Genomic DNA, 57,671 nt, shown 5'->3' on the forward strand with positions numbered 1-57,671 from the left:
ATACGATGCGTCCGTTGGAAGGTACTTATGAATTACTGTATGGAGGAACTTCTGATAGAAATAAGTTGAAAACGATTGTAATGAACGTACAGTAATACCGCTTTGGAATTTTGTTTATTTTTACAGATAGACAATCCGGATTTATTTATTGAATGAATAAAGAAAGAACGACCTTGTTCCTTTAAAAGGAACGGGTCGTTTCTTTTAAACCAAGCCTCCGTTTCTTTTAAACCAACGGGGGCTTTCCTTTAAAGGAAAATGAATATTTGCTAATATTTGATATTCAGTCTTTTACATGATGGGGAATAAAAGTGCTGAAATAATAGGTAATGTAGTTATTTATCTTACCATTTTTCTGTTTTGAGGCTTTTTGTTACATCAGAAAAGAATCATGTTACATGTCTGTGATAAATGTAACCTGTATATAGATGCCTGTATCATGATTGTACATATATGATAAAACCGAATCGATACATTTGCAAACACTACTATAGAACAGAAAATTATAGAAAATAAAAAGTGATAATATGAGAACATTAAAATTGATTTTGTCGGGCTGGCAATCCGTGGGGCTTGTCGTATTTATTATGCTGTTTTTTAATATGGAGGTGAGTGGCAAGGGTAAAATAACAAAAAATGCTCCTGTCTTTACGCAATTTATTTATCAGGGGGAGGATGCTATTTATCAAAACAATTCTTTAAAGCCAGGTGAGTTCTATAATCCTATTTTGCAGGGTTGCTATCCCGATCCGAGTATAACGCGGAAAGGGAATGATTATTATTTAGTGTGCTCATCTTTTGCTATGTTTCCCGGGGTACCTATTTTCCATTCTAATGATCTGGTCAACTGGAAACAAATCGGTCATGTGCTGGACAGAACGTCACAATTAAAGGTTGAAGATTGTGGTATTAGTGCTGGTGTATATGCTCCTGCTATAAGATATAATCCCCATAATGATACGTTTTATATGATAACCACTCAATTTTCCGGCGGCTTTGGAAATATGGTGGTAAAGACGAAGAATCCGGAGAATGGCTGGAGTGATCCGATCAAACTTCAATTTGAAGGCATTGATCCTTCTCTTTTCTTTGATGATAATGGCAAGGCATACGTGGTACATAATGATGCTCCTGCTCAGGGAGAAGAACGTTATTCGGGACACCGTGTCATAAAAATATGGGATTATGATGTGGAGAATGATAAAGTGGTTCCGGGAACGGACCGGATCATCGTAAACGGTGGCGTCAATATAGAAGAAAAGCCGATATGGATTGAAGCTCCTCATATCTATAAGAAAGATGGACGTTATTATTTAATGTGTGCGGAAGGAGGAACCGGAGGCTGGCATAGCGAAGTCATTTTTGTAAGTGATCATCCGAAAGGACCTTATCTCCCGGCAAATAATAATCCTATTTTGACTCAACGTTATTTTCCTGCAAATCGGTCGGATAAAGTGGACTGGGCTGGTCATGCAGACTTAGTGGAGGGACCCGACGGAAAATATTATGGTGTATTTTTAGGAATACGCCCCAATGAGAAGAACAGAGTGAATACCGGACGCGAAACTTTTATTCTTCCGGTGGACTGGAGCGGAACATTTCCTGTTTTCGAGAATGGGCTTATCCCTATGAAACCTACATTGGAGATGCCTTCGGGAGTTGAGAACCAAACAGGGAAAAACGGTTATTTGCCTAGTGGCAACTTTGTCTTTAAGGATGATTTCTCCGATAAGACATTAGACCTTAGATGGATCGGTCTTAGAGGTCCTCGTGAAGATTTCGTTGAGATGACCGATAAAGGGTTGCGGATCATCCCTTTTACCTCAAATATCAATGAAGTGAAACCTACTTCTACCTTGTTCTACCGTCAGCAGCATAATCAATTTACAGCGGCAGCAACCATGGAGTATAAACCGAAAAATGAGAAAGATTTTGCCGGTATAACATGTTATCAAAATGAAAGATATCACTATGTTTTCGGTATCACTAAAAAGGGGAAAGACTATTACCTGATACTGCAAAGAACCGAGAAAGGACAAGCGAGTGTCCTAGGTGAGGTGAAGATAGAAACAGAGAAACCTGTGACACTGCAAGTAACAGCTAATGGAGATGATTATCGTTTTAATTATTCGATTGATGGCAAGAGTTTCCTAAATTTAGGAGGAACCGTTTCCGGCGATATTCTTTCTACTAATGAGGCTGGTGGCTTTACAGGAGCAATGATTGGACTGTATGCAACATCTGTTGGTTATTAATTAGAAACCTTATCATTCTATAATTATGAAAATACATCATCTATTTTGGGGTATATGTTTATGCTTCAGCACAAATATCTTATTCGCACAGAACTATCAGAAAACATCGTCCGGTATCAAAACCACTGTAAATGCAGTGGATATAGAAGTACAATTCTTTGCGCCTGCTGTGGCGAGAGTAATAAAGTCACCGGAAGGTGTTGCCTATGAAAAACAGAGTCTTTCTGTAATTGCCAAACCTGAAAAGGTGAGTTTTAAAGCTGATATACAAGATAATAAGATTGTATTGAACACCAGTGAACTAAGTGTCAGTGTGGACACCGGGACGGGAATTGTTTCTTATTTCTCAAAGGATGGCAAATCATTATTGGCAGAGAAATCCGGTATGCAGTTTATCGATTTCGATGATGCCGGGACAAAAACTTATCAGGTTTATCAACCTTTTATATTAGATAAGGAGGAAGCCATTTATGGTTTGGGACAATTGCAAAATGGAAAGATGATTCAGCGGAACATGACTAAAAATCTGATACAGGGAAATGTTGAAGATGTGTCACCTTTCTTCCAGTCTACTAAAGGATATGGTGTGTTTTGGGATAACTATTCGCCGACTCTTTTTACGGACAGCGAAGTTGAAACATCTTTCCGTTCTGAAGTAGGTGACTGTGTAGACTATTATTTCATGTATGGGAAGGATGCCGATGGTGTAATAGCACAAGTACGCAGCTTGACCGGGCAAGCACCGATGTTTCCTTTGTGGACTTATGGTTACTGGCAAAGTAAAGAAAGATATAAGAGCCAGGAGGAAGTGGTAGACGTTGTTCGTAAATATCGTGAATTGGGTGTTCCCTTGGATGGTATTATTCAGGACTGGCAATATTGGGGGCATAACTATTTGTGGAATGCGATGGATTTTCAGAATCCGACTTTCAATCATCCTCAAAAGATGATTGAGGATGTCCATGCGATGAACGCACACATGGCTATATCTATCTGGTCGTCATTCGGACCGATGACCAAACCTTATAGAGAATTGGATGAAAAAGGGATGTTGTTTAACTTCACTACCTGGCCGCAATCGGGATTGGAGTCATGGCCCCCCAACATGGAATATCCTTCCGGTGTAAGAGTGTATGATGCTTACAATCCCGAAGCGCGTGATATTTATTGGAAATATCTGAATGATGGAATTTTCAAACTGGGAATGGATGCCTGGTGGATGGACTCTACCGAACCCGACCATTTGGACTGGAAGCCGGAGGATATGGATACCAAAACCTATCTGGGCTCGTTCCGTAAGGTGCGCAATGCTTATCCGTTGATGACTGTCGGAGGGGTTTACGACCATCAGCGTGCAGTGACTTTGGACAAACGCGTGTTTATTTTAACCCGTTCGGGATTCTTGGGGCAGCAACGTTATGGTACAAATGTATGGAGTGGTGATGTCGCTTCCACATGGGAGAGTTTTAGAAATCAGATTCCTGCCGGATTAAACTTCTCTTTGTGTGGTATGCCTCACTGGAATAGTGATATTGGTGGCTTTTTTGCAGGACATTATAATAAAAGCTGGAATGATGATAGTGCTTCAAAAAATCCATTGTATCAGGAGCTTTATGTGCGTTGGTTGCAGTTTGGAACGTTCAATCCGATGATGCGTTCGCACGGGACGGATGTTTATAGGGAAATCTATAAGTTCGGAAAGAAAGGCGAGTCTGTATATGATGCTATCGAGAAGATGATAGGTTTACGTTACTCTCTGTTGCCTTATATTTATTCTACTTCTTGGGAGGTAAGCAATCGTCAATCGAGTTTTATGCGCGCTTTGATGATGGATTTTGTAGATGACAGAAAGGTGTGGGATATCAATGACGAATATATGTTTGGAAAATCGATCCTTGTGGCTCCGATTACTCATGCACAATATACACCGGAAGCTGTGGTAAAAGTTTCCGAAGAAGAAGGATGGAACAGAGATGGAGCGAAAAAAACAAAAACTGACGCTGCTGTGGATTTCATGGAAACGAAATCTACTAACATATACTTACCGGCAGGAACGCTATGGTATGATTTCTGGACAAACGAGAAACATGAAGGCGGAAAGGAAATTACCAAAGAGACTACACTTGATGTTATTCCATTGTATGTAAAAGCGGGTAGTATTATTCCTGTCGGTCCACAAGTTCAGTATGCAACTGAAAAACCGTGGGATCATCTTGAATTGAAGGTGTATGCGGGTGCGAATGGAAACTTCATTTTATATGAAGATGAATTTGATAATTACAATTACGAAAAAGGAGCTTATGCGGAAATTCCAATCTCTTGGAATAATATATCTCGTAAATTGACGATAGGGGCAAGAAAAGGTGCGTATGAGGGAATGTTGAAGAACCGTAAGTTTACTGTAACCCTTCAGGACGGGACTCAAAAAAACGTCGATTATAATGGGAAAGCGATTTCTGTAGAGTTTTGATTGTAATAAAATGTGTGATTATGTCAGTAGAAAAGAATCTAAAAAGTAGAAATATGATGAAGTTTTTTATAGTAATGGCTATGCTATTGGGTAGTAGTGTTGCAAGTGCAGAAAATAAACAGATAACAAGTCCTGATGGAAAGTTGGTAGTAACAGTCGCAGATATGGATGGAAGACCTTCTTATTCTGTTAGTTATGACAATGTTCTTTTTTTGAAGCCATCTCCATTGGGGATTATTGCAAATATAGGAGATTTCTCATCGGGGATGTCGCTGGAGAAGAATGTTTCAACCAATAAAATAGATGAAACATACGAGTTGGCTTCTATTAAGCAGAGCAAGGTTCGTTATGTGGCCAATGAAGCTGTATTTTCGTTTACGCAACAAGGGAAAACAATTTATGATGTTATATTCCGCATAAGTAATAACGATGTTGCTTTTAAATATAAGATGTATCCGCAAGGTGAGACACTAAGTTGCGTGGTTAAGCAAGAAGTCACAGGATTTGCGTTTCCTGACGGAACCACCACTTTCCTTTGTCCGCAAAGCAAACCGATGGGAGGATTTGCCCGTACTTCTCCAAGTTATGAGACGTCTTATACGGCAGATGATGTCGCAGGCAAAAATGGCTGGGGAGAAGGATATACATTTCCCTGTCTGTTCCGTAATGGAGATAACGGTTGGGTGCTTGTTTCCGAAACGGGAGTAAATGGTGGATATTGTGCGAGCCGTCTGTTGGGACACAAAGGAGGAACGTATACAATCGGATTTCCGCAAGAAGGTGAAGCAAATGGGAATGGTACGGTTTCTCCGGGGATAGCATTGCCGGGCGAGACGCCTTGGCGTACTATTACTGTGGGCAAGACTTTGGCTCCAATAGTGGAGACAACGGTTCCTTTTGATGTTGTAAAACCGCTTTATCCGGCAAAAGGAGAGTATACGTATGGCAGGGGTTCATGGAGTTGGATCATCGGTATGGATGGAAGTACTAATTATAAAGAGCAACTCCGGTATATTGATTTTTCGGCAGCAATGGGGTATCAATCTGTGTTGGTGGATGCCTTGTGGGATAAACAAATAGGACGTGATAAAATTGAAGAATTGGCTAAATATGGGAAGAACAAAGGGGTAGCTCTTTATTTGTGGTATAATTCGAATGGGTATTGGAATGATGCTCCGCAAACTCCGAGAGGTATTATGGATAATGCGATAGCCAGACGTAAGGAGATGAAATGGATGCAAAGCATTGGTATCCGTGGAATAAAAGTTGACTTTTTCGGAGGTGACAAGCAAATGACTATGCAGTTGTATGAGGATATCTTGTCGGATGCAAACGAGTACGGTCTTTTAGTTATTTTCCATGGATGTACTTTGCCTCGTGGCTGGGAACGTATGTATCCTAACTTCGCATCGAGTGAGGCTGTATTGGCTAGTGAAAATCTTCATTTCTCTCAAGGCAGCTGTGATAATGAGGCCTTTAATGCTACTTTGCACCCGTTTATTCGTAATACTGTGGGTAGCATGGATTTTGGAGGTAGTGCATTGAACAAATATTATAATGCGGATAATGCTCCACGGGGAAGCCGGCGGGTGACATCAGATGTCTACGCACTGGCTACGGCGGTTCTATTTCAGAGTCCGGTACAGCATTTTGCTCTGGCACCGAATAATCTGACCGATGCTCCTGCATGGGCTATTGATTTTATGAAAGAGGTTCCAACGACTTGGGATGAGGTACGTTTCATTGACGGTTATCCTGGTAAATACGTTATTCTTGCCCGTCGTCATGGAGACAAATGGTATATTGCCGGAGTAAATGCGCAGAAGGAAACACTGAAACTTAAAGTTAATTTGCCGATGTTCTCCAATGGGGAAAAGGTGAGACTGTTTAGTGATGATAAGGCATTGCAGGGTAGCGTAAAACAAATAGAAATAGGAAAGAAACAAGAATTGCAATTGGCTATTCCTTGCAATGGTGGAGTATTAATAACCAAATAACCATTTAAAATAAAAGAATATGAGAAACTTAAAATTTTTAGGCGTGTCGTTTTTGTTGGCAATGACTGCCGCCACTTCAGGAACTGCACAAAATCCTATTATCCAAACAAAATATACCGCTGATCCGGCTCCGATGGTATATAATGATACCGTTTTCCTTTATACAACTCATGATGAGGATGATGCCGAAGGATTCAAAATGTTGGACTGGTTACTTTATACTTCCACCGATATGGTCAATTGGACCGATCATGGAGCTGTCGCTTCTCTGAAGAGTTTTGATTGGGTGAAACGTGATAACGGTGCCTGGGCAGAACAAGTCATCGAACGTAATGGCAAATTTTATATGTATTGCCCGATTCATGGTAATGGTATTGGCGTATTGGTCTCCGACTCTCCTTACGGTCCTTTTAAAGACCCATTGAACAAACCGTTGGTTTGGCAGAAGGAGCATTGGTATGACATTGACCCGACCGTATTTATTGATGATGACGGACAAGCGTATATGTATTGGGGCAATCCGAATGTTTATTATGTGAAACTGAATGAGGATATGATTTCATATTCGGGGGAAATTGTACAAGTGGAAAATAAACCGGAACATTACCAGGAAGGTCCGTGGGTGTATAAACGGAACGGGCATTATTACATGGCTTTCGCTTCAACTTGTTGCCCGGAAGGGATTGGCTATGCCATGAGCGACAAAGCTACCGGACCATGGAGTACAAAAGGATATATTATGCGTCCAACAGAGCGGAGTAGAGGAAATCATCCTGGAATTATCGATTATAAAGGTAGCTCTTATGTATTTGGCCTAAATTATGATTTGCTTCATTTGGAGACTTTGGATCATAAGGAACGCCGTTCGGTCTCTGTTGCAAAAATGCATTATAATCCGGATGGAACTATTAAGGAAGTTCCTTATTGGCAGGAGACGAAACTGGAACAGATTGAAAACTTTAATCCTTACCGTAGAGTGGAAGCTGAAACGATGGCTTGGGGATATGGTCTTAAAGCTGAAAATCATAAGAATGGTGGTTTGTATATAACCGATATTGATGATAATGAATATCTGTGTGTGCGTGGTGTCGACTTTGGCAAGAAGGGAGCAAAGAAATTCAGTGTAAGCGCAGCTTGTGTTGAAAAAGGCGGAATGATAGAAATTCGTCTGGACAGCACTGAAGGTCCGGTAATAGGCAGTGTCAGTATATCACCGACAGGAGGACTGGATATATATAAACAGATGTCATGCCGGATAAAGAATGCAAAGGGTGTACATGATCTTTATTTCTGCTTTAAAGGAGAGAAAGGAAACAAACTTTTCAATCTGGATTATTGGGAATTTGAATAGCTTTTATTCAAAAAAAATAAGATTGTAATGTGCTTATAATCAGTGTAATTATTAGGGCGTGCTACAAGGGGAAAGATAGATGTAACATTGAAAATGAAGATGTTATTTAGGAAAAGAAGCCCGTAACATAATTATGTTTGTAGTTTTATAAGCTGGCATATCTTTGCAGAAAAAGATCAGTAATTCATATTTGATTATAAAGAAAATAAGAGGTATTATGAAGAATACACAGGTAATACAATTAATGTCAATCGTCCGGCTCTCCATATTTATGTTGGGGATAACAATGATGTCATGTAACTCAAAGAAAGAACAACAATTACCGGCTATTGGAAAATCTGTGGCTCTCTTTGATTATTTTTCTTATAAAGGAAATGATGATTTCTATATTTCCAATCCTCTGTCAGGTGAAGACTATTTCTATAATCCTATTTTGCCGGGATGGTATTCTGATCCTAGTGTTTGTACAAATGGAAAAGGTGATTATTTTCTAGTAACATCTACATTCACTTATTTCCCCGGTGTTCCTATTTTTCACAGCAAGGACTTGGTGAATTGGAAACAGATAGGGCATGTGTTGAACCGTGCTTCGCAATTAGTGAATATGGAAGGACAGAAAGTGAGTGGCGGTATTTTTGCTCCGGCTATTTCTTATAATCCGTATAACAAGACATATTATATGGTAACAACCAATGTAGGAGCCGGAAATTTCTTTGTTAAGACGCAAGACCCGTTTGGTGAATGGTCGGAACCCGTCATGTTGCCGGAGGTCGGAGGTATTGATCCTTCTTTCTTTTTTGATGAAGATGGTAAGGCATATATTGTTAATAATGATGAGGCTCCGGATAATAAGCCTGAATATAGCGGACACCGTACTATACGTATACAAGAGTTTGATGTGAAAACAGATAAGACGGTCGGTCCCCGTAAAATTCTTGTAAACAAAGGAGCTCAACCGGCAGACAAACCAATTTGGATAGAAGGCCCTCATTTATATAAAATAAATGGAAAGTACTTCTTGATGTCCGCCGAAGGTGGAACGGGAAACTGGCACTCGGAAGTGATTTTCCGTGGTGATTCTCCGATGGGTAAGTTTCTTCCATGGAAAAACAATCCGATTCTGACGCAAAGACATTTGAATTCTGACCGTCCTAATTCGGTAACCTGTGCTGGTCATGCAGACTTGATTCAAACAAAAGAGGGAGATTGGTGGGCTGTTTTTCTGGCTTGTCGCCCTATTAATAATCAGTTTGAGAATTTGGGACGTGAAACATTTATGATGCCGGTGAAATGGAGTGAAGACGGATTCCCGTACATGACACAAGGCGATGATTTAGTACCTATGATTGTAAAACGTGAAGGTGCGAAACGCGATACGACAGTTACTTATGGTAATTTCGAGTTAATAGAGAACTTTGATTCTCCTATACTTGACATGACCTGGATGACTTTAAGAGCTTCTGCTTCCGATTTATATTCATTGACGGAAACGCCCGGATATCTGACCTTGAAGTGTGCAGATATTAGCGCTACGGAAAAGAAAACTCCGGCATTTGTCTGCCGTCGGTTACAACATCATAAATTTGAATGTGCTACCCGTATGTTGTTCAATCCTTCTAACGATAAGGAAACAGCCGGAATGTTATTGTTTAAAGATGAGACGCATCAATATTTCTTCTGCTTGAATAAAGTGGGTGAGAATAAAAATATTTCTCTGAAACAAATCGGTGAAAAGGAACAGACATTGGCTTCAGATGAAATAGACGCAGATACAAATGAAGTATATTTGAAATTAGTATCTCAAGGAATTGGTTACGATTTCTATTATTCTATTGATGGTGAAAAAAGCTGGAAACTGCTTTGTAAAGATGTAGATCCCAGTTATCTCTCTACTACAACGGCTGGTGGATTTACCGGTACTACAATTGGATTATACGCTACTTGCAAATAATTATTTTTTTTATATAAATCTAATACTAGCAACTATGGGTGGTATTTATAATGATAGCTAATGCAATTAAAAAAAGAATGATGATTAGAAAACAATGTAGTTAATTAACATCTTAAACTAATGGTAATGAAAAATGTAACGAAGAAAATTCAAAAAATTCCTTACCTGTTTCTCCTTATGTTGTTTAGTTTTGTAACAGCATCAGCACAGAAAGGGATAACGGTGAGGGGAACGGTTCTTGACAGTAATGGTGAGACAATCATTGGAGCCTCGGTAACTTTAAAAGGTAATAATTCAGTAGGTACGATCTCAGATATAGATGGCAATTTTGTATTGACTGTGCCCAGTGAGAAGTCTATCCTTATTGTTTCGTATGTAGGAATGAAACCACAGGAAGTAAAAGTGGCTTCCAAAGGTTTGATAAAAGTGACGTTGGAAGATGATACCAAACAACTGGAAGAAGTAGTAGTTGTAGGTTACGGACAACAGAAGAAAGCGTCAGTGGTAGGTGCTATCACGCAGACAAGTGGCAAAACGCTGGAGCGTGCCGGTGGTGTAACTAGTCTTGGTTCAGCATTGACAGGGTCTTTGCCGGGAGTTATTACTTCTGCTTCTTCTGGTATGCCTGGTGCAGAAGATCCTCAGATTATCATTCGTACACAGAGCTCGTGGAATAATAGTGAACCTTTAATATTGGTGGATGGTATTGAACGTGAGATGAGTTCGGTAGATATCTCGTCTGTAGAGAATATTTCAGTGTTAAAAGACGCCTCTGCTACGGCTGTTTATGGTGTGAAAGGTGCCAATGGTGTAATTCTTATAACTACCAAACGTGGTAAGGAAGGAAAAGCTAGTGTGCAAATCAAAGCTAATGTAACAGCAAAGGTGGCATCCAAACTACCGGAGAAGTATGATGCATACGATACTTTTTATCTGTTGAATAACTCTATTGAACGCGAGGCTTGTCTTAATCCTAATGGCTGGAATGACTATACTCCGACTTCCATTATTGATAAGTATCGTCATCCTGCCAATGCGGAAGAATGGGATCGTTATCCTAATACTGATTGGGAGAAAGCACTGTTTAATAGTACAGCCATGTCTTACAATACTAGTGTCAATGTTTCTGGAGGTACAAAAATTGTCAGTTATTTTGCAGCGGCTGATTTTGTAAGTGAAGGTGACTTGTTTAAAGTATATGATAACCGTCGTGGCTATGATTATGGTTTTGGCTATAATCGTATTAATGTGCGTAGTAATTTGGATTTCCAATTGACTAAAACTACAAAGTTTTCTACCAATCTATTTGGATCGAATGCTCAGCGTACCGTACCATGGGACTATAATGACCAAGATGCAACTTTTTGGGCAGCAGCCTATAAAAGTGCTCCTGATGCCATGCGTCCGATTTATTCTAACGGTATGTGGGGATGGTATCAACCTCGTGATGCCGATGTGCCTAACTCCGTATACAAACTGGCTGTAGCAGGGTCAGAGAAACGTACGACTACAAAGATGACTTCAGATTTTATCCTTGAGCAAGATTTGCATATGCTTACCAAAGGGCTGAAATTCAAAGCTAATTTCTCAATGGACTATACATTTGTTGAAAATAAACGTGGTGTCAATGATATGTATCATAATTCTCAGCGTATGTGGGTTAGACCTGATACTGGAGAAATTATTTTGGAACAACCGGAGCTTGGTACCGGTTTGGATGCTATTATCAATCCTATCTATTGGGAACATCAGGCTGGTAGCGTGAATACTGGTGCTACTTATCGTAAGCTTTATTATTCCATGCAAATGGATTATGCACGAAATTTCGGTAAACATGAAGTGACTGCTCTTGCTCTTTTCAGTCGTTTGAAAGAAGCGTCGGGCAGTGTGTTCCCTATTTATCGTGAAGATTGGGTGTTTCGTTTAACTTATAATTATGCTATGCGCTACTTCTTCGAAACTAATGGTGCCTATAATGGTTCAGAGAAGTTCGGTCCTGATTACCGTTTTGCTTTTTTTCCTTCTTTTTCATTAGGATGGATGATTAGCGAGGAAAAAATTGTTAAGAACAATCTGAAATTTCTCGATATGTTGAAGTTACGAGCTTCTTGGGGTAGAGTGGGAGATGATGCGGTGGTTCAGCCTTGGCAAAGATTTACAGATGGTCGTTTCTTATATAAAAATCAGTTGGATTATGGAGGTAACACACTAATGGGTAATATTAAGCCTGCTAATACTCCTTATACTTACTACACAATCAGTCGACTGGGGAATCCTAATATCTCATGGGAAACTGTAGAAAAGAGAAATTTAGGTATTGATTATGCTTTTTTAGGAGGGGCGGTTGCCGGTTCGGTGGATATATTCAATGACACTCGTACTGATATTTTGGTGAAGGGAAGCGATAGAGCGATAGCTTCTTATTTTGGAACTGATGCTCCTTATGCTAATCTCGGTAAAGTGAGCAGTCATGGTTATGAGTTGGAGTTGAGATTGAACCATACTTTTAATAATGGTATTCGTGCTTGGCTCAATACTAGCATGACTCATGCCGTCAACAAAGTGAAATTCCGTGATGATGCACCTTTGAAACCTGATTACCAGAAAGGGGCGGGACATGCCATTAATCAGGTATATTCTTATATTGATCATGGTAATCTTGCTACATGGGATGACGTGATTGGAAGTCCGGTTTGGACAACGGGTAATGATGCAAAACTTCCTGGGGATTATAACATTGTCGATTTTAATGGCGACGGTGTAATTGATGCTGATGACCGTGCTCCCTATCAGTATTCTACGATGCCTCAGAATACTTACAACGCTTCAATTGGAGCTGAATGGAAGGGATTTAGCATTTTTGCACAGTTCTATGGAGTAAACAATGTGACTCGTGAAGTCAATTTCCCGACGTTCCGTAGCACTGCCCATGTAGCTTATGCTGAAGGTGATTATTGGACTCCCGATGGGAGTGCTACTCTGCCCGCACCGCGTTGGGGGACCACTATTGATCAAGCAGCATCAGGCACTAGATATTGGTACGATGGTTCTTATTTGCGTTTGAAAAACGTTGAATTGTCCTATACTTTCCAAAAATCAAACTGGTTGAAGAAGATGGGGATCAAAAACTGCCGTATATATCTGAACGGTGATAATCTTTATATGTGGACTAAAATGCCGGATGATCGCGAATCTAATACCGGATATAGTTCTTCTGATGGTGCTTATCCGACAATGCGCCGTTTCAATCTTGGTATCGACATTACTTTATAAATACTAAGTAAAGACTATGAATAAGTATATTAATAAAATATTCCTTACGTCGGTCATCACTTTGGCCGGTATGTTGGGAGCTACTTCTTGTACTGACTATTTGGACAAATCTCCATATAGTGACATTGAAGAGAATGATCCATATAAGAATTTCAAGAATTTCCAGGGATTTACCGAGGAACTCTATAACTGTATACCTGTTGTATCAAACAGTGAGTATCATACTAGTTTTAATTTTGGTGAGGAAGATTATTGGGAGCCACAGGAGCTTCGCCTCTTTGCCCGTAATATTGACTATGGTGATTTCTGGGGATGGACTACCTGTTATTATTCTTATCCTTCTTCTATACGTGGTGGAAAGGCTAATTCACAGGAACGCAGTGATAAGGGTAATCTGTGGAAACTTTGCTGGTATGGTATCCGTAAGGCTAACATTGGTATAGCTAATCTTGGTAATTTGGTAAGTGCTACAGAAGAAGAACGTAATCTTATTGAAGGACAACTTTATTTTTTCCGTGGATGGTTTCATTTTATGTTGATGGAATGGTGGGGTGGAATGCCTTATGTTGACCAAGTATTACCGCCGGATGTTGCTCCTGCATTATCCAGACTTACCTGGCAAGAGTGTGCTGAAAAATGTGTGGCTGATTTTGACCATGCTATTCCTTTGCTTCCCGTTGACTGGGATCAAACCACAGCTGGTAGAGCTACTCTTGGTTTGAATGATACTCGTATTAATAAAATTATGGCTTTGGCCTATAAAGGGAAGACGTTGCTTTGGGCGGGTAGTCCGCTAATGAACTGGGCTTCTGGAGGTGACAAAGAGTATGATGCGGGACGTTGTAAGCGTGCAGCTGAAGCTTTTGGCGAAGCTTTGAAGATTGTTGAGGATACTAAACGCTATGAATTAGCAGATATGGAAAATTATAACGACCTGTTTGTCGTATACAATTCCGGCGGTAAGCTTAATGGGGTGAAAGAAGCTATCTTCCGCGAAAATTTAGTGCAGTATGATGGTCGTTGGAACTATAACATGAATACGGATTTTCGTCCGCGTTCTCATATCAATGCTGGTATTAAATGTTATCCGACTGCTAATTATGTAAATTATTTTGGTATGGCTAATGGCTATCCGATCAAAGATATGACAAAAGCCGATGCAGAATCAGGATATGATCCTAAGTATCCTTGGAAAAATCGTGATCCGCGTTTTTATAAAGACATCATATTTGACGGTGAATGGTGTGGAGAAACTGGAAACGGACAATATTGCCAGTTGTATACGAATGGAGCGGACAGTGAAGAGAAAGATCCACAGAAAGGGTGTTTTACAGGTTATATGAATAGTAAGCTCTGTCTAAAAATAGTGAATAATGCTAACGTCAGAGGTGCTCACTACGCTGTTTTAAGTTTGATGCGTTTAGCAGATGTTTATCTGATGTACTCGGAGGCAACGGCTGTAGGTTATGGCTCTCCGCAAAGTAAAGCTTCTAGCTTCTATATGACGGCTGAAGATGCTATCAATGAGATTCGTGATCGTGCCGGTGTGGCTCACGTACTTGATCGATTTACTGGAAATACGACAGACTTTCTTGGTGAGATTCGCCGCGAGCGTGCCGTAGAACTTGCTTTTGAGGGCTTTCGCTTTATGGATCTTCGTCGTTGGATGCTTCTTGATAAGAGTCCTTATACCTTGAAGACAAAGATTGAGTTTGACCGTGTACCTACCGCAAGCTATAACAAAGAGCATCCGGAGGAGAATGAAATCATGAACTTGAAAGAAGTGGTACTGGTGGAGAGAAAGTATACCGACAGACACTATTGGCTGCCATTACCCAAAGCAGATGTTTACTTGTATGAAGGCTTTGGCCAGAATCCGGGATGGTAATCATGACGTATTAACTAATAATGACGCGAAATATGAATAGAAAGTTTATATATATCGGCTGTACTGTTTTTGCCATGTCATTGCTTAGCATGACAGGTGTGCAGGCACAGGAGGAAAGCAAGGACAGCTTAGTGAATGTGGCTTTCGGCAAAGTTGCTCAGGAAGATTTGACTCATGCCATTTCTACTGTCAACACGTCAGAGCTGACAAAGAAGACTGCTAACAATAATAGCCTTGTGGGCCTTGAAAGTTTTGTCGGTGGTTACAATGGATCATCCCTTTGGGGACAAGGACCGTTGGTACTGGTAGACGGTGTGCCTCGTAGTGCATCAAGTGTAAAGGCTTCGGAAGTGGAAAGTATATCTATGCTGAAAGATGCGGCAGCTGTGGTACTCTATGGTAGCCGTGCCGCGAAAGGAGTAATTCTTATCACTACCAAGCGAGGCAAAGATTCACCCATGCATATCGATGTTCGTGCCAATGTAGGGGTGAATGTCCCGAAGGCTTATCCTAAGTACTTGGATGCAGATTGTTATATGACCATGTACAATGAAGCTTGTCGTAATGACGGTATAGCAGAAAGGTATGATGCCGGTACTATTTATAACACAGCAATGGGTACTAATCCTTATCGTTATCCGGACATAGACTTTTATAGTTCAGATTATTTGAAAAAGTTCTATACTAATTCAGATGTTACGGGTGAAGTATATGGAGGTAATGAAAAGACTCATTATTACTTGAACTTCGGTATGAATTATGCTAATAGCCTGTTGAAATACGGTGAGTCAAAGAAAGCTTATGATATGAGTTTTAATGTACGTGGTAATGTGGATATGACACTGGCTCCATGGCTTAAGGCAACTACTAATGCTGCTATTATCTTTGACAATAGTTATCAAGGCCGTGGTGACTTTTGGGGAGCGGCTTCTACATTGCGCCCCAACTGGTTTGCACCATTATTACCCATTGATATGATGGATCCTAATGTTGCATATATACAGGAATATATAACCAACAGCAATCATCTTATAGACGGTAAGTATCTGTTAGGAGGTACTTCGGCAGACACGACAAACCCGTTTTCCGAATTGCTTGCTGCTGGATATACGAAGGAAAAAGCACGTAGATTTATGTTTGATGTGGCTGTGATGGCGGATCTTGGAGGCTTGTTAAAGGGCTTATCTTTCAAAACTGCTTATAGCGTAGATTACACTTCTTATTATTCAGAAGCTTATGCTGAAAAGTATGCTATTTATGAGCCTAAATGGTCTAATGTGAATGGTAAGGATATGATTATCGGACTTACCAAATTCAATGATGATACAAAATCAACTAACGAATATGTAGGTAAATCGACTTACGACCAGACCATGACTTTCAGTGCACAGTTTGATTATAACCGTACATTTAAGACATTCCATAATGTATCTGCGACCTTGTTGGGATGGGGATATCAGACACAAAGTTCGGCTGATGAAGGTCATGAGAGTAGTGATTATCATCGTACCAGCAACGTAAATCTGGGATTGCGTGCTTCTTATAATTACGATCATAAATATTATGCAGACTTTAGTGGTGCTTTGGTACATTCAGCCAAGCTGCCGGAAGGAAATCGCAACGCTTTTTCTCCATCGGTCACTTTGGGATGGAGACTTAGTAAAGAGAAGTTTATGGAAAGTGTAGGCTTTGTGGACGATCTGAAGATTACGGCTTCTTATGCCAAGTTGCATCAGGATCTTGATATTTCTGATTACTATATGTATAAGGGCTATTTTTCTGACAAAGGCGGTTGGTTTCAATGGTATGACGGAACGGTGGGTGGTAATACGACCGGTTCAAAACGAGGTGACAATCCGAATCTTGACTTTATCACTCGTGAGGAAGTTCGTGCAGGTATAGACGCCACTTTATTCAATAGACTGTTGAGAATTAATGCGAACTATTTTACTCAGAAGACTAGTGGACTTCTAACTCAAGGTGCTTCTACTATTTATCCTTCGTTTTTCGATTTAGGTACAGATCTTTCATTTTTACCTTGGATCAATTATAATGAAGACAAACGTACTGGTTTTGATTTTTCACTAAGTGCAAATAAAAAGATAGGTGATTTCGACGTGACTCTCGGGTTTAATGGAATGGTATTTTCTTCAAAAGCTTCTATTCGTGATGAAGTGGCGAATGAGTCTTATTTGTTGCGCCAGGGTCGTGCACTTGATGCAACTTATGGATATGTTTGCGAAGGTTTCTTTCAAGATCAGGCTGATATCGAGAAACATGCCAAGCAGACATTCGGCACAGTTCGTCCCGGTGACCTGAAGTATAAGGATATCAATGGTGATGGTGTAATCAATAGTGATGACCAGATTGATCTGGGTGCAGGCGGGTGGTCTACATCACCATTTACTTTTGGTTTGAATTTGACATTGAAATACAAGAACTTTACTCTTTTTGCAATGGGATCGGGACAAACCGGTGCGGTGGCTTTTAAAAATAATTCTTATTACTGGAACAGAGGTACGAGCAAGTTCTCAGAAATCGTTATGGGACGTTGGACTGAAGAAACGAAAGAAACAGCTACTTATCCTCGTCTTTCTACCAGCAATGGTGATAATAACTTCCGTAATTCTACTTTCTGGATGTACAAGAATAATGTTTTCCGTTTGAGTAATGTGCAGCTTACTTATGATTTTCCTACAGATACTTTCAACGGAACTTTCATACGTGGACTTAGCTTGTATTGTGGTGGAAGCAACTTACTTACAATAGCAAAAGAACGTGAGTATATGGAGATGAGTTTGGGGGCTCCCCAATACCGGAATTTCTATCTAGGCTTTAAGGCCGCATTCTAAATCTAACTAAAAAAGATAGTACATAATATGAAAAAGAAAATAATATTTTTGGTAGCTGCTGCCTTGATGCTGAATAGTTGCGATGACCTTTTCGAGCCGGCCATCGAGAACTTCAAGGATGTGGAACAGATGTACGACGATGCTCAATATGCACAAGGCTTCCTGGTGAATGTGTACCGTTGCGTTCCGGGATACTATGATAATAGTGAATATGCAACAGATGATGCTGTCATTAATCAGAAGAACAATGCATTTCTCACGATGGCTACCGGTGGTTGGACTTCCCGGTTATGGACGCCTATCAATCAATGGACCAATTCGTTCAGTTCTATCCAGTATATCAATCTTTTCCTGGAAAATGTGGATAAGGTAAGGTGGTCGGATGATGCAGAGAAAGCACAATTGTTTGCTCGTCGTACCAAGGGGGAAGCTTATGGACTTCGCGGTATGTTTTTATACTATTTGCTTCGTGCACATGCTGGATTTGGAGAAAACGGAGAATTGCTCGGTGTACCTCGTTTGACAGAGTATCTTACTATAAACTCGGACCTTAATTTACCTCGTGCTTCGTTTGCTGATTGTGTACAGCAGATATATAGTGACTTGGAAAAAGCCGAAGAATTACTTCCTTGGGAGTATAATGATGTGAATGAGGTACCTGCCGATTTTCAGAGTATTACTCAGGATAAAGGTAAATATAATACTGTAATGGGAGAGAAGTCCCGTCAGTTATTCAATGGTCTGATTGCACGTGCTTATCGTGTTCGTACAGCTCTTTTGGCTGCTAGTCCGGCTTTTCAGGATGCCTCTAATCCTGCTTCATGGGCCGATGCTGCTAATGCGGCTGCCGTTGTACTCAACTACAATGGAGGATTGGGCGGATTGGATGATAAAGGAGTGGAATATTATTCAAAAGAGGTAGTAGAGAACTTGCAAAAAGGCATTAATCCTAAAGAGATTATTTGGCGTGAAAATGTTAGTAATAGTGAGGCTGCCAATTCACAGGAGGCAAATAACTTTCCGCCTTCTTTGAATGGTAGTGGCAATATGAATCCGTCACAAAACCTTGTTGATGCGTTCCCTATGGCTAATGGGTATCCTATCTCGGACATTGTTAACAGTAACTATGATAAGAATAATCCTTATAATGGACGTGATCCTCGTTTGGCAAAATATATTATCTATAACGGAAGTATAGCTGGAGTAGGCGATGTACCTATATATACAGGGCGCAAATCGGGCACTGATGACGGTATAGATGTGAAAGAGCAGAGATCTACACGTACCGGTTATTATATGAAGAAAAGACTGCGTATGGATGTAAATCGTGCGCTCGGATCGGTTACGAATCAGCAGCATTATATTCCACGTATTCGTTATACAGAGATGTATTTGGCTTATGCTGAAGCGGCTAATGAAGCGTGGGGACCTAAAGGAGATAATGGAAATGGTTATTCGGCTTATGATGTAATCAAGGCTATTCGTAAGCGTGCTGGTATAGGCGGTACTTCTGATCCTTATCTGGAACAATGTGCGGGCGATAGAGACAAAATGGCTAATCTTATCCGTAATGAACGTCGTCTGGAACTCTGTTTTGAAGGTTTCCGTTTCTGGGATATACGTCGTTGGAAAGAAAACTTGAACGAGCCGGTACGTGGTATCGACTGGGACAGAGATGGGCATTCTTTTAATGAATTCGTTGTCGAAGAACGTAATTATGAAGATTACATGTATTATTGCCCGATTCCAAATTCTGAAATACTTAAGTTCAGCAACCTTGTACAAAATAGAGGGTGGAAATAATTATAGAATTATATTTAATTAAAAGTACGTTATGAAAAAGAACTTAGCATATATCGGACTGGTTTTATTGATCCTTACTTGGACGTCATGCGAAAGTAGTGACAATGAATTTCCTGATTTCGATTACCAGACAGTATATTTTGCCAACCAATACGGACTTCGTACCATAGAGCTTGGTGAGAGTGAATTTGTGGATAATACTCTTGACAATCAGCATAAGATGGTAATAAAAGCTGCTTGGGGTGGAGGATATACTAATAGAAACAATGTGGTGATAAACTTTAAAGTGGATGAGTCCTTGTGTGACAATCTTTATTTTAAAGATACAGATCAGCCTCTTGTCCCTATGCCGGCTTCTTACTACACGTTGGCTTCCGATCGAATTGCGATTCCTAAAGGGCAAATAATGGCGGGAGTAGAAGTGCAGTTGACGGATGATTTTTTTGCTGATGAAAAATCGATCAGTGAGAATTATGTCATTCCTTTGTTGATGACTAATGTTCAGGGGGCGGACTCTATTTTGCAAGGGAAGCCGGTTGTTGAAAATCCGGTGTTAACTAATGCCGGTGATTGGAGCATATTGCCGCAGAACTTTGTCTTGTATGCAGTGAAGTATGTGAATCCCTGGCACGGAGAGTACTTGCGTCGTGGCATTGATCATGCTACTGTAGCAGGCACATCAAAAGATATTATTCGCCATGAACAGTTTGTGGAAAATGATGAAGTTGTGAATATTTCTACTAAAAGTATGAAAGACAATCTTTTGACACTGAAAACCAAAGATGAAAGTGGTAAGGATATTAGCTATACTGTTCGTTTGTCATTTGCAGAAGATGGTTCGTGCACTGTACACTCTGGTTCGCAGAATGTAGTGGTAAGCGGTAGTGGCAAGTTTGTCAGCAAAGGTGAGAAAAATAGTCTTGGTGGAAAAGACAGGAATGCCATTTATCTTGACTATACAGTCAATTTGACAGACAATAACATTCAGCTTGCAACAAAAGACACTTTGGTGTTACGTACACGTAATGTGTATGGTGGCAAGTCACTCGAAGTAGTGAGAAAATGATGTTTTGATATGAACGTTAAAATCAAGAGTATATGAAATACATCAATAACAAGATAATTGCTTTTACACTGATCGCTGCGTCGATAATGTCGTGTACAGACGAATATGATTGCCAACTTCAAGTAGAAAAACCACAGAATGCAGCTATCAACGAATATTTAGCTCAATTTGACCTGCTGAAGTCGTATATTGACCGTAGTGGTACACCTTTTCAGTTGGCTGTAAATGTACCGGGAAGCGAATTTGTAAAGAAAGAAATTGCATTCAGTACAGTGTTTACCAATTTTGATGCAGTGGATATGAACGGTTCTTACGATCCGCTAAATACACTAAAGGAGGACGGTACTTACAATTTTGGTGGCATGCAAACGGCTGCCGATGTAGCAGCGGAGGCTGGCGTGACTCTTTATGGAGGGGTACTTTGTTCAAACCAAGGACAGCGTGCCGCATATTATAATAAGCTTATCGAGCCGATAGATATTCCGGTAGAAGTACAAAAAGGAACGACTAAGTTGTTTAATTTCGAAAATGATGCTATCGGTACGACTTATCCGATGACAGGTAATAGCTCGGCTACAGTTGAGGAAGACCCTGCCGGTGAAAGCGGTCATGTTTTACATGTGGGAACAAATGATGTGAAAGCTGCTTATTCCTATCCTAAATTTCACGTAGTTTTGCCTGCAGGAAGAAAACTCGGAGACTACGTTAGATTGAATATAGATTTGCGTTTTGTAGGAACTGATGGGATTTGGGGACAAGGTTTACGAGTCTTGATCAATGGAACGGAGTTTAATGTAGGAAAAAATGGAGATGGTTTCTGTGACGGAGGTGACAAATGGAAACGTGAAGGAACAATTAATCTGAAAGATGATACCGCTCCCGGATTGGTAGTACCCGAAAGTTTAGGAAGTCTGACAGAATTTGATTTAGCGATAGGTTCTGCATCCACTAGTGCACAATTTTATCTGGATAATATTTCTATGGACTATGAAGTATCCGGAAAAGGTACTACGGTTATCAATTTTGAAGGGGATAATCTGAATACAGTGTATCCTATGGTTGCTGGAGCTGGTGCTCCCAATAGCGGTACAGCTACTGTAGTAGAAGATCCAGCTGGAGAGACTGGTCATGTACTTTACATAGATCAGGCTTCACATTACTTCCCGGAATTTACAGTTAAGTTAGCTGAAGGCAAGACTCTTGGAGATTATACTGGCATGTCAATGGATATGCGCCTTTTAAAAGGGATGTATGGTTATGGAATGTACGTGAAAATTAATGGTCAGTTATTAAATCTCAATCAAAATGCAGCTGCTTACGGTTACGCAGAGAATGATACTTGGAAACGTGATGGTGTATTTGTGACCTTTGTGAAGGAAGGTACTTACACTGCTTTGGGTGAAGCGGTTCCAGCTACTACAATTGAGATACCCAATGCAATGAAAGACCTCAATGAAATAACATTTGCGATCGGTTCCAGTTCTGGCAACTGGACAGCATACATCGATAATTTGATTTTTACATGGGAAGCCAAGCCGCAACATATCGAAAAGACTCCAGAAGAGAAAAAGGAAATCTTCACTAAAGAAATGGAAAAATGGATTGGTGGTATGGTGTATGCAGGTGTGAATGAAACGAAGAGTGTAAAAGCTTGGAATATAATTGGTAATCCTTTGGATAAGACTGTTAATGATAATACATTTAACTGGGGGGAATATTTGGGTGAAGTAGACTATGCACGTACCGCCGTGAAGATTGCCCGTGATACAGTGAAGAATGCCAATGTAGATCTTGAGCTTTTTGTCAGCAACACATTTGGTCAATATGATGAAATGGGGAATATGGCTGATGAGCTCATATCTTTAGTTAATGCTTGGGAAGAAGACAACGTTACCAAAATTGACGGGTACAATATTCTTCTCAATGCAATTTATTCCAAAGATGTTGTTTTCCAGGAAGGCAATAAAACGATGATCACCAATCTGTTTGATAAACTAGGTAAGACTGGTAAACTTATACGGGTATCCGATCTTAGCATGATGGTTGAAGAACTGGATGGCAACTTTATTGCGATTAATAAATTAACAGAAGAAGATAGAGCTGCCGCTGCTTCTTATATGGCTTTTATCATGCAGGAGTATCGAAGACTTATTCCTGCGGACAAGCAATACGGAATCTCTATATCGGGTATTACAGAGACCAATACAGGTTATAAACTGTGTCCTTGGACATCGGACTATAACCGTAATGAAATGTATGAAGGTATAGTGGACGGATTGAAATAATCCTCTTCTCTGGATTAAAAGGACTATTTATATATGAAGAATATTACATTTTTATTTTGGCTCTTTCTTGCGAATATCCTCTTGGGGGCTTGTTCGGGAGGGGAAGATGAAAAAAAAGAAATGGATGAAGGAAAGGGCGCGTATGCGCTCTTTCTTAAAAAATCCATTACTGTGAGTACTGGGGAAAGTCAGACGGATGTTGTGGTGGAATGGGCGAAGACTTCTTGGGAGATAACTATCGGTGAAGGAGAGATCGTAAAAAGCGTTACTCCTACATCAGGTGGGAATAGTAGTGGGGAAAAACAGTACACGAAGGTTCGTGTATCTTGTGGGGCAAACAGTACGATGAAAAAGCGTACGCAAACCATTCACTTATTCGATAAAACTAATGAAACAACTGTTGATTTGCTGGTAGAACAAGCTCCAGCGTACAAGTCTGTTACGCTCAATATTGATCCTTCGGTGAAATATCAGCCGGTTGTAGGATTTGGCGGTATGTACAATCCGAAGATCTGGTGTGGTGACAATCTTATTTCTGCACCACAATTAGATAAAATGTATGGTGTCGGCGGATTGGGATATTCTATCCTTCGCTTGATGATTTATCCCAACGAATCAGATTGGAGTGCAGATGTAGAAGCAGCAAAGGCAGCACAAGCTAACGGAGCAATTATCTTTGCATGTCCATGGGATTGTACAGATGCGCTTGCAGATAAAATCACGGTGAATGGAAAGGAAATGAAACACCTTAAAAAAGAAAACTATGAAGCGTATGCAAACCATCTTATCCGTTATGTTACATTTATGAAGGAAAAAGGGGTGAACCTCTATGCGATTTCCGTCCAGAACGAACCGGATATGGAATTTACGTACTGGACTCCTTCTGAAGTAGTGGATTTTGTAAAACAATACGGAGCAAGGATACGGGAAACAGGAGTGAAGCTGATGTCACCGGAAGCTTGTGGTATGCAGCCTGAATATACTGATCCTATTATCAACAACGCCGAAGCATTTGCTCAAACGGATATTCTAGCCGGACATCTCTATCAAGGGTTTACAGATTTGAGTAGCGGATATGTTAAGAACCGCCACGATTACATCTGTGGTGTGTATTCACGTATTCAAGGAAAGACATGGTGGATGACAGAACATCTTTTTAATGACGGTGAGAATTCTGATGATTCTTCGAAATGGGAATTCCTGAAATGGCAATACAGTCTCAACCATCTTGGTAAAGAGATTCACATGTGTATGGAGGGGTATTGCAGTGCTTATATATATTGGTATTTGAAGCGCTTTTATGGTTTGATGGGCGATACGGACAAACGGAGTCCGACGGGTGAAGGAGAAATCACAAAGAATGGTTATATTATGGCTCATTATGCTCAATATGCAACAGAAACAACTCGTATTAAGGCAGTTACAAATAATGAAGAAGTATGTGCTACTGCTTATTTGGATGAAAAGACCGGTGAAGTGACCATCGTATTATTGAATCTGAATGGTGCTTCTCAATGGCTGGAAATACCATTAGCAGGAATAAAAAAAGCAAGTGCCGTTGAAACGAACGAAACAAAAAATATGGAAGTGATCGATACTGGTTTGATGGAATCTGCTGAAGGCATAACGGTGTTGTTATCTGCTAACAGTATAACTTCAGTCAGATTGACATTTTAATGATAATAATAACTAGTTGGAATATGATGAATTTGTTAAATACGAAAAGTAAGCTATCATCCCTACTTTTTCTCGGAATAGTATGCTGTGCATGTATTCTTGGTTCCTGTAAAGATGACGATGTCATTGATCCTGACGCTCCTTCCGTACCGAAACCCGGTACGGCTGTCGAGAATATTAATACTAATGTCAAGGCATTACGTAAGCTTATTGAGGCCAAACAACAGGACCTGGCTGTAAAGACATACAATCCGGTGAATAATGGTGCGAGTTATACGATTGAGTTGTCGGATGGTACAAGCTTCAGTATGTATGCTCAGATAGCAGCATTGGAAGGCGGAGGAGAGGATGTAGTTTATTCTCCAAAAGTAGGTGCCAAAGTAGAACATGATGAATATTATTGGACTCTTGATGATGCTTGGCTAACGTTTGAGAATGATGAAAAGGTCAAGGTGTTGGATGAAAACAATACAGTTGCACCGATAGTGGATATTAACACTGACGGCTATTGGACTGTAAAATACGGAGCTAAGTCTCGTACCCTTGACAAGGCGGTGAGCGGCAAACTTACCAGTCAGTTTAAACAAGTGAGTAGTATTGGTGACGAATCTGTCAGTTTCACTTTTACCGACCGGACACCTGTCATCGAACTGAATCTTTTTAAAGGAGACAATCCCGAAATTCCTCCGGTAACGGGGGCGTTACGCCGTCCTATTTCTCCTGAACAACCGGCATGGTTTGTTCATATCGATTCATGGAATTATGCCGATCCTCAGAAAATCATAGACCTTATCCCTGCAGATATTCGTCCGTTTACCATTTTTAATATCTCGTTGTCTGTAAGCCATGATGAGGCTACTGGGATCTATAATGTAAGCGAGTATGGTTATGAGATAGCAAAGTCGTGGTTGAGGACGTGTGCTGAAAATAATGTGTGGGCGATGGTGCAGCCTTCAAGCGGCGGTTTTAGTCATTTTAAGGATGTCAGCTTATATAGTCAATTTGAAAGTGACGATAAGGTTCGGGTATATGATGAGTTTTTCAGAGAATATCCCAACTTTCTTGGTTTCAATTATTGTGAGCAGTTTTGGGGGTATGATGACCAGTTCTCTGTATCGTGGTTACAACGAGTGGCTCACTGGAATCAACTTTTGAAACTTACTCATAAATATGGAGGATATTTGGTAGTTAGTTTCTGTGGTAATACTTGGTCGGCTAATATTAATCCTATTGCTCTTGTGAAGCGTAATTCTGATTTTGCCCAAACTGCCAAGTTGTACTCTGAAAATTTCATTATGTGTGAGAAATACACCACGCAAAGTGGCTTCTTCAATGTCGAAGGAATTTGCTTAGGCACGTGGCTCTCCGGTTTTGCAGGTCAGTACGGTATCCGTTTCGACCAATGCGGCTGGACAGAGGAGAAAGGACAGAATGGCGATAAGGATTTCCCGCCGGCTGCCGGTGCGCTGCCTATTATAGAGCATGTAATGCTGACAGGTCAGACTGTTATCGACGGACCTGAACTTATATGGCAGCAATGTTTTAAGGAGACGAATGCAGTCAGTGTAGGTGATGGTTATCAGAGCCGTAATTGGGAATGTTTTCCGCAATTTGTCAATATCAATATAGATATGTTCCGTAAGATTATTGATAAAACAATTCGTATTCCTTCCCGGAAAGAAGTTATTGACCGAACGAAAGTGGTGATTCTTCAAGATGTCTATTCCGGTGATGATAATGCTAAATACAGCAGCCCGAAGAATTTGCATGAAGGGCTTTACCTTCGCGATGATGATGGCAATCTTTGGGATAATCATTGTTACTTTAAGAAAACGGGCCGTTATCCTACGATTCCTGTTGCGTTCGAATTGTGTGACGATGTAGCTAATTCATTCCAGTATAAGATCAACCAATCAACTTTTGAAGGAGCTTGGAGCGATGTAAATACTAAAGTTGGAAAATTCAACCGTTGGTTCCCGCAAGAGTATACGGGAGAACTTTATGCAGGACGTATAGAAAATGGTTGGGTGGTTTATAACGGACTTGCCGGAATACGGAATGCTGCAATTCCGTTTAAATACAATACATGTGACAAGATGGAATTGGCTTACTCCAAATATACTGTAAGTGTTATAAAAGAATATGCCAATAAGCTCACCTTCTACATGAATAACTATGACCCTAGTGGTTCGAGCAAAACGGAGGTAATCAAGATATATGGATGTACATCCAAACCAACTCATTCTGTATCTTCCAGAGCCAATGGTACTGCACAAGTTTCCGAGAATTGGAAAGAAGATGTATATACGCTGACTGTCACTCATAACGGACCATTGGATTTGACGGTCAATTGCTCAGGAAAAGCCACCGATCGTTTAACTGTATCTACTGCAGCATCTATCCAGATTCCCGCTTCTCCACAAATTTATCAGGGCGCTTATCAGTATGAGGCTGAATGCTTTGATTTTAAGAATGTGACTAAGAGAGTGACAAAAGGAGATTCGGAGCCGATACGTAACTACACAGCACAGGGATATATAAACTTCGGTACTAGTTCTGCAGCTGCCGTACGTGATGCTGTTACTGCACTGGAAGATGGTGTATATACAATCCGTATTCGCTATCGTGCTCCGTCGGCTACAGTCAATACCGTAGATATGTATATAAACAATACCAAAGTAGGTACCCCGGAGTTTGCACAAACTGATAATGACAATACTGTATGGAATACAGCCTTAATGTCGGTTTCCTTACGAAAAGGGGCAAATACGTTTGAATTGAAAGCCAATTCATCAGGTGCCGGTGACTTGTATCTCGACAACATTGTTATCGAAAGAAAATAAGAATTCTCTTAAATTCGATTATCCGCATTTTACAAGTAGTATCTTGCGGATAATTGTTTTTAGGACAGTATGTAACTAGAAAATAATGAAGAACATGTTTTTGAGTCGGATAATAATTATATTTCTATTCTTATGTGTATCTGTTTTGAATGCTGCGGAACCATTTGTCACTTTTATATCAGCGGATGCCAAGTTACCTTTGGTTACACCACAAAACAGATCGTTCTCTATTTGGTGTGATGATGCAGAACATCGTGGGGTGCTGTTAGCGGTGCGTAATTTACAAACGGATTTTGAAAAAGTGACTACTGTAAAACCCGAATTATCGAATATTGCGGGAAAAGAAGTGCGTATTATCATAGGTTCGTTTGACAAAAGCCCACTTATACGTCAATTAGTAAAAACAGGAAAACTGGATGGTAAAGAATTGAGAGGTAAGAATGAAAAATATATAATCACCACTCTTCATGCTCCTTTGGAAGGTTTACAGGGAGATGTGTTGCTGATTGCTGGAAGTGATAAGCGTGGAACGATTTATGGTATTTATGAATTATCAAAACAAATAGGTATTTCCCCTTGGTACTGGTGGCTTGATGTTCCGCCGGTAAAGCATCAGGCTATTTATATTAAAGAAGGTGTTTATACTGATGGTGAACCGGCTGTAAAATACCGTGGCATTTTCATTAATGATGAATGGCCTTGTATGGGAGGTTGGACAACTGAAAAGTTCGGAGGATTTAACAGTAAGATGTATGTGCATGTCTACGAACTTCTCCTCCGTTTGAAAGCTAATTTTCTATGGCCGGCCATGTGGAGTGCAGCATTTTATGCAGATGATCCGATGAATAGTCCTTTAGCTGATGAAATGGGGATTATAATCGGGACTTCCCATCACGAACCGATGGCACGTAATCACCAGGAATATGCCCGTAATCGTAAGTTGTATGGTGAGTGGAACTATCAGAGGAATAAAGAGGGAGTAGAACGTTTTTTCCGTGAGGGTATCAAGCGAATGAATGGAAAGGAAGAAGTAATTACTATCGCTATGCGTGGTGACGGTGATGCTCCGATGGGACCCGATACAGATACGCATCTATTGGAGGAAATCGTAAAAGGACAGCGTAAAATAATAGCAGATGTAACAGGTAAACCTGCTTGTAAGACTCCACAATTGTGGGCACTTTATAGTGAAGTACTGGAATATTATGATAAGGGAATGAAAATACCTGATGATGTCATGATTTTGCTTTGTGATGATAATTGGGGGAATGTACGTCGTTTACCAGATTTAAAGGATAAACGGCATCCTGGTGGATATGGTATGTATTATCATGTAGATTTACATGGAGCACCACGTGCCTATCAATGGCTGAATATGACACAGATCCAGCATATGTGGGAACAATTATATTTGACTTATTCTTATGGTGTGGATAAAATGTGGATTCTAAATGTGGGGGACTTGAAACCGAATGAATTTCCTGTTGATTTTTTCTTGAATATGGCATGGAATCCTGGACACCTTACGGCTGATAATTTACAGGAATATACTTGTAGTTTCTGTAAACAACAGTTTGGGGATAACTATGCAGTAGAAGCCGCTCGCATCTTAAATCTGTATTGTAAATATGCTGCTCGCGTAACTGCAGAAATGTTGGATAGCCAAACTTATAATCTTTCCAGTGGAGAATTTAAGGCTGTAACAGATGAATTTCTTGCTTTGGAGGCGCATGCCTATCGTCAGTTTATGACTTTACCGGAAGAATTGAAGGATACATATAAAGAACTCATTCTTTTTCCTGTTCAGGCCATGGCAAACCTTTATGAGATGTATTATGCGGTTGCTATGAATCATAAGTTAGCATCTGAGGGTGATCCACGTGCCAATGAATGGGCAGATAGAGTGGAGTATTGTTTCAGGTATGATGCGGAACTTTGCTATGACTATAATAACAATATAGCTGATGGAAAATGGAATCATTTAATGGATCAGACGCACATCGGTTATACAAGCTGGGATGAGCCTAAAGGAGGAAATATAATGCCCGAAATCATAAGAGTGGATGTCTCTGCATATAAGCCGGGAGGATATGAGTATAAGGAGAAAGGTGGGGTGGTAGTAATGGAAGCGGAACGTTTTGCAGAATGTACACAAGGGAATAAGACGGAGTGGACAGTTATTCCTGACTTGGGACGTACTCTTTCTGGTTTGTCGTTGATGCCCTATACACAACCTGTAACAGGAGCTTCATTGACATATCGCATGAAGCTTAATTCTGAGATGAAAAATATACGTGTAAGATTAATCTTGGATAGTACTTTGCCTTTTATAAAAGGAGGACATAGTTATGCTATCAGTTTGGATGGTGGTAAAGAACAAATAGTAAATTACAATTCAGAGATGACTTGGGCTAATTGTTATACGAAGATGTATCCCGCCGGTGCTGCGCGGTTGATAGAGTCGGTGGTGGATTTTTCCAATGTTAATCTGAAAGAAGGAATACATGCATTAATTATTCGTCCGTTAAGCCCTGCTATTGTATTGCATAAAATTATAATTGATTGTGGTAGTGATGAAGTCAGTCGATTGAATCTTCAGGAAAGTCCTTATCGCAAGGTTACGCATTAATTAATATTTATGATATAGATACGCAAATGAAGAAGATTATTGTCTTATGTTGTTTATTATGTGCAGGCATATTTGCCTTTGCACAAGACCCGAATTTCCATATTTATCTTTGTCTAGGACAATCCAATATGGAAGGGAATGCAAAGATCGAGGCCCAGGATACGTGCAATGTCAATGAACGCTTTCTGATGATGGCGGCTGTTGATTGTCCGTCTTTGGGACGTGTCAAAGGACAGTGGTATAAGGCTGTTCCTCCGTTGGTACGTTGCCATACAGGGTTAACACCGGCCGATTATTTCGGACGTACGTTAGTGGAAAGGCTGCCTGATAATATTAAGGTAGGTGTCATCAATGTAGCTGTAGGTGGTTGCAGGATTGAGCTGTTTGATGAGGAGAATTGCGAAGAGCATATTGCCTCTCAACCGGAATGGCTGAAAAATACCGCGAAAGCGTATGGTAATAATCCTTACCGTAGACTAAAAGAATTGGCTGTAGAAGCACAGAAAGCCGGTGTGATTAAAGGTATCCTCTTGCATCAAGGCGAGTCTAATACCGGTGATAAAGAGTGGCCTCAAAAAGTGAAGAGAGTCTATGAGAATTTGTTGAGGGATTTGAATCTTCAGGCAAAGGATGTTCCATTACTGGCGGGAGAAGTAGTGCATGCCGACCAGAATGGCAGATGTGCAAGCATGAATGAGATAATCAATACGCTGCCGCAAGTGATTCCGACCGCATACGTGATTCCTTCTTCGGGCTGTCCTGCCGCAGAAGATAATTTGCATTTCACGGCAGAAGGATACAGAAAATTGGGAGTGCGGTATGCCGAGAAACGACTCCTTTTGTTGGAGAAAGAACCAAACTCCGGAATTACTACCGAACCGGCATCCACTAATATTCCGGGATATGACTATCCCCGGGTGGATAAAGAGGGGCGTGCTCATTTTCGTTTCTATGCTCCGCAGGCTAACAGGCTACAAGTGGATTGTTGCGGAAAGAAGTATGATATGTGGAAAGATGCCGGAGGACTCTGGACGGCAACGACCAACCCTCTGCCTGTAGGATTCCATTATTATTTCCTGATTGCAGACGGGGTGTCGGTAACAGATCCTTCCAGTTATACGTTCTTCGGTTGTTGCCGTATGGCAAGTGGCATCGAAATCCCTGAAGGTGAGGAGGGGGATTATTATCGTCCTCAACAGGTATCTCACGGGCAGGTTCGTTCCTGTACGTATTACTCCGAAACGCAGAAAGAGTTCCGTCGGTGTATGGTATATACGCCGGCAGAGTATGAAACTCATCCGAAGAAGCGCTATCCGGTATTGTATCTGCAACATGGCATGGGTGAAGATGAAACCGGCTGGAGTACGCAGGGAAAGATGAATCATATTATGGACAACTTGATTGCATCCGGTCAGTGTGTGCCGATGCTCGTGGTGATGGATAGCGGTGATGTGGAAGCTCCGTTCCGGCCGCGTCCGGGAAAAGATGTGAACGAGGAGCGGGCTTTGTATGGCGCCACCTTTTATGACGTTATTCTGAAAGACCTGATTCCTATGATAGACCGGACATTCCGTACGAAAACCGACCGCGAACACCGTGCTATGGCAGGACTCTCGTGGGGAGGACATCAGACTTTCAATACGGTTCTGCCTCATCTCGATAAGTTTTCTTATATCGGAAGTTTCAGCGGGGCGATTTTCGGTCTGGATATGAAGACTTGTTTTAACGGAGTGTTTGCGGATGCGGACAAGTTCAATAAGAAAGTGAATTATTTCTTTCTCGGCTGTGGCACGGAGGAACAAATGGGAACAAAGAAGATGGTGGATTCACTCCGGAAACTGGGTATCGAGGTTGATTATTACGAATCGCAAGGCACAGCGCATGAATGGCTCACGTGGAGACGTTGCCTGAAAGAATTTGTACCACATTTATTTAAACACTGAAAATAGCATGAAAATGAAATCTACATTTATCGCAGCTACATTGTTGCTCGTTTCGGTTATGACCGAAGGAGGACTGTCGGCACAAAACCCGATTGTGCAAACTTGCTTTACTACAGACCCAGCTCCTATGGTGCACGACGGCACCTTGTATGTGTATACGGGACACGATGAAGACAAAGCGGATTTTTTCTGGATGCAGGAATGGCGTGTGTATTCTACCAAAGATATGGTGAACTGGACCGATCACGGCTCTCCTCTTGCCATCGAATCATTCGACTGGGCGGACGACCGTGCCTGGGCAGCACAATGTGTAGAGCGTAATGGTAAGTTTTATTGGTATGTCTGCCTGCATTCCAAACTTTCCAATACGATGGCAATCGGTGTGGCGGTAGGCGATTCGCCTGTCGGTCCTTTTAAAGATGCCATCGGCAAACCGCTTCATGACGGAAGCTGGGACTATATTGATCCTACGGTCTTCATTGATGATGACGGTCGTGCTTATCTGTATTGGGGAAATCCGAATATCTATTATGCAGAATTGAATGACGACATGATTTCCTTGAAAGGTGAAGTGGGCAAACTGGAACAGACTGTTGAGAGCTTTGGTGCACCCAATCCGGAAAAACGTGTCAAAGATGTTAAGTATAAAGATACTTATACAGAAGGTCCATGGCTTCATAAACGGGAAGGAAAATATTATCTTCTTTATGCTGCCGGAGGTGTACCCGAACATATTGCCTATTCCATGAGTGACGGACCTCTTGGGCCGTGGAAGTATATGGGAGAAATCATGCCTTTACAAGATACGGGCTCGTTTACTAACCATTGTGGAGTGATAGACTATAAAGGCAATTCTTATTTCTTCTATCATACGGGTAAGTTGCCGGGTGGTGGAGGCTTCGGGCGAAGTACGGCGGTGGAGCAATTTAAGTATAACGCTGACGGCACTTTCCCGATTATTAATGCTACCCGGGAAGGGGTGTCACCGGTAGGTACGCTCAATCCTTACGAAAGGGTGGAAGCTGAAACAATCGCTTTTTCTGAAGGTGTGAAGTCCGAACCAAATGTGAAAACCGGTATATATATATCTGAAATTCATAATGGAGATTATATAAAGGTACGTGAAGTGGATTTCGGCAATAAATCCCCCAAACGGTTCACTGCTACCGTTGCCAGTGCCCTTCGTGGCGGAACACTTGAAGTACGTACAGACAGTATAAGCGGACCATTAATTGCGGAACTGACTATTCCTTCAACGGGAGGTTGGGAATGCTGGAAAACATTGCAGACTGATATTGTAAAACCGGTCACAGGAATACAAGATATTTATTTTGTATTCAAAGGACGTAAAGGCTGCAAACTGTTTAACTTTGATTGGTACAAGTTTAACAGATAAACATGCTAGAGAGCAGTTGGGTTACTCTTCCTTTTTACTCAACTGCTCTTTCATATACATTGAAGGCGGCATTCCATACAATTCTTTGAATGTTGTCGAGAAATTATTAGGATCAGTGAATCCTGTTAACATGGCTATCTCGGATATGGTATGCTGTTTTTCGGACAATAAACGAGCGGCTTCTTTTAAACGTATATTACGTATAAAGTCACGGGTTGTCTGGTTGGTGAGCTCTTTGAGTTTCCTGTGAAGATGTACGCGGCTAATACCTACCTCGGTGGTGATTGTCTCTATTGTCAAGTTAGGGTTACTGATGTTTTCATTGATCACTTTCATAATACGTTCCATCAATTTCTCATCGGGTGATTTCACTTCCAGTTTCTGAACCTTGTTTTCCAGATTTTGCTGTCCTGTAAATACTTTGCGTAACTGCTGCCGTGTATTAATCAGATTTTCTACCGTCTTTTGCAGAATTTCGATATTGAATGGCTTCATGATATAGGCGTCGGCTCCTGTATTCAGACCTTCAAGGTTGTCTTCTTCCCTCGTTTTCGCAGTAAGCAAAATGACTGGGATATGATTGAGATTTACATTCTGCTTGATCTTCCGGCATAAGGTAAGTCCGTCCATTTCGGGCATCATGATGTCACTAATGACTAAATCCGGAGCCTTTTTAAATATTTGCTCTAATGCTTCTTTACCATTACGGCTTTCCATGATATGAAATTTGTCCCCGAATTCCTTCGCTATATAATTTCGGATTTCTTCGTCGTCTTCTACAACTAATACGCGATATTTAGTTTTTACCCTGACTTTCTTTTCTTCCTCATTTTCTATAATGGGAGAGATGACAGGAACAGTTGGTATGGTTACTGTTACCTTTTGCTCATTGTTGTCAACTTCTTCAGGTCGTAGATGCTTGTTACCCAACGGCAGCCGGATAATAAAACGGCAACCCGGTTGTTCTTTATTATTTTCTACATAGATAATTCCATGATGTAATTCCACTAATGAACGAGTAAGATGTAATCCTATTCCTGTTCCGCCTTTCGGATTCTGTTGGCTGTTACGGATCTGATAGAAACGTTCGAAGATATGTTCTTTTTCCTGTTTATCGATGCCTGTTCCGGTATCCGCGATAATTATTTCGGCATATTGTTTCAAGGGATCGGGCAGTGTATTATCTTCTCCCGTACGGATGGTAATATCTATGTTTCCTTTTTCAGGAGTAAACTTGAAGGCATTAGACAGAATATTCAGGATAATCTTATCAAAATTACCTGTGTCTACCCATACATTCAGTTCCCGGAGCGTACTGTGAAGTTGTAGTTGGATATTTTTTGTATTTGCCTGTTGACCGAAAGTTGTACATAAATCTTCTATAAAAGGAATAATATTGGTCTCCCGGAACATCAGGAACATTTGTCCTTTATCAATTTTCCGAATATCCATTAGTTGATTGACAAGATTCAGAATACGTTCCGCATTTCTGTAGATAATATGATATATTTTCAGGCGTTCATTGTCCTCCTCATTCTTAATCAGTTTCTGTAGAGGGCTGATGATTAGAGACATCGGAGTGCGTATCTCATGAGAGATGTTGATAAAGAACTGCAATTTTGCTTCATTGATTTGTTCGGCATGGATATGTTGCAGCATTTCCTGATGCATTCTGTACCGATGTCTGATCTGAAGAATAATGATAAATATAATGGTCAGTAATAATAAGGAGTAGATAACTTTGGCCCACCATGAAGCATACCATGCAGGAGATATAAAGATGGTAATTTCTTTTATATTTGAATACACAGTGTTGTCTTTTGCTCTGATTTTAAAGTTATAGGTACCGGGTTTCAGATTGCTGAATGAGATACGGTTTACACCTTTGGGCAAACTAATCCATTTTTCATCGTTGATAGAATAAAGGTAGTTGATGTGTTCGGGGGCATTTAATTCCAGAGTGGCAAACTCGATACTGAACACATTGTCTTTATGGGATAGATAAAACTCCTTTGCGTTGAATACAGGGCAGTTGATAATATTGTGAATACCGGATTTCATTCCTTTTCTAACCGGATTGTTATGCAGGAAAAAGTCGGTAATCCGGATATTCCATGTTTTTGCCGGATTGATAATGTCTTGCGGATTGAAATAGGTGATACCATTCATTCCGCCAAACCAGATAATACCTTGTTTATCTTTGAAGGAGGCATTCTTGTAGAACTCATTTCCCTGTAATCCGTCGCTGACATAATAATTGATAAATTTGTTGTTTTTCTTTTGGAATTGGGAAATTCCGGCATTGGTGCTTATCCAAAGAAAATCTTTTCCGTCTCCTTGTATGGCATATATTGTATTACTGGGCAATCCGTCTGCAGTCGTATAAGTGGTTAGTTCTTTCGTTTTTTTATTCCAACCGGATAATCCTTCGGAACTGCCCAACCAGACAACTCCGTCGGCATCTTCAAAGATTGAATAAATAACATTTTGTGAGAGTATCTTATGACTTTGAAAATCAGGACTGTCAAGGTCTATACAGTTGACGCCGTCATAAGTTCCGACATACAGCTTATTATCATCGGAATAGTGGAGGCAACCTATCCATTCGTTGATTAGAGATGTCTGAGATTGTACGGATGTAAATTCTTTCGTTTTCAGGTCATAGTAGAACAAACCGAATCCCATTGTCGCAATCCAAAGACGCTTGTTTTTATCTTCTGCGAAATCATATACACGTTGTATATAGTTGTTGTTCTTATCTACCAGTTTGTACTGGTAATCACATAATCCTGTCTGTTTGTTCAGCTTTCCCATACCGTTGATAAAGGAGCCAATCCACATATTGTGTTCGGAGTCTTCATACAATTTAATAACAGTTGAGGGTACTGAATGAGGATGGGTGGTGTGTGAGAAATGTTTTGCCGGCTCCAATTTTTCTGTAAGGGCATAAATACCGTCGTTATCCGTTCCTACCCATAGAGTCCCGTTATTATCTTTGCAGAACGAAGTAATGCAACAGGAGCCTATGCAATTTTTATCTGTTGATTTATGTCCGATATATTTAAAGCTGTTGGTGCGGGCTGGGATTAATATAACTCCTTTCTGATAAACAGCTAACCATAAGTTACCCGAATTGTCCTTTAGGATGGAGTGTATTTTCGAGTTCCCCGAATCGAAATAATTATTGTCAAACTTGTATTCGGAGATTTCGTGTGTTCGGATATTATAAATGGCTACTCCCTTGCCGTCAGTGCCGATATACAATTCATTGGGTATCCCGGAATAAAGAAAGCAAACAGGAAGTTCTCCTTTCTCTTTCAAATCGACCGGAACAAAGGTTTTACGTTCTTTATCGTAAATGAATAGTCCTTTTCGTATACTTCCAACATAAATGTTGCCTCGTTGATCCTCACATATACTTTTGACGTATCCGTTGTCTTTAGACAAGTGTAACGTAAGCTGATTGTCGGGAGTGAGTTGATATACTCCTTCTTCCCCTTTTGCCATCCATACATTTTGTTTTTTATCTTCAAACAGGCTTCCGGGTGAAGTGACTGCAATATCGACTTTCCGGACAGTCAACAGATGGTCTTTGATGTCCAGCTTGCACAACACATTTCCGGATACCCATATCTCTCCGTTTTTTCGCTCGATGAAAGAATTAATGTTGCTTTCAAGCGTTTCTCCGGTATCTTCCAATTTGGCAAGTGGAGTAAAATTGTCCGTGGCCGGATCATACATTTGAATTCCTATATATGTGCCGATAAGCAAATGACCTTTGCTGTCTTCAAAAACAGTACGAACAAAATTGTGGGCTAACGAATGTTCGTTATTGGGCTCATGTTTGTATATGGTAAATTTAGCACCGTCATAACGGTTCAGACCATCTTCTGTTGCAATCCAAATGAAGCCGTTCCGGTCTTGATATATTTGATTAATCAGACTACTGGAGAGCTCTTTGTCAGTAGTGAATAACTTAGGAGATTGCCCGTTGCATAACAAAGAAAACAATAATAATAGAAAAGTCAATACATTTCTCATAGTCAATAGATCGTTGTTGGTAGTACAAAGAAAACTAAAAACCTACATATAACCTAATAAAAGATGAATATTTTCATTAGGCTCCGGGAGTACAATCGGATGTTGTAACATCGTTTGTAAATAATGTAACATGAGAAAAGATTTACCTCTCGTTATGTATTATTGTTTTCCTTCGGTTGTACTTACAATATAGGTTTTACCGGGCTTTGTTTCGATGTCATATTCATAAACCTTCTGCAGTTTGGGAGATTGCGCACTTACCCCTTTGGCTACAAGAGGTCGTTTGATAGGAGTGGTGGCGAATAATCTATTTGAGCACTCTTTCCCGTTTACTTGTTTTAAGCCTTTCCCTTTCAGTGGGACATAAGACCGGATGCGGAGCGTACCGCCTATATTCGATCGGATGATCGCTTTATTTAACACATTGTTTTTCCACTCCATATCGACAGTAAAGTTTCCACGTGCCACCAGCCCCTTCACACTTCCTTCTTCCCATGCATCAGGCAATGCTGGCAATAAATGTACGGCACCGTCATGACTTTGGAGCAACATTTCCGCTACTCCGGCTGTATAACCGAAATTACCGTCAATCTGGAAAGGCGGATGGGCATCCAGCATATTGGGATAGGTACGCCCGTTCGGATATTCTTTAGCCAAGTGATCGCTGGGCAATAGTTGAATCATATTTTTGATGATTTGGAAGGCATGGTTTCCATCCAGCATACGTGCCCAGAAATTGACTTTCCAGCCGATACTCCAACCAGTAGCCTTATCACCGCGTTGAAGCAATGTGTTTCTTGCTGCCTGGAATAATTCGGGATTTGAGTATGGAGAAATTTGATTACTCGGATATAGCCCGTACAAATGTGAAATATGACGGTGCTCGTCCTTGGGATTGTCAATATCTTCCAGCCATTCTTGTAGTTGGTTATGTTTTCCTATTTGCATAGGTGGCAACTTCTCTAGTGTTTGTTTGAGAGAATCTTGGAAAGAAGGGGCTTCACCTGTGATGTATGAAGCCAATAAGGTATTATGCAGTGCATCAAAGGCAATCTGGTTATCCATGGTGCAACCGGCCGTGATAGGACCGTGTTCCGGTGACACAGAAGGAGACACTACCAACCATTTATACACTGGATGTTCTACCAAGAAATCCATGTAGAACTGCGCTGTTCCTTTCAGGATGGGATAGTACTCTTTCAGGAATTCTTTATTTCCTGTAAAGAGGTAATGTTGCCAGATATGTTGTGCTAACCAGGCTCCCCCACTAGGCCACATGCCGGCTGCAGCAAAGTCTACAACTCCGCAAATTCGCCATAAATCAGTATTATGATGCGCCATCCATCCCCTACAATCATACATAGTTCGGGCTGTTTCTGCTCCTGTGACAGATAAATCTTTCAACATAGAGAATAGCGGACTATGTGTTTCACTTAAATTAGTGACTTCTGCCGGCCAATAGTTCATTTCTGTATTAATGTTGATGGTGTATTTACTATCCCAAGGTGCATGAGTACTGTTGTTCCATATACCTTGCAGATTAGCCGGCTGTCCACCCGGTTGCGAAGAAGAAATCAGTAAATAACGTCCATAATGGAAAAGTAGAGCTGCCATTGCCATGTCTTCTCCATTTCCGAAGTTTTCAATTCGTTTGGGAGTCTCCAGTTGGGAAGTTTTGCCTGTCGGTAATGTAAGGCGTACACGGTCAAATTGTTTTTTATAATAAGCGATATGGTTTTTGAGAGCTTTTTCGTAAGGTATTTGCATTGCTCTTTTCAGATATTCGCTGGTCCGGTGGGATTCATCGGCGCTGACATTCTGGTAGTTTACGTAGTTGGTTGCTGTCGATATATAAAGGGTTGCTTCTGTTCCTTCATTTATTTGGAGCGTATTTCCTGCCGGGCGGAGAGTGCCATTCGTTTTTACTTGGATTTGACATTCTGCCCGTAGTGCGGCTTTCAAACCTTCCTGCTCTTTCCCTTGACAGGTGACGGTCAGCTGATCATTCTGAACATTCACCTTATGTACTAGAGGGCAGTTATATGCAATAGTAAAGTTCAGTGCGTTTGCTTTACTTGCTTTGATATGCATAATAATGACATTATCAGTAAATGAAGCAAAAGTGGTGCGGGTATAAGTGACGTCATCCACTTGATAACGGGTAGTTGTCGTTGCATTCTCTAGATTCAGATCGCGGTAAAAGCCGGATGCGTTTTGGTGTTCCGGAAATTCCAGATAAAGGCTACCTAATGTCAGATAGCTCATTCCGTGTTGCTGGGTTAAGAAGTTGGCGTCAATGAGTCTTTGCGCTTCCTTGTTTCTCCCTTCAAAAATCAGTTTGCGTACAACCGGTAGAACATGTATGGCATTCGGGTTATTATTATTGTATGGAGAGCCTGCCCAAAATGTTTCTTCGTTGAGTTGTAATTCTTCGCGTTCGATTCCGCCATATACCATGGCTCCAAGACGGGAGTTGCCAATAGGGAGAGCTTCCGACCAATTTTGTGCAGGTTGACTATACCACAGTTTCAGGTCCTGTCCTGAAACAAAGTTGCTTATTAATAGGAATAATACAAAAAAAGTGTTTCTGTTCATATTGTATGGATTTGTAGCAAAGGTAGCTCATTTACCAATACAAAAGGCAAAAAACTGTTTCTGAAATCTACCTTGGAAGTAACTTCTTTCCATATTTATGTTACTAATATATATGTTGTATGTTCCAAATGATAAAATAATAACTGCCGGTTTCTTTTTGATTTATTATCAGCCTTGCCCTCTTGTCATATAGCTTATTTGCAGGCTGATTAAGTGGGAGGTATAAAAAGAGAAGCTGGTATAGTTGCGTTGGGATGCCGGTATCGTTCCATTAAAGTACCGGTATCATTAATTTCCCACGGCCGTGACAAGATCTTCCCACGGCCGTGGTAGGAACTCTTCACGGCTGTGGGAAGAAGCTACCACGGCCGTGAAGAATTAAGTATACCGGTATCCTGATCGAACAATAGTTATTGAATGATATAAGTATGCCGGTTGTATGACGGATGTTTAATGGAGGCTTTTCTTGAAAAGTAAGTAAAGCTGGATAGGAGATATGGGAGAGCAAAATCATAAAATAATAGGCTGACAATAAAACTTATAAAATGTTATTGTCAGCCTATTGTCAGGGCTTATTGTCAGCATCTAATGGATTGAAAATCATTTATCTAATGAATAGGAATGACGGCTGACAATAAGAACTGCAAAATTTATATGTAAATATAATCAGTGTGTAGTAATTGACTTGTTTCTACATGGATCTTTTTATCTATTATCTCTCTTGCTTTTCGATTCATTCATAAACAGATAAGATTTCTTGTAGCCTCCGTAGTCTACAACCAACTTTTCCAGCACGATGCCCGGATCAAGAGGTTTGAAAATTAGTGTCTGCATGCCGTCTGATGTATTCGGCACATTCAGTTTGACCTTTTTCTCGACGATACGTCTTGCAACTGTCGGATAGTATATGCTATACACATTTTCGGGAAGTTCATTCAAATTCTGATTGAAATTGATAGTCTGTTCCTTCGCCCCTTCGAATCCGATACTGTACTCATGTCCTTTCCGGTCGTGGAAAGCAAGAGTCGATTTCACTATCACGTGAACAGTCACTTTGTCGACTCCTTTAGGCAATTTTATTTTGTAGGAGATAGAAGCTCCGTCGGTCGGCTGGGTATAAGGCATCAGAGCCATGCCGCTAAGGGTTCGTCCCATGTAGGGGATCACTGTCCATTCCGTACTTGGTGCTGCTTTAGTGCTGTAATAGTGTTCGGCTTCCATAGCTACATATCCGTCTTGTCCGGTGAAGACGTATCCGCCGACAGCCTTTTCCGGATGCTTGATTCGGTAGGTTTGTGGTAGTGTATCAGCGGGGAAATTATCATTCCATGAGGTATAACCGATATGTTTCTGAATCATCATGTTCTTCCATTTACCGCCGGACATAACATTGTTATAATCGTCACTCAATGCTTTATCCCGTGCAAAAGCCTGTTCCACTTTATCTGCCCATTCGTTAGTTTGCGGATTGTTTTCTTTGTACAATTTATGGTTCATGGCTTGTGCATAATACATCTCGTACAGGTTTGCCATGGCTTGAACAGGGAAGAGGATTAATTGCTTGTAGGCATCTTTATATTCTGATTTCAATGATATGTATTGTCTCAAAGCTTCCGCTTCCAGTTTCAGATATTCATCAGATACTTGTTTCCATTCGCCGGTCTCCAGGTTATAAGTATTCCGGTCGAGCATTTCTCCCGTTACGCGACCGTTATATTTGCTGTACAGGTTTAAGATTCGCATAGCTTCATCCGCTTGATCTTCGCCAAACTGCTGTGCGCAGAAACGACGGGGATGGTCCAGCAAGTTGGAGACGTTGAATTGCTTGGGATTCCATGCCATATCCATGAAGAGCGTGATCGGATATTCCATTGGTTTCAAATCGCCTACATTCAGTATCCACAGCTTTTCTACTCCGTAATCGTATGTGAGTTGAAGTTGCTCCCACATATTTTGTATAGGGGTTACGTTCAGCCATTTGGAGTTTCTCGGAGCACCTACGTAGTCTACATGGTAATACATGCCCCAACCGCCCGGATGCTTACGTTCCTTGGCATTTGGCAGACGGCATACATTGCCCCAATTGTCATCACATAATAGCATGATAACATCATCGGGCACACGCATACCTTTATCATAGTAATCCAGTACTTCTTTGTATAGTGCCCAGACTTGCGGGGTTTCTTTGGCAGGACGTTTAGTCACCTTTTCAATAATTCTGCGTTGGTTCTTTACTATGTCTTCCAGTAGTTTCACGTTGGTGTTTTCGCTCATGGCTGCGTCACCGTCTCCGCGCATACCGATGGTTACGATATCTTCTGTGCCCTGCATCCGTTCGATACCTTCACGGAAAAACTGATCGATCACTTTTTTGTTAGTTGTATAATCCCATGCACCATATTCTTTGCGCTTGCGTGACCATTCCTGATGGTTGCGTGCCATCGGTTCGTGGTGGGACGTGCCGATAATGACTCCCATTTCATCAGCAGTCTTACTATTCTCCGGGTCGTCTGCATAGAAAGCCCAACTCCACATGGCAGGCCAAAGAAAATTACCTTTCAGGCGTAATATCAGTTCGTAAACTTGTGTATAAAAACGGTGGTCACCGTAGTTTGTGCCGTAGGTTTGTTTTACCCAACCAGTCAGACAGGGCGCTTCATCATTCAGGAAGATACCGCGGTAGGTCACCGCAGGTTCTCCGTCTGTATACTGTCCCGGCTTTACATATACATTCTGTTGCTTTCGGATAGGGACGTCTGCCCACCAATACCAGGGAGATACCCCCATTTGTTCGGAAAGTTCATAGATACCATAGATCGTACCGCGTCTGTCGCTGCCGATGATAACCACTGCTTCATCTACTCCTTCACAGGGATTAGTGACAACTTGCAGGATATATTTCTCATTTTTCCCTTCCAGCTCTTTTTTATCTATTTTGTTTGCAGCTATCAGTTTTTTTACAAAAGGAGTACTATAGGTACCTACAATGACACAGTGTTTCGAACTTACGTTTGTTAAGAGCACAGGCTTCGTTCCGCATACTTGCAGTATATCTTGTTGAAGATTGCCGACAGCTATCATCACTCCTTTGTCTTCGGAAGAATCTACATATATCGGACAAGGAACTCCTTGGGATATCAACGGAAAATGATTATCGGTCGGTGTGAATACTACGAATTGTTCAGCGGCAAATGCTGCTATACTCACAACAGAGAGGTAGAAGAATAGAAATAATCTTTTCATGGTTTCAATATTTAATAATTTGTTGTTAATCATTGATCTTACGTTTCACTGTAACCGGATATTCTACTTTGTAGATAATTGGTAATTGAAAAGTATATAACAGCAGGCTTAAAATGATGCAAATATCCTTCTTCATAAATACTATATTTAATGAAATTATCTTCTTTATGTCTTAAATTCCAAAAATGGTTTATTTTTTGTCTGTACTGTGACACGATGCAAAGATAGTTGGTATTGATAAGAACGGGCTTTGGGTATGTTTCAATTATTTATACTGTTGATACCAATTTACTTTTTCTTGAAGTTTTTTCTTCGGAGATAAAATGAAGAAGTGTGAACAAACCGGTTTGTTCAATAAATGTTTTTGATTTTGTTTCAAAATCTTTTTGTATTGTATCTATGAGGCTGTCGGATGAATAATGATGGTTAATGTGTCATATTCCGTATTAATAAGATTGGTATGTGATGCGTATAATATAAGTTGGTTAAACAAGAGTAAGTAGAGATTTTAATGATCTTGAGAATATCGGTAAGCGTCAATTGCATTCTTAACCGAACCATGTAACAGTAACAATTTTTGTGCATGGTCATGATTTAATCCTAGTTCCTCCATAATCATCCTGGTGCCTCTTTCTACCAGTTTATGATTACTAAGCTGCATATTTACCATCTTATTTCCTTTCACCCGTCCAAGTTGAATCATCACCGACGTACTAATCATATTCAGAATCATTTTCTGTCCGGTGCCTGATTTCATCCGGGAACTGCCTGTCACATATTCCGGCCCTACAATCATTTCGATGGCGACATCCGCTTCTGCTGCCATTGGAGAATCGGGATTACTGGTGATACAACCTGTCAGGACACCGTGTTTACGGGCTTCCCGTAAAGCACCGATTACGTACGGGGTAGTGCCGGAAGCGGCAATGCCGATAACGGTGTCTTTTTCGTTGATCTGGTGTTCGACGAGTTCTTCCCAACCTCGATTTTCATCATCTTCGGCTCCTTCTACCGGATTGCGCAGGGCTGTATCGCCTCCTGCAATCAGTCCGATAATCCAGTTGGGAGACATTCCGAAAGTAGGAGGGATTTCGGAAGCATCCAATACTCCCAGGCGACCGCTTGTGCCGGCCCCCATATAAAAGATGCGTCCGCCTTGTTTCATGCGGGGTACAATCTGATTGACAAGCTCTTCAATTTGTGGAATAGCCTTTTGTACGGCTAACGCTACTTTCTGATCTTCCTGGTTGATATCTTCTAAGATCTCTCGCACAGATTTCTTTTCCAGATGATCGTAAAAGGACGGTTGTTCGGTTATCTGCATTTTTATAATTACTGGTTATAAATTACAATAGGTAAAAGAATTATTGTTGATGGTATTGAATCAGCCCTTCCATCGGACTTTGAAGAATCTTACCGATCTGAATACCTGTTGTTTGCGCAGCCTCCTGCAAAATCTCCTTGTAACAGTGAGCTACGGAACCAATAAAATGTACTGGATATTGCTTATAATCATATTGCATCACGTTTCTGCGGAGAAAAGCGATAAAGCTGTTGAGTACTAGTGAACGGATAGCCGGTTCTTCCAAGTGCTGTGCAAGGAAAGGGGAGAGACTAGCCAGAAAACGGTTCGGAAAGGGTTGGCGGTAAACGCGGTCGATGATTTCGGGGGCCGTCAGGTCGAACTGTTTTAAGAAAGCTTCTTTGATGGCGGGTGGAAGCTGGTTTTTCAGTACATCGCCTACCAGTAGTTTTCCTAAGACTGCGCCGCTTCCTTCATCTCCCAGGATGAATCCAAGAGGGGAGATGTTGTTGACAATCTCTTCACCGTTGTAGAAACAGGAATTGGAACCTGTGCCGAGGATGCAGGCAATCCCTGCTTCATGTCCGCATAGTCCGCGGGCAGCGGCAAGCATATCCGAGTTGGCTTTGATATTTCCGATGACAGGCAGGCTGTCGGCGATGGCCCGCCGGAGGACGGGAGCCTTTTCGGGAGTGCAGCCTGCACCATAAAAAAAGACGGAGTTGATCGTTCCTTCCGGTAGTTGTGGCAGAAGGGAATGTGTCAGCTCTTGTTGAATTTCTTCTTCTGATTGGAAGAAGGGATTAATTCCCTTCGTTCCCATTCGTTTGATTGGGGTGTCGTTGAAAACGATGCACCAGTCGGTTTTTGTAGAACCACTATCTGCAATGAGTATCATATCTTTGAGTTTTTTATTGTTTCTTTCCGAAAGAATCCTCCAGTCGGTTGCGAATCATTAATGAGGCGACGATACCGGGTAGGGTACAAATACAAACCCAGATAAAGAAGTTTGTGTATCCGAGATGTTCCTGTATCCATCCGGCAGGCATACCGGGAATCATCATGCCTAGTGCCATAAATCCGGTTCCGATAGCATAGTGCGCCGTTTTGTGTTCACCTTCTGCTATATAAATCAGATATAGCATATAAGCGGTAAAACCGAAACCATACCCCAACTGTTCGATCGCTACACAAATGGCTATAAATATAGGATTGTCCGGGGTGGCGGCAGCCATCCATACATATAATAGATCGGGAATGTTGATGGCTAATGCCATGGGTAATATCCATTTCTTGAATCCGTCACGGGAAACGAGGAAACCACTAATGATTCCACCGAGCAATAAAGCTATGACACCTATCGTGCCGTAGATCATTCCGACAGTTGCTGTGGATAAACCCAGTCCACCTTTATCGGTCGTGTCGAGCAGGAAAGGAGAAGCTATTTTGGCTAACTGTGATTCTCCCAACCGGTAGGTGAGGAGGAAAAAGAACATGAGACCGAGGTTCTTTTTCTGAAAGAATGTGACAAAGGTCAGGAGGAAATCTCCCAACAACTTACCCGGTGTGAGTCCGGGACGTTTAATGTCCGAATCAGGATGGGGGAGGATAAGCCGATGATAGATAGTAAGAGCCAGAAATAATCCGGCAAGGAGGTAGAATGTAATACTCCATGCCAGGGGAATATTGTTCTGTGACGTTTCCAGCCATCCTGCCAGCATGACTAGAATTCCCTGCCCGAAAATATTGGCAAGCCGATAGAAAGTATTCCGGATACCGACAAAGAAAGATTGTTCCTTATTATTGAGTCCGAGCATATAGAAACCGTCTGCTGCGATGTCATGCGTAGCGGAACTGAACGCCAACAGCCAGAAAAAAGCAAGAGTCAACTGTACATAATGAGCAGTCGGAATAAAGAAGGCTATTCCTGCAAATCCGGCAGCGATGAAACCTTGCATGGCAATAATCCAGGCACGCTTCGTTTTCACCAGGTCGACGAATGGACTCCATAGCGGTTTGATAGTCCAGGGAAGATAGAGCCAGGAAGTGTATAAGGCTATTTCCGTATTGGATAATCCTAAACGCTTGTACATGATAACAGCAATCGTCATTACCGCTACGTATGGCAGCCCTTCTGCGAAGTAGAGGGTGGGTATCCAGCTCCAGGGATTTCTTTTTATAGTGGGGGTTGTCATGGTATTATTCTTTTTTATTGATATTGTTTCTCGAGCGTACTGCCGGGGTAATAGTGAGACAGTATTTCTTCATATTTGTAACCTTGCTCTCCCATTACGGCAGCACCAATCTGGCAAAGTCCTACTCCATGCCCCCATCCGGCTCCGGTAAGGATGAATCGTGAAGGGATTTTATCCTCTTTATGTCCTTTTTCCTCATATTCCTTGTCTACTACGAAGGCGGAACTATACAGATGAGAAGTAGATAAGGTACGGCGTATTTCCAACTCTTTTCCAATGATGAGTGTCCGTAAGGTTCCTACAATCTTTAGTCGGACAAGACGTCCGGATGTTCCCCGTTCTACAGGAATTAAATCAATGATTTGTCCGAAATCAATCCCTGAACGTTGATGAATCAGTTCTGAAAGCTCCTGCTGCGAATAACTGACTTTCCAACGATAGAAGTCTGCTGTTTCCTGATCGTAGTTGTTTAGTACTTGGCTTAGAATTTTCTTATCCTGCGTATTACAAAAAGCAACAGGTGAGGTACGTATCCATTTATCAGCTTCCGCCTCTATGTTCAAATCGGGAAGTTGTTTTTCAGTCTTGCTATCCCGTTGTCTGATTAGATAAGGATGCTTTACGTTTTCCCAACAATTTTGGAACTCTTCAAAAGCTCCGCCACAACATTTAGAGAAACGGGCATCACAAATCGCTCCTTTATACATCAGCACTTCCCCCCGCGTGGCGGAGACTGCTTCGATGGCTTGTGGTGTTGAGGCTCGTGTAATTCCCTGATAACGCTGGCAATGATCATCGGCACATACATCGAAATTTCTATGTGCTTCATGGTCATACCACTTAATAAATGAAGAATTAGGAATGAAGAATGAAGAATTGGCTGCGCTGTCTTTTTGCAAAGTTCTTTTAAATTCTTCATTCTTCATTCTTAATTCTTTATTTTTTTCGAGTAACCAGCTTCGGGAGATGACGGCGTGAGCCTTTAGTAGTTCTAAAGAAGCTGTTGCGCTCATCTCTGATGAAATTACACTGGTAAGATATTCTTCAATGGAAATCACATTGATGGCGGTTAGTTGTTCTCCTTCGACGATGATCTTTAATTCCCCTTTGAATTTCTGGACTTCTTTGCGTTCCCAATGGAAGTTGATTCCGATGGTCACATCTTTCAGTTCAAAGAAAGCATGCGCATTTTGTGGAGGAATGAAGGATAATTCGTCGTACTCTTTCCCTTGCCAATGAATCTTCCCATCCTGATAAATAACTTTCTGTGTCCCGGAAATTTCCGTTCCGACAGAAGAACTAAATTTCACCGGGAAAGAGAATTCAATCTCTTTCCCGGAAAGGATACCGACTGTTATTTGAGGTTGAGTCATAATACAGCTTTAATACGTTCTAGTATTTTTTGCAGTTTTTCTTTGGATATAGATATTTCCCGATAGATATCATATACCTTTTCAGGAGTCAGTTTCTCCATATCCTCTTCACGTACTATAGGGAATATGCCGTTCATTTCAGCTATAGCAGGACTGATGAGAATTTGTTCGTCTCCTTTTGCGTAATAGCAGTCGGGACGATGTTTGCTGCGTAAGAAGATAATACAATTGTAAGGGTGTTCGGCCACTGATTCAAATTCTTCTTCGTAGCGCTCTCTAAAATCCTCTTTGGTGCGTTCCAAACCATACCAGGCAAGAATATTCATCATTGGTTCTTTTCCGTTATTATTGGCAGCTAAGATGTCGTAAATCAGATGAAAGGTTTTCGACATTGTTTTCTTATTTTTCGCCTGAATCCTGATGAAACTGTACGGAAAATCTTCATAACTAATTCGCACCTTGTCGTTATCTATTAAATCTATGTGATCGTAATATGATCCCTGCATACTTTCCTCTTTACTGCAAGCTTGAAAATGGGCATGATCGGGAGCGGAAGCTCCACATTCCGGTCCATTATACAAAAGGAAGTATTCTCTCATTATGTCGGTGAATTCTATCATATCTTTAAAACGCCCGGCTATGGATTGCGACTTGTGTTCCTTATCTACAATTGTAAAGTGGTGTTTAAATATGGGATAGGGATTAACCAGTATCTGATAATTCCTATAACTGATGAATTCTTGTTCCTGCGGTCGGTTTGTTTGGCAGAGGAAGCAAGGCCGTGAGTGAATGGAGGCAGTATCTGTCTGTGCGGTAGTCGAAAGAATACGTTTCGGATTAAGGAATAGGTTCGCATCTAAATATTGCTTACCAAACCATTTGGATATTTCTTTTGTTCGTGACCGATACTGTTCCAATGCCTGGTAATTCTCTTTGGCTAGTTCCCAAGAAAGAGTTTGCTTTTGGAATAACTGTTCGATTCTTTGCTGAATTTTCTCTAATGTCGTTTCTTGTTGCAGGATGCGCTGTTCCAATTCCCACGTACGAAGCCGGTCTTTATATAGATTATTCTGGTTGATTTTCTCAATAGGCAGTGCAGCATCCGAGTTGCCTTCCCAACGGCGGCAAAGGTAAATCACGTCGTATATTCTGCCTATCTGATAATCGTGTGAAATTTTCAATCCAAGGGCATAATCTTCTCCATAGCTTGTGTTCGGGACTTTGATTTCCCGAAGAATGGGCGTGTAGAATGCACGGGGAGCTCCCAGACCGTTGATACGTAATGCATTATTTCGTCCGTTGTCGGGCGTCCATTCCTTATGATCGATGATGCCGGGGGCAATTTCCTGCATATCAAAGTTAGTCATCATATAAGTGCCGATTACCATTGCACATTTCTGTGTATAGAAAGTATCAATAATGATTTGCAGGCTATGTTCGTCTTTATACACGTCATCGCTATCAAGTTGGACGGCAAACTTTCCGCATTTCTCGTGATGGATACCTATGTTCCAACATCCGCCTATACCGAGGTCATCTCTTTCGGGAATGACGTGAATCAGCCGCTTGTCCGAACTAAGTTCATGGAGAACTTCACTGGTCCCGTCTGTCGAATGATTGTCGATGACAATGACATTGAACGGAAAGGTCGTTTGCTGGTTCAGTGCCGAGTGTACGGCATCTTTGACTGTGCGAATACGGTTGCGTACGGGTATAATGACAGAAGCTTCATACTCAAAAGTGTGGGAAGAAAAGTCTACAGGACGGAAGATAGGATAAAGATATCCGCCAATTTCCTTCAAATGGTTGGCGCATGCCTGTTCCATTTCAATCTGTACCTGACGGTTTTTAGGGTCTACATAATCGAACTGCTTCTCACCGCTTTTCCGCTTGTCACTTTCTACTTCGGTATATAGATATTCGTTGATGTGTACCAGTTTGCTCTTTTGGGATATTTTGAGTCTCAAATCATACAAGCCTGCATATTGATATTCCTCTTCCGTATTTTCTATAACTTCCTTGAATGCGTTGGCATTGAACAGTAAAACCGAGCCGAAATTGAAGTCGTCACGCAGGCTACCGGGTTGGTAATCAATGACCGGAGCTGTTTTTTGCACACCGTCTATCTGTTGGTAATGGTCTGCATATACCATGCCAGCTTGGGTCATTTCCATTACTTGAACCATTCTTTCAAGAGCGAACATGCCTATTTTTAGTGCAGTGTGTTTGGTATAGAGCAAGGTATATGTTTTATCAGAATGTTCTGCAATAGCTCGCATCGCTTGTGTAGACTGCATTTTCTCTACAGAGATGAGTTCGCATCCGGGAATACAGACATTGGTAATTGGCGATGCCAATAAATAAATTTTGTCTACCAGCGTTGATGCACGTAACTCCTTAACTGTTTGCACAGTTTCTTCCAACCGGCTGAAAGGAAGAAAACAGTTGATTGTTGTTTTCATTATTTTACTTTTTGTTTTGTAGTATGAGTTGTGTAAGATGTTTCTTTGTCTTGTCTTTTGATGAACAAACAAAGTCCAAGGAATGTGAACAGGGCATTGATTATCAACAACTCGTAACTAATTTGGTAACCGTTGAGCCATGCTTCCGAATTTCTTTGAAGGATATAGCAAAGAATAGGAGAAGCGATAGCTACCAACGGAATATATTTATCATAAACTTGTTTCTTGGTGAAGATGCCGAAAGCGAACAATCCTAAGATAGGGCCATACGTATAACTGGCTAATGTGTAAATCGCATCAATCACACTCGTGTTGTTCAGCAGATTGAATACGAAAATGACTGCTCCCATCACAACTGCCATACCGATATGTACATGTTTGCGTATTTGGCTAAGTGCCGCCTCTCCTTTTTTCTGTGCATGTAAAATATCTACAGTAAAGGAAGTGGTCAGTGCCGTCAAGGCAGAACCCGCTGCAGAATAGGCGGAGGCTATCAGTCCGATAATGAATAATATTCCGACTATGCCGGGAAAATAATTTCCGGTAGCAATCATCGGAAACAACTCGTCGCTTTTTTTCGGATTCCCAATGCCTTGCTGTGCTGTAAACGTATATAACAGTACTCCCAGCATCAGGAAAAGCAGAATGACAAAGAATTGTGAGATTCCACTGGTAATCATATTCTTCTGTGAGTCCCGGAAGTTCTTGCAGCTAAGATTGCGCTGCATCATATCCTGGTCGAGCCCGTTCATGGCAATAACGGTGAATACTCCTGCCAGGAATTGCTTGAAGAAATATCGTTTGTCATTAACATCGTCAAAAAAGAATGTCTTGGAAAAGTCACTGTCTGAAATCGTACTAACCAAACCACTGAAATTCAGATGCAAGCTGGAAGCAATATAATAGATGCAAAGTACAACCGACACTACCAGGCAGAATGTTTTTAGAACATCCGTCCATATCAATGATTTCACTCCACCGCGGAAAGTGTAGAGCCATACTATAAATACGGTAAGTATGACATTCAACAGGAAAGGAAGATGGAAAGGTTCGAAGATCAGCAGTTGTAGCGTCAGGCATACCAGAAATAGTCGAACGGCAGCTCCCAGCATCTTTGAGATAAAGAAGAACCATGCTCCTGTTTTATAGGATGAAGCTCCGAACCTATTCTCCAGATATTCATATATGGAAACCAGGTTCATACGATAAAAGAGAGGAACGAGTACAAACGCAATGATAATTTGTCCTACTATGAATCCCAGCACCATTTGCAGGTAAGAAAAGCTACTTGCCTGTACCATACCCGGAACGGAAACGAAAGTGACTCCGGAAATGGTGGAACCAATCATGGCAAAAGCAACAACATACCATGCCGATTTACGGTTTCCGACAAAGAATCCCTCATTGTCGGCTTTGCGTCCTGCTATATAAGAGATAGTGAACAGGATTATAAAGTATGCCACAATAGTGATAGATATAACGGCTGGACTCATATCTGCTATTTAAATTGGTTTGAGGATGAATGATCCGAATTAGTTTATCTTTGTCTACAAAAGTAGGGAATTTATCATATATATGTATACTCCTACCTATTTTTTATTCCCGGTGTGCCTCCGGTCGCGTGTTTGGACGAACGCCAGTTTTTATTGAGCGAGGACAACTCCGGAGATTTCTTTTCAAGCGAAATGCCGGTTATTTTGTCAATGGTGTGCATTTCATCTCTAAAACAACAAGTGTCAAAAGTATGTCCTGGTGCAGTCTCTTTACTACTCGAAAGTGCCAGATACCCACCATTATTGTTCAGTGCCGGGAAGTTCGGTATAATTACTATATTTTCTCCACCAACTTTATGTTTCTGAACAACTCTGTTGAAGTATTTCGTGAAACAAAGATAAGTTTTGGAAGGAATGGCTAGGGGAGTAGAAGGACTCTCATTTTGAAGGATAGTAGTATTGTATATTGTCCCGTCTTCATGCATTTTATATAGATAAAGTGCGGGTAAAATGACTGCCTGTTCAGTTGGATTATAGATTTCTACATATTCTGCACCATCAGTGGCATTGTTATACATTATTTCATTGAAAAGAAGCATACCTCTCACATCTTCCGGTAATTCGGGAGTGTCTGGATTATCTGGAAGGTCCGTATCGGGGTTATCGGGTGTTTCGTCGGGTGATGTGTTCGTTTTTACGTCATTAGACAACTGTATGTGATGGAACGTGAATCCTTTACAACGGGTTTTGGTGTAAATGCAGTATATACCGCAGTAGCGGGAAGTCTGTATATCGGTATCTTTTATCTGTCTTTCTTTTACGTATTCATTCTCGGATTCAAGCCGTGTCCAAAAAGTCCAGTAACCGTTATTGTCACATTCTACTTTTATGTATAGTTTCGGTGAAGAGTTTCCTTTCATCAGTTCTCTTCCCGAAGCCAGTAGTTTAGACTGCTCTCCGTTCTGACGATAAAGAGTTACATTATCTTTTGCTCCTCCAATCTGAATGTAATAGCCGTTTAAATTGCCGGAAAGAATGTTTGAGGAAGAAGTCAGATAAAATCGTGCATAATTGTTGGCGGAGGGGTTGAAGGTGAGGTGAACTCCAAATTCCCAACGGGTATTTTTTACAGAGGTAGAAGGAATGGTGACATAAGCTGTTCCGGCGTCTTCCTGCGGATCATTTAGATGGATTCCTTCTTTAGAATTGATGGTGAATTTGTCCATTTCTCCTTCCCAGGGAAGTTCGGGTGTGATAGTGTCTTCTCCTTTTAAATCTCCCTTTTCTTCGTCATCAGCAGGAAGCGAACAGTTGTAGAACAACATACTGAAAAAACATAAGAGAATGATTGTTTGGTAAATTTTCATGCGGTTTTTAATTTGAGTTTTTCGTTTTACCGTATTTGTTTGTGTATAGCGCAGAAGCAATTGCGGTTTGGATATTTGAATGAGGGACAAAGATAGACCTTCTTCTTGTAAATAAGACATTATTTATGTAAAAAAGATCACAAGTTCCTTTTATTCCCTGCAAATGTGCGGAAGGAAACTAATATAAGAAATTAGGTATTTATAAAGAAAGTGACCGACTTGTATTGCGACGATTGTCGTGCAGCAAGTCGGCCACTTATTGAGTCTTATCAATGTGCTTTTTTTAAGACTAGATGTTCTTAACTTTAATCAGATATTCGGCAATCTGAACTGCATTCAGAGCAGCGCCTTTCTTGATCTGGTCACCTACAATCCAGAAAGTCAATCCGTTTTCGTTTGTCAGGTCTTTGCGGATACGGCCTACGTATACCGGATCTTTACCTGCCAGGAACAGCGGCATCGGGTATTCTTTTTCTGCCGGATTGTCCTGAAGAACCAGCCCTTCACCGTTAGCGAATGCTTCACGAGCTTCTTCTACGGAAATCGGACGTTCTGTTTCTACCCAGATACTTTCAGAGTGAGCGCGTAATGCAGGAACACGTACACAAGTTGCACTAACCTTTACGTCAGAATGCATGATCTTACGTGTTTCATTATACATTTTCATTTCTTCTTTCGTATAACCGTTTTCTGTAAATACGTCAATCTGCGGAATCAGGTTGAAAGCCAACTGATAGGCAAACTTCTCTACAGTCACAGGCTCGTTTGCCAATACCTGGCGATATTGTTCGTACAATTCGTCCATAGCAGCAGCACCCGCGCCACTTGCTGCCTGATAGGTAGACACATGCACGGTTTTTATATGAGAAAGCTTTTCGATGGCTTTCAGTGCAACTACCATCTGGATAGTCGTACAATTCGGGTTGGCAATAACGCCACGCGGACGTTCCAATGCATCTTCTGCATTTACTTCAGGCACAACCAAAGGTACGTCGGCATCCATACGGAATGCACTGGAGTTGTCGATCATCACAGCACCATACTTGGTGATTGTTTTTTCGAACTCCTTGGATGTTCCTGCACCAGCAGAAGTGAAAGCAATGTCTACCCCTTTAAAGTCATCGTTGTGTTGTAAGAGTTTCACCTCGATCTGTTTACCGCGGAAAGTATAAGTTGTTCCGGCACTACGTTTAGAACCGAACAAAACTAACTCGTCCATCGGGAAGTTTCTCTCATCGAGCACGCGCAGGAATTCTTGTCCTACGGCTCCGCTTACGCCAACAATAGCTACTTTCATCTTTTTCTTTTGTTAAATTGTGAATATTGAATTTCTTTCCTTCATCCTGTCGAATCGGAAAGATTTGGCTGCAAAATTATAACAATTTAGCATATAAACATCGCTTTTGAGAGAAAAAATCAGTTTCTCGGCGGATTTCTTTAACCTTACGTATAATCAAGTGTAGTTGTTGGACGGAATGTTATGTAGCGTTGTCGATGTCGGCAAGCACACGGCGGAGATCGGCCAGTAAGGGGGCGAGTTCTTCGCGAGTAATGTCAAATACCAGTTCTGTATCTACCGAAAGATACTCATGCGAGATAATATTACGCATTCCGATGATTTGCTTCCATGGGGTCGACGGGTAACGGGCAAAAAGGTTACCAGCAGTAAGGTCATCCACTTGGCGAATTGTTTCACCGATTGTTTGCAGACACATGCAGGTGGAGTTGAAAAGCACCATGCCACTCATATTGGTGAGGAAGTCATGATAAGTTTTAACGTCAGCCGTAGTTTCAAGAACAAATACAGTCTGACGTTCCACAAAGCGGAGCATATCCACTATTTGTTCATTAGATATAGATCGCATCACGTTCAATATTTTGCCGGAACAACTGACGCATATTCTCGTGCAGGGTCAATAAATCTACCTTAATATGAAAAAGATGTTCAAGTTCCTCCTTGATAGCCATATAGGTGCGGAAGGTGGTTTTGTGCAACTTCACGCAGACGTCAATATCGCTATCTTCTCGCTGTTCGCCCCGTGCGGCGGAGCCGAAAAGAGCAAGTTGCTCAATACCGTACTTCTCACCGGCAACACTCTTAAATTGGCGTAGCAATTCCAGAATTTCATCAGTTGTCTTCATAGGGCAATTCTCCTTTCATAGATTACTTTCTGCAAACTTACAAAATTTCATAGAGAATAACAACGCTTTGAGAGTAATAGTTTTCATTTCTAGTATGTCAAAGAGCGATGTGGGATATTTTCCCGCTTGTTATTCTATTATTATCTTTTTCTTGTTTTTTTATGCAACGGAGAATACGATCGGTAATATATACACTCGTTGTATTCCTGTGAAGGTGGACCTGTATAAGGACAATACGGAAAGTTGCAAGTGGTTAATTCAGTAATTTACTACTCAACTACTTACTACTTGACTACTGAATAATACGTCTGGACATTCATTGTGATTTTGCAAACTTTTTTGTTCCTTTGCAGAGAATTCCTAAAACCACAGTCTATGAACCTGTTTGATCTCAATTTAACTCTGCCGATTTCTGATCCGACCTGGGTGTTCTTTTTGGTACTAATTATCATTCTCTTTGCTCCGATGATCCTCGGACGTCTTCATATACCTCATATTATAGGCATGATTCTGGCGGGGGTATTGATTGGCGAACACGGTTTTCATGTACTCGATCGGGACAGTAGCTTCGAATTGTTCGGTAAAGTAGGACTCTATTATATCATGTTTCTTGCCGGTCTTGAGATGGATATGGAAGACTTTAAGAAAAACCGGACGAAAAGTTTTGTGTTTGGCTGGCTCACCTTTCTGATTCCGATGGCGTTGGGAATATGGAGTAGTATGAGTATGCTGGGCTATGGCTTTCTCACGGCGGTGTTATTGGCAAGTATGTATGCTTCCCATACCTTAATTGCCTATCCTATTATTAGCCGTTATGGATTGTCGCGTTTGCGCAGTGTCAATATAACCATTGGGGGTACAGCCGTCACCGTCACCCTTGCTTTGATTATTCTTGCCGTCATAGGTGGTATGTTTAAAGGCACTGTTGATGGTTGGTTCTGGGTGTTTCTTGTGGCAAAAGTGGCTTTTCTCGGATTCCTGATTGTATTCTTCTTTCCCCGCATCGGACGTTGGTTCTTCCGGAAGTATGATGATAGCGTGATGCAGTTTGTATTTGTGTTGGCAATGGTCTTCCTCGGAGGAGGATTGATGGAATTCGTGGGAATGGAAGGAATTTTAGGCGCTTTTCTGGCAGGCTTGGTGTTGAATCGTTTGATTCCTCATGTATCTCCTTTGATGAACCGCTTGGAATTTGTGGGAAATGCGTTGTTTATTCCTTACTTCCTGATTGGTGTCGGGATGATTATTGATGTAAGGAGCCTGTTTACCGGAGGTGAAGCATTGAAAGTGGCTATTGTAATGACGGTGGTGGCGACCTTTAGTAAATGGTTGGCTGCCTGGATCACGCAGAAGATATACCGGATGCAATCAAATGAACGGAGCATGATATTCGGCTTGAGTAATGCGCAGGCCGCGGCTACACTGGCAGCAGTGTTGATCGGCCATGAAATCATTATGGAGAATGGAGAACGCTTGTTGAATGATGATGTATTAAACGGTACGGTAGTAATGATACTTTTCACTTGCGTCATCAGTTCTTTGGTGACCGAACGTTCGGCCCGCCGTTTCGCTCTGGATGAAAATGTGCAAGCGGAAGAAGAAGCTAAACAGATAAATAAGGAGCAGATCCTGATTCCGGTCGCTAATCCGGAGACGATTGAAGATTTGGTTAATCTGGCTTTGGTGATAAAGGATGCCAAGCAGAAGAATGCATTGGTTGCATTGAATGTGATTAATGATAATAACAGTTCGGAGAAGAAAGAGCAGCAGGGTAAACG

Annotated in this window: 31 protein-coding genes (2 of these 31 cut by a window edge); 18 read left to right on the plus strand and 13 right to left on the minus strand. The window is 41.2% G+C overall.

What is annotated here, in order from left to right; all coding sequences use genetic code 11:
- The 17 genes from xyl3A to DW173_RS16730 form a co-directional block, all read left to right on the plus strand.
- A protein-coding gene (gene xyl3A, locus DW173_RS16650) for a xylan 1,4-beta-xylosidase (protein WP_120144819.1) crosses the window boundary here: on the plus strand, window positions 1-95 show its end. It extends 2,491 nt beyond the left edge of the window; only the last 95 of its 2,586 coding nucleotides appear in the window; its start codon lies off the left edge, out of view; it ends in the stop codon at window positions 93-95.
- Between the two features lie 432 nt (window positions 96-527).
- On the plus strand, window positions 528-2,255 hold the full coding sequence (locus DW173_RS16655; protein WP_120144820.1) for a glycoside hydrolase family 43 protein: 1,728 nt from the start codon (window positions 528-530) through the stop codon (window positions 2,253-2,255).
- Window positions 2,256-2,280: 25 nt separating this feature from the next.
- Complete coding sequence (locus tag DW173_RS16660) at window positions 2,281-4,725, plus strand: TIM-barrel domain-containing protein (protein ID WP_120144821.1); 2,445 nt, start codon at window positions 2,281-2,283, stop codon at window positions 4,723-4,725.
- 20 nt (window positions 4,726-4,745) lie between these two features.
- Window positions 4,746-6,722, plus strand: coding sequence for a glycoside hydrolase family 97 protein (locus tag DW173_RS16665; protein WP_120144822.1), 1,977 nt, complete (start codon window positions 4,746-4,748; stop codon window positions 6,720-6,722).
- Window positions 6,723-6,741: 19 nt separating this feature from the next.
- Window positions 6,742-8,073, plus strand: a complete 1,332-nt coding sequence (locus tag DW173_RS16670) for a glycoside hydrolase family 43 protein (RefSeq protein WP_120144823.1) — start codon at window positions 6,742-6,744, stop codon at window positions 8,071-8,073.
- A gap of 217 nt (window positions 8,074-8,290) precedes the next feature.
- Entirely contained in the window at window positions 8,291-10,024 is a 1,734-nt protein-coding gene (locus tag DW173_RS16675; RefSeq protein WP_120144842.1) for a glycoside hydrolase family 43 protein, read from the plus strand.
- Between the two features lie 120 nt (window positions 10,025-10,144).
- The gene (locus DW173_RS16680) at window positions 10,145-13,297 is read left to right on the plus strand and encodes a SusC/RagA family TonB-linked outer membrane protein (protein ID WP_120144824.1); all 3,153 of its coding nucleotides are present in this window, start codon (window positions 10,145-10,147) and stop codon (window positions 13,295-13,297) included.
- Window positions 13,298-13,313: 16 nt separating this feature from the next.
- Window positions 13,314-15,185: a RagB/SusD family nutrient uptake outer membrane protein gene (locus DW173_RS16685; protein ID WP_004299665.1), complete on the plus strand. Its 1,872-nt coding sequence runs from the start codon at window positions 13,314-13,316 to the stop codon at window positions 15,183-15,185.
- Window positions 15,186-15,217: 32 nt separating this feature from the next.
- On the plus strand, window positions 15,218-18,037 hold the full coding sequence (locus DW173_RS16690; RefSeq protein ID WP_004322248.1) for a SusC/RagA family TonB-linked outer membrane protein: 2,820 nt from the start codon (window positions 15,218-15,220) through the stop codon (window positions 18,035-18,037).
- Window positions 18,038-18,064: 27 nt separating this feature from the next.
- Window positions 18,065-19,840 carry a RagB/SusD family nutrient uptake outer membrane protein gene (locus tag DW173_RS16695; RefSeq protein WP_120144825.1) on the plus strand — a complete coding sequence of 592 codons (1,776 nt, stop codon included), beginning with the start codon at window positions 18,065-18,067 and terminating at the stop codon, window positions 19,838-19,840.
- Between the two features lie 31 nt (window positions 19,841-19,871).
- The gene (locus tag DW173_RS16700) at window positions 19,872-20,906 is read left to right on the plus strand and encodes a DUF5627 domain-containing protein (RefSeq protein ID WP_004299668.1); all 1,035 of its coding nucleotides are present in this window, start codon (window positions 19,872-19,874) and stop codon (window positions 20,904-20,906) included.
- 32 nt (window positions 20,907-20,938) lie between these two features.
- Entirely contained in the window at window positions 20,939-23,191 is a 2,253-nt protein-coding gene (locus DW173_RS16705; RefSeq protein WP_120144826.1) for an endo-1,4-beta-xylanase, read from the plus strand.
- 33 nt (window positions 23,192-23,224) lie between these two features.
- On the plus strand, window positions 23,225-24,868 hold the full coding sequence (locus DW173_RS16710) for a glycosyl hydrolase (RefSeq protein WP_120144827.1): 1,644 nt from the start codon (window positions 23,225-23,227) through the stop codon (window positions 24,866-24,868).
- Between the two features lie 23 nt (window positions 24,869-24,891).
- Window positions 24,892-27,711 carry a glycoside hydrolase family 98 domain-containing protein gene (locus tag DW173_RS16715; RefSeq protein WP_120144828.1) on the plus strand — a complete coding sequence of 940 codons (2,820 nt, stop codon included), beginning with the start codon at window positions 24,892-24,894 and terminating at the stop codon, window positions 27,709-27,711.
- 85 nt (window positions 27,712-27,796) lie between these two features.
- Entirely contained in the window at window positions 27,797-30,340 is a 2,544-nt protein-coding gene (locus DW173_RS16720; protein WP_004316132.1) for a glycosyl hydrolase 115 family protein, read from the plus strand.
- A gap of 26 nt (window positions 30,341-30,366) precedes the next feature.
- Window positions 30,367-32,283 (plus strand): sialate O-acetylesterase, encoded by a 1,917-nt coding sequence (locus DW173_RS16725; RefSeq protein ID WP_120144829.1) that lies wholly within the window; start codon window positions 30,367-30,369, stop codon window positions 32,281-32,283.
- A 7-nt stretch (window positions 32,284-32,290) separates the two neighbouring features.
- Window positions 32,291-33,679 (plus strand): glycoside hydrolase family 43 protein, encoded by a 1,389-nt coding sequence (locus DW173_RS16730; RefSeq protein ID WP_004324540.1) that lies wholly within the window; start codon window positions 32,291-32,293, stop codon window positions 33,677-33,679.
- Between the two features lie 21 nt (window positions 33,680-33,700).
- Here the strand turns inward: DW173_RS16730 and DW173_RS16735 are convergent, their stop codons facing one another.
- The 13 genes from DW173_RS16735 to DW173_RS16795 all read right to left on the minus strand — a co-directional run bounded on the left by DW173_RS16735 (window position 33,701) and on the right by DW173_RS16795 (window position 55,893).
- Window positions 33,701-37,720, minus strand: a complete 4,020-nt coding sequence (locus tag DW173_RS16735) for a two-component regulator propeller domain-containing protein (protein ID WP_120144830.1) — start codon at window positions 37,718-37,720, stop codon at window positions 33,701-33,703.
- A gap of 159 nt (window positions 37,721-37,879) precedes the next feature.
- On the minus strand, window positions 37,880-40,315 hold the full coding sequence (locus DW173_RS16740; RefSeq protein WP_120144831.1) for a glycosyl hydrolase family 95 catalytic domain-containing protein: 2,436 nt from the start codon (window positions 40,313-40,315) through the stop codon (window positions 37,880-37,882).
- A gap of 705 nt (window positions 40,316-41,020) precedes the next feature.
- Window positions 41,021-43,558 (minus strand): glycosyl hydrolase 115 family protein, encoded by a 2,538-nt coding sequence (locus DW173_RS16745; RefSeq protein ID WP_120144843.1) that lies wholly within the window; start codon window positions 43,556-43,558, stop codon window positions 41,021-41,023.
- Window positions 43,559-44,066: 508 nt separating this feature from the next.
- The gene (gene murQ / locus DW173_RS16750; protein WP_015532256.1) at window positions 44,067-44,882 is read right to left on the minus strand and encodes an N-acetylmuramic acid 6-phosphate etherase; all 816 of its coding nucleotides are present in this window, start codon (window positions 44,880-44,882) and stop codon (window positions 44,067-44,069) included.
- A 40-nt stretch (window positions 44,883-44,922) separates the two neighbouring features.
- Window positions 44,923-45,759, minus strand: a complete 837-nt coding sequence (locus DW173_RS16755) for an ATPase (protein ID WP_008024377.1) — start codon at window positions 45,757-45,759, stop codon at window positions 44,923-44,925.
- A gap of 13 nt (window positions 45,760-45,772) precedes the next feature.
- Complete coding sequence (locus tag DW173_RS16760; protein ID WP_004309646.1) at window positions 45,773-47,056, minus strand: MFS transporter; 1,284 nt, start codon at window positions 47,054-47,056, stop codon at window positions 45,773-45,775.
- A gap of 14 nt (window positions 47,057-47,070) precedes the next feature.
- The gene (locus DW173_RS16765; protein ID WP_120144832.1) at window positions 47,071-48,429 is read right to left on the minus strand and encodes a SpoIID/LytB domain-containing protein; all 1,359 of its coding nucleotides are present in this window, start codon (window positions 48,427-48,429) and stop codon (window positions 47,071-47,073) included.
- Window positions 48,426-50,891: a DUF4922 domain-containing protein gene (locus DW173_RS16770; protein ID WP_120144833.1), complete on the minus strand. Its 2,466-nt coding sequence runs from the start codon at window positions 50,889-50,891 to the stop codon at window positions 48,426-48,428. The genes DW173_RS16765 and DW173_RS16770 overlap by 4 nt, the downstream gene beginning before the upstream one ends.
- Window positions 50,891-52,384 carry a sodium:solute symporter gene (locus tag DW173_RS16775; protein ID WP_120144834.1) on the minus strand — a complete coding sequence of 498 codons (1,494 nt, stop codon included), beginning with the start codon at window positions 52,382-52,384 and terminating at the stop codon, window positions 50,891-50,893. Before DW173_RS16775 ends, DW173_RS16770 begins: the two co-directional genes overlap by 1 nt.
- 92 nt (window positions 52,385-52,476) lie before the next feature.
- Complete coding sequence (locus tag DW173_RS16780; RefSeq protein WP_120144835.1) at window positions 52,477-53,751, minus strand: lamin tail domain-containing protein; 1,275 nt, start codon at window positions 53,749-53,751, stop codon at window positions 52,477-52,479.
- A 289-nt stretch (window positions 53,752-54,040) separates the two neighbouring features.
- Window positions 54,041-55,048 (minus strand): aspartate-semialdehyde dehydrogenase, encoded by a 1,008-nt coding sequence (locus DW173_RS16785; RefSeq protein WP_004299708.1) that lies wholly within the window; start codon window positions 55,046-55,048, stop codon window positions 54,041-54,043.
- Window positions 55,049-55,229: 181 nt separating this feature from the next.
- A complete protein-coding gene (locus DW173_RS16790; protein ID WP_008024384.1) occupies window positions 55,230-55,616 on the minus strand; it encodes a DUF86 domain-containing protein in 387 nt (128 codons plus the stop codon).
- Window positions 55,600-55,893 (minus strand): nucleotidyltransferase family protein, encoded by a 294-nt coding sequence (locus tag DW173_RS16795; protein WP_008024385.1) that lies wholly within the window; start codon window positions 55,891-55,893, stop codon window positions 55,600-55,602. Before DW173_RS16795 ends, DW173_RS16790 begins: the two co-directional genes overlap by 17 nt.
- 375 nt (window positions 55,894-56,268) lie before the next feature.
- On the opposite strand from DW173_RS16795, the gene DW173_RS16800 reads away from it, so the two are divergent.
- On the plus strand, window positions 56,269-57,671 hold the 5' portion of the coding sequence (locus DW173_RS16800; RefSeq protein WP_120144836.1) for a cation:proton antiporter. It continues 733 nt past the right edge of the window; the window shows 1,403 of its 2,136 coding nt (coding positions 1-1,403); it begins with the start codon at window positions 56,269-56,271; its stop codon lies beyond the right edge, outside the window.

Origin of the sequence: Bacteroides sp. AM16-13 (assembly GCF_003602705.1) — a bacterium.
Lineage (GTDB): Bacteria > Bacteroidota > Bacteroidia > Bacteroidales > Bacteroidaceae > Bacteroides > Bacteroides xylanisolvens.

What these genes read in the sequence shown, in the direction of transcription:
- murQ (WP_015532256.1), bottom strand. Translation starts at nt 44,882, where the DNA reads ATGCAGATAACCGAACAACCGTCCTTTTACGATCATCTGGAAAAGAAA.
- DW173_RS16710 (WP_120144827.1), top strand. Translation starts at nt 23,225, where the DNA reads ATGAAGAATATTACATTTTTATTTTGGCTCTTTCTTGCGAATATCCTC.
- DW173_RS16780 (WP_120144835.1), bottom strand. Translation starts at nt 53,751, where the DNA reads ATGAAAATTTACCAAACAATCATTCTCTTATGTTTTTTCAGTATGTTG.
- DW173_RS16795 (WP_008024385.1), bottom strand. Translation starts at nt 55,893, where the DNA reads ATGAAGACAACTGATGAAATTCTGGAATTGCTACGCCAATTTAAGAGT.
- DW173_RS16770 (WP_120144833.1), bottom strand. Translation starts at nt 50,891, where the DNA reads ATGAAAACAACAATCAACTGTTTTCTTCCTTTCAGCCGGTTGGAAGAA.
- DW173_RS16675 (WP_120144842.1), top strand. Translation starts at nt 8,291, where the DNA reads ATGAAGAATACACAGGTAATACAATTAATGTCAATCGTCCGGCTCTCC.
- DW173_RS16760 (WP_004309646.1), bottom strand. Translation starts at nt 47,056, where the DNA reads ATGACAACCCCCACTATAAAAAGAAATCCCTGGAGCTGGATACCCACC.
- DW173_RS16660 (WP_120144821.1), top strand. Translation starts at nt 2,281, where the DNA reads ATGAAAATACATCATCTATTTTGGGGTATATGTTTATGCTTCAGCACA.
- DW173_RS16725 (WP_120144829.1), top strand. Translation starts at nt 30,367, where the DNA reads ATGAAGAAGATTATTGTCTTATGTTGTTTATTATGTGCAGGCATATTT.
- DW173_RS16740 (WP_120144831.1), bottom strand. Translation starts at nt 40,315, where the DNA reads ATGAACAGAAACACTTTTTTTGTATTATTCCTATTAATAAGCAACTTT.
- DW173_RS16730 (WP_004324540.1), top strand. Translation starts at nt 32,291, where the DNA reads ATGAAAATGAAATCTACATTTATCGCAGCTACATTGTTGCTCGTTTCG.
- DW173_RS16655 (WP_120144820.1), top strand. Translation starts at nt 528, where the DNA reads ATGAGAACATTAAAATTGATTTTGTCGGGCTGGCAATCCGTGGGGCTT.
- DW173_RS16700 (WP_004299668.1), top strand. Translation starts at nt 19,872, where the DNA reads ATGAAAAAGAACTTAGCATATATCGGACTGGTTTTATTGATCCTTACT.
- DW173_RS16755 (WP_008024377.1), bottom strand. Translation starts at nt 45,759, where the DNA reads ATGATACTCATTGCAGATAGTGGTTCTACAAAAACCGACTGGTGCATC.
- DW173_RS16670 (WP_120144823.1), top strand. Translation starts at nt 6,742, where the DNA reads ATGAGAAACTTAAAATTTTTAGGCGTGTCGTTTTTGTTGGCAATGACT.
- DW173_RS16695 (WP_120144825.1), top strand. Translation starts at nt 18,065, where the DNA reads ATGAAAAAGAAAATAATATTTTTGGTAGCTGCTGCCTTGATGCTGAAT.
- DW173_RS16785 (WP_004299708.1), bottom strand. Translation starts at nt 55,048, where the DNA reads ATGAAAGTAGCTATTGTTGGCGTAAGCGGAGCCGTAGGACAAGAATTC.
- DW173_RS16765 (WP_120144832.1), bottom strand. Translation starts at nt 48,429, where the DNA reads ATGACTCAACCTCAAATAACAGTCGGTATCCTTTCCGGGAAAGAGATT.
- DW173_RS16680 (WP_120144824.1), top strand. Translation starts at nt 10,145, where the DNA reads ATGGTAATGAAAAATGTAACGAAGAAAATTCAAAAAATTCCTTACCTG.
- DW173_RS16690 (WP_004322248.1), top strand. Translation starts at nt 15,218, where the DNA reads ATGAATAGAAAGTTTATATATATCGGCTGTACTGTTTTTGCCATGTCA.
- DW173_RS16775 (WP_120144834.1), bottom strand. Translation starts at nt 52,384, where the DNA reads ATGAGTCCAGCCGTTATATCTATCACTATTGTGGCATACTTTATAATC.
- DW173_RS16790 (WP_008024384.1), bottom strand. Translation starts at nt 55,616, where the DNA reads ATGCGATCTATATCTAATGAACAAATAGTGGATATGCTCCGCTTTGTG.
- DW173_RS16715 (WP_120144828.1), top strand. Translation starts at nt 24,892, where the DNA reads ATGATGAATTTGTTAAATACGAAAAGTAAGCTATCATCCCTACTTTTT.
- DW173_RS16735 (WP_120144830.1), bottom strand. Translation starts at nt 37,720, where the DNA reads ATGAGAAATGTATTGACTTTTCTATTATTATTGTTTTCTTTGTTATGC.
- DW173_RS16685 (WP_004299665.1), top strand. Translation starts at nt 13,314, where the DNA reads ATGAATAAGTATATTAATAAAATATTCCTTACGTCGGTCATCACTTTG.
- DW173_RS16665 (WP_120144822.1), top strand. Translation starts at nt 4,746, where the DNA reads ATGTCAGTAGAAAAGAATCTAAAAAGTAGAAATATGATGAAGTTTTTT.
- DW173_RS16745 (WP_120144843.1), bottom strand. Translation starts at nt 43,558, where the DNA reads ATGAAAAGATTATTTCTATTCTTCTACCTCTCTGTTGTGAGTATAGCA.
- DW173_RS16720 (WP_004316132.1), top strand. Translation starts at nt 27,797, where the DNA reads ATGAAGAACATGTTTTTGAGTCGGATAATAATTATATTTCTATTCTTA.
- DW173_RS16705 (WP_120144826.1), top strand. Translation starts at nt 20,939, where the DNA reads ATGAAATACATCAATAACAAGATAATTGCTTTTACACTGATCGCTGCG.